Here is a 55681-nt window from a genome sequence, read left to right as displayed (position 1 = left end):
TCGCGGGCCTCGGCGTCGACGCGACGATGCAGCAGGTGCTCGAGAGCGCACCGGTGCAGGCGCACTTCCAGCAGGTGGCCAACGAGCTGTCCGCCATGGGCACCGGCAGCGCCAACCGCATCGCGCGCCTTCATCTGATGGCCGAGCCGCCCTCCATCGACAAGGGCGAGGTGACCGACAAGGGATCGATCAACCAGCGCGCCGTGCTCAAGCACCGCGCCGCGCTCGCCGACGCGATGCACGCCGGCACCCTGCCCTTCACGCTCACGCCCCGCTAGACATTCCAGGAGACAACACACCATGAAGATCGAAGGACAAGCCGCCCTCGTCACCGGCGGCGCATCGGGCCTCGGAGAAGCCACCGCGCGCGAACTCGCGCGCCTGGGCGCCAAGGTCGCGGTGCTCGACCGCAACGCCGCGCTCGCCGAGAAGGTGGCCGCCGAAATCGGCGGCGTCGCGTGCACCTGCGACATCACCGACACCGACAGCGTGAATGCCGCGCTCGACAAGGCCGCTGCAGCCCACGGCCCCGCGCGCATCCTGATGAACGTGGCCGGCATCGGCAGCGCCAAGCGCATCGTCGGCAAGGACGGCAACCCGGCGCCGCTCGAAGACTTCGTGCGCGTGGTCAACATCAACCTCGTCGGCGGCTACAACATGGCGCGCCTGTTCGCGGCACGCTGCGCCAGGCTGGAAGCGCTGGACAACGGCGAGAAGGGCGTGATGCTCTTCACCGCTTCCGTCGCGGCCTTCGACGGCCAGGTGGGACAACAGGCCTACAGCGCCTCGAAGGGCGGCCTCGTCGGCATGACGCTGCCGATGGCGCGCGACCTCGCGCAGCACGCCATCCGCGTGTGCACCGTGGCGCCCGGCCTCTTCGCCACGCCGCTGCTGCTCGAATTGCCCGAGGCCGTGCAGCACTCGCTGGCCGCGTCGATTCCGTTTCCGCCGCGCCTGGGCAAGCCTTCGGAATTTGCCGAGCTGGCCTGTCACATCGTGACGAACGGCCACCTCAACGGCGAAGTCATTCGCATCGATGGCGCCCTGCGCATGGCGCCGCGCTGATTCCAGCCCCAGCAACCAACCAGGAGACAAGACCATGACCACCCGACGCCAGTTCGTGAACATGCTCGGCGGCACCGCCGCCATCGGTGCTCTGCACCCTCTCGCCGCGCTCGCCCAGCTGGTGCAGCAGCAGGTGAAGATCTACTACGGCTTCCCGGCCGGCAGCGCGGGCGACAGCGTGGCGCGCCGCGTGGCCGACAAGGTGGGCGACACGCCCTTCACCAAGACGAACCCGGTGGTCGAAAACAAGCCCGGCGCGGGCGGGCGCATCGCGCTCGACACGCTCAAGACCTCGCCGGCCGACGGCTCGGTGCTGTGCCTCGCGCAGGCCTCGGCGCTGTCGATCTATCCGCACATCTACACCAAGCTGGCCTACGCCATTCCGGACTTCGCCCCCATCTCCATCGGCGCCGTGATGACGCACGGCCTGGCCGTCGGCCCGATGGTGCCGGCCAGCGTGAAGACGCTGAAGGACTACATCGCCTGGGCCAAGGCCAACCCCGGCCAGGCCAGCTACGGCTCGCCGGGCGCGGGCTCCACGCCGCACTTCCTGGGCGCGCTGCTGGGCCTGAGTTCCGGCGCCGACCTGCGCCACGTGCCCTATCGCGGCTCGCTGCCCGGCATCAACGACGTGGTGGGCGGCCAGATCGCCTCGTGCATGACGCCTGCGGGCGACTGCCTGCCGTTCGCCAAGGCCGGCAAGCTGCGCGTGCTCGCCACCTCGGGGGCGCAGCGTCCGGCCTACCTGCCCGACGTGCCGACCTTCACCGAACAGGGCTTTCCGGAGATCGTGGCCGACGAATGGTTCGGCTTCTTCGCGCCGGCGAAAACGCCCGCCCCCGTCATCAGCGCCGCGAACGCCGCGATCCAGGCCGCGCTCAAGGACAAGGCCGTGGCCGATGGCCTGCTGTCGGTCGGGCTGCTCGCCCATGGCTCCTCGCCCGAGGAGATGAAGAAGTCGTTGCAGTCCGAGTACGAGCGCTGGGGTCCGCTGGTCAAGAAGATCGGCTTCACCGCCGAGTCCTGATGCCATCGATGGATTACGGCCCCCGCCCCGAAGACGTCCGCTTTCTCCTGAACGTGGTGCTCGATGCGCCTGCGCGGCTGCAGGCGCTCGCGCCTTTCGCCGAGGTCGACGAGGCGCTGCAATCGCAGGTGCTCGAGGAGGCCGCGCGCTTCGTCGGCGAAGTGGTGGCGCCGATCAATCGCGAAGGCGATGAAGTCGGCTGCCGCTTCGACAAGGGCCAAGTCATCTCGCCGCCGGGATTTCGCGAGGCGTATCAAGCGTTCATCGACGGCGGCTGGCCCGCGCTTTCCGCCGCGACCGAAGACGGTGGCCAGGGCCTGCCGTCGGTGCTCGAAGCCGTGCTCTACGAATGGCTCAGCGCGGCGAACCACGGCCTCACGATGGCGCCCGGCCTGCTGCACGGTGCCTACGCCTGCCTCAAGCACCACGGCAGCGAGGAACTCAGGAGCCGCTACCTGCAGAAGATCGCGACCGGCGAATGGCTCGCCACGATGTGCCTCACCGAAGCGCACGCGGGCAGCGATCTCGGCCAGGTGCGCACGCGTGCGGTGCCCCAGGCCGACGGCAGCTTGCGCGTGAGCGGCAGCAAGATCTTCATCTCGGGCGGCGAGCACGACCTGACGCCAAACATCGTGCATCTCGTGCTGTGCCGGCTGCCCGATGCGCCGGCCGGGCCGAAGGGCCTGTCGCTCGTGCTCGTGCCCAAGCTGCTGCCCGATGGCGCGCGCAACGCGGTGCACTGCGAGCGCATCGAGGAAAAGATGGGCCTGCACGGCAGCCCCACCTGCTCGATGCGCTTCGACGACGCCACCGGGTGGCTGGTTGGCGAGGCGGGCCGCGGCTTGGCCGCGATGTTCGTGATGATGAATTCGGCGCGCCTGCATGTGGCGCTGCAAGGCATCGGCCTGCTCGACGCCGCATGGCAGAAGGCCGACGCCTACGCGGCCGAGCGCCGCCAGATGCGCGCCCCCGGCGCCGCGCCCGCAAGCCGCGGCAACGAAGCGGCCGACCTGATCGCCGAGCACCCCGCCATCCGCCGCATCCTGGACACCCAGCGCGCCTGGATCGACGGCGCGCGCACGCTGGCGTATCGCAGCGCGCTGATGCTCGACGTGGCCGCCCACGACGCCGACCCCAAGGCCCGCGAGCGCGCGCAACGCTGGTGCTCGCTGGTCACGCCCGTGCTCAAGGCGGCCTGCACGCACCAGGCCTTCCATGGCGCGAGCGAATGCCTGCAGGTGTTCGGCGGCCACGGCTACGTGCGCGAATGGGGCATCGAGCAAGTGGTGCGCGACGCGCGCGTGACGATGATCTACGAGGGCACCAACGAGATCCAGGCCATCGACCTGCTGGTGCGCAAGGTGCTGCCCGACGGCGGCGCGGCCATGTCGGCCGTGCTGCTCGAACTGCGCGACACGCTCGATGCGTCGCGCGAGGCCGATGCCGACGTGCAGCGCCGGCTCGCGCAGCTGCGCTACCTGGGCACCACCATCGCGATGTCCGCGCACGCCGACCCCGTGCTGCCGTACGAGGTGGCCGACGACTACCTGCGGGTGGTGATGCTCACGATGATGGCGTGGGCCTGGGCGCGCATCGAGGCCACGGCGGGCGGCGCCTCGACCGAACGCGTGCGCGCGGCGGCCGCGTTCCGCCGCTGGGTGCTGCCCGAATTCGAGATGCGCCTGGGCATCGTCAAGCGCGCTTGCGAAGGCCTGGCCCTTTCGCACGCCGCCGCCGAAGGTGTCGCGCGGTAGATTCCCGGCGCCGCCACGGCCGGTTACGCTCGGGGCCATGCCTGCTCCCGCGAAAAAAACCTCCACGAAGAACGAGCCCGCTGCCTCCGCATCGAGCCGTTCGGACCGGCTCGATGCCCGCGTGCTCGAAACCCTGGTCGGCTACAACGCCCGCCGCGCCTGGCTCATCGTCAGCGGTTTCTTCGCGGAACGCATGGCGCCCTACGGGCTCAAGCAGATCGATTTCTCGGTGCTCTCGCTGCTGGCGCACAACCCGGGCGCCACCTCGCGGCAGCTGTGCACGACGCTGGACATCCTGCCGCCGAACCTCGTGAGCCTGGTGGCCACGCTGGACAGCCGGGGGCTGATCGAACGCCGGCCGCATCCGCACGACGGCCGCGCGGTCGGCCTGCACCTCACGTCCGACGGGGAAGCGCTGGTGCGCGAAGCCGAGCAGGCCGTGGTGCAGCTGGAAGCCGATGCCAGCGCCAAGCTCTCGGTGCGCGAGCGCGAGACGCTGATCAAGCTGCTGCAGAAGATCTACCTCTGATCGGAGAGCCGTTCGGGCTGAGCCTGTCGAAGCCTTGCGCGGCGCTTCGACAAGCTCAGCGCGAACGGTTTTCTCTGAATTCGGCGTGACTTGAAAATCGCGGGCGGCCGCTAGAGGCCGCGCTCCACCATGTCGATCAGGCGCTGCCCCAGCGCATGCGTGGTCTGCGCATCGAGCGCGCGCAGCGGCCCGTGGATGATCAGCAGCGCAAGCCCGTGCACCGCCGACCACGCGAGGTATTCGGCATTCGGGCGCCGCGCCGCATCGAGCACGCCGGCGTCCACCAGCCGGTCGATCGCCGCGCCCAGCAGCTGGAACGGGCCCATGCCGCTCGCCCCTGCGGCCGCGGGGCCCACTTCGCCCTCGCCCTCCTCGGTTATCACGAAGGCCGTGCGGAACAGCCCCGGCTCGGCCTGTGCGAACCGCAGGTAGGCCGTGCCGATGGCGCGCACCTGCGCGCGGGCGAAATCGGCCGGCGGCTGGTCGAAGTGCAGCACGGCCAGTTCGCTTTCCATCGCCTTGGCCGCGGCCGAGAGCGCCGCGCCGCGCACCGCCAGCAACAGCTCCTGGCGGCTGGCGAAGTGCCGGTAGGCCGCATTGGGCACCACGCCCGCGCGCCGCGTGGCCTCGCGCAGCACCACCGCGTCCGGGCCGCCGTCGCGCGCCAGTTCGATGCCCGCCTCCAGCAGCGCACGGCGCAGGTCGCCGTGGCGGTAGGTGCTGCGGGCGGGCGGCAGGCTTTCGGGGACGTTGTTGAGCTTCATTGCAATTCCATGTGGACACTGTCCATTATCCCTGCTATTCTTTGTGGACGGTGTACACAAAGTAATCCCATCGTATTCGCGCAGAAGCCGCTGCGCATCGTTGAAACCTCGAAACCTCTACAGCGAAAAGGAATTGCCATGAAAGTCCAGTCTTACCTGTCCTTCGAAGGCCGTTGCGACGAAGCGATCGCTTTCTACAAGAAGGCGCTCGGCGCCGAAGTCGTGCAGCTCATGCGCTACAGCGACGCGCCCGCCGATGCCGGCATGGAAAAAGGCGACGGCTGCGCCGGCGCCATGCCCAGCCCCGAGAAGGTGATGCACTCGGTCGTCCGCGTCGGCGAAACCGAGCTCATGTTCTCCGACGGCCGCTGCTCGGGCCAGGCGGAATTCAAGGGGATCATGCTGTCGATCGCCGCCTCCACCGACGCCGACGCCCGCAAGTGGTTCGACGCGCTGGCCGATGGCGGCCAGGTGATGCAGCCGCTGATGCCCACCTTCTTCACCTCCAGCTTCGGCATGCTCACCGACCGCTTCGGCGTGGGCTGGCTGCTGGTGGTCCACACCGGCCAGTAAGCCACAACACCCACCTGCCCTGCCCCTGCCCCAGGAGTCCCTTCATGCTCAAGAAAATCGTCCTCGTCATCCTCGCGCTGATCGCGATCGTGCTCGTCTACGCGGCCACCCGGCCCGACACCTTCCGCGTGGAGCGCACCGCGCACATCGCGGCACCGGCCGAGAAGATCTTTCCGCTGATCAACGACTTCCACCGCTGGGGCGAGTGGTCGCCCTACGAGAAGCTGGATCCGGGCATGAAGCGCAGCTTCGGCGGTGCGCCGGCCGGCCAGGGCGCGACCTACGCCTGGGAAGGCAACGACAAGGCGGGCGCGGGCAAGATGGAAATCGCGCAGTCGTCGCCTTCCTCGAAGGTCGCGATCAAGCTGGATTTCATCAAGCCCTTCGAAGGTCACAACATGGCCGATTTCACGCTGCAGCCCCAGGGCGACGCCACCCAGGTCACCTGGGCCATGTCCGGCCCAAGCCCCTACATCGCCAAGCTCATGGGCATCTTCTTCAACATGGACCAGATGATCGGCAAGGACTTCGAAACGGGTCTTGCCAACCTCAAGACGGCCACCGAAAAGTAACCACCTCAAAGCATCCCAAAGGAAACCACCATGTCTCCCATCCACGCCTACCTCACCTTCGACGGCAACGCACAAGAAGCCATGCGCTTCTACGAAAAGACCCTCGGCGGCACCATGCAGATGATGATGACCATCGGCGAAGCGCCCGACACCGAGCAGATGCCGCCCGAGTTCAAGAAGCGGATCATGCATGCCTCGCTGGCCTACGGCGAAGGCATGCTCATGGCTTCCGACACCATGCCCGGCCAGCCTTATGAAGGCATGAAGGGCTTCGGCGTTGCGCTGACCCTGGAGACCGTCGCCGAAGCGCGCCGCGTGTTCGATGCCTTCGCGGAGGGCGGCACCGTTTCCATGCCCTTCGAGAAGACCTTCTGGGTCGAAGCCTTCGGCATGGTGACCGACCGCTTCGGCACCCCCTGGCTCATCAACGGCGGCAAGCCGCTGGTCTAAAAAAACAAGGAACGCCGCATCGGCGACCTTTTCAGGAATCCACTCCATGACCGAAACACTCGACAACCGCAAGCGCTGGCTCGCCTTGATGGTGCTCTGCCTGGGCGTATTGATGATCGTGCTCGACACCACGATCGTGAACGTGGCATTGCCCTCGATCCGCACCGACCTCGGCTTCACCGAGACCTCGCTCGTGTGGGTGGTGAATGCCTACATGCTGACCTTCGGCGGCTTCCTGCTGCTGGGGGGGCGGCTGGGCGACCTGTACGGCCACCGCAGGCTCTTTTTGATCGGCCTCGTGCTCTTCACCGTCGCCTCGCTGGCCTGCGGCATCGCCCATTCGCAGGGCGTGCTGATCGCCGCGCGTGCGGTGCAGGGGCTGGGCGGCGCGGTGGTCTCGGCGGTGTCGCTTTCACTGATCATGAATCTCTTTACCGAACCGGCCGACCGCGCCAAGGCGATGGGCGTCTACGGCTTCGTGTGCGCCGGCGGCGGCAGCATCGGCGTGCTGCTGGGCGGGCTGCTCACGAGCTCGCTGAGCTGGCACTGGATCTTCCTGGTCAACCTTCCGATCGGCGTGGCGGTGTACGCGCTCTGCGTGGCGCTGCTGCCCAACGCGCGCGGCCAGGCGCACGGCGAAAAGCTCGACGTCGCCGGCGCGGTCACCGTCACGCTGTCGCTCATGCTCGCGGTGTACGGCGTGGTCAACGGCAACGAAGCCGGCTGGGGTTCCACGCAGACGCTGGGCCTGCTCGGCGCGGCCGTGGTGCTGCTGGCGGCATTCATCGCCATCGAGGCGCGCGTGCAGCATCCGCTGATGCCTCTGGGCCTCTTTCGCCTGCGCAGCGTGGCGGTGGCCAACGTGGTGGGCGTGCTGTGGGCGGCGGCGATGTTCGCGTGGTTCTTCATCTCCGCGCTCTACATGCAGCTGGTGCTGAACTACACGCCGATGCAGATCGGCTTGGCCTTCCTGCCGGCCAACATCATCATGGCGGTGTTCTCGCTCGGCCTCTCGGCCCGGCTGGTGATGCGCTTCGGCATCCGCAAGCCGCTGGCAGCCGGGCTCTGGCTTGCGGCCATCGGCCTGGCGCTGTTCGCGCGCGCACCGGTCAACGGCAACTTCGTGGTCGACGTGCTGCCCGGGATGATGCTGCTCGGCCTGGGCGCAGGCATGGCGTTCAACCCGGTGCTGCTGGCGGCGATGAGCGAAGTCGATCCGGCCGATTCGGGCCTCGCTTCGGGCGTGGTCAACACCGCTTTCATGATGGGCGGCGCACTCGGGTTGGCCGTGCTGGCCAGCGCGGCGGCGGCGCGCACCAGCGGGATGGAAGCGGCCGGCGCGCAGATGCCGCTCGCGCTCAACGGTGGCTACAACCTGGCATTTCTCGTGGGCGCCGTGTTCGCGGCACTGGCGGGTTTGATCGGGGTCTTGCTGCTTCGCACCGCACCGCCGGCGCAAATGCAGAACAACGAAGAGGCGGCACCCCGCGGGGCGGCAGGCGAATCGGCGTCGTGACGACAAGAACGACGCCATGCAGCCGCCGCTGTTTTTCCTTCAACGGTTCTATCTTTCATTCAGGAGATCTCCCATGGCCCGCTATGTAGACGGTTTCATCGTTGCCATTCCCACCCAGAACGTCGAGGCCTACCGCAAGCTCGCGCGCAAGGCCGGCAAGGTGTGGATGGAGTACGGCGCGCTCGAATACGTGGAGTGCATCGCCGACGACGTGAAGCCCGGCAAGCTCACCTCGTTTCCGCAGAGCGTGAAGCTCAAGGCCGACGAGACCGTGGCCTTCTCGTGGATCGTCTACAAGTCGCGCAAGCACCGCGACACGATCAACGCGAAGGTGATGGCCGACCCGCGCATCGCGTCGATGGACCCGAAGACGATGCCCTTTGATGGCAAGCGGATGATCTTCGGCGGCTTCAAGAGCATCGTGGAGTTCTGACTCGCCCCCAGGCTGCGCGCACTTCGTGAAAAAGTGGGCTCGCCCCCAGGCTGCGCGCACTTCGTGTCGCTTCGCCAACCCCCTACCGGGGGCAACACCTGAGGCCCGGCAAAGCCGGTTCCTCGGTGTTTCGCGAAGGGGCCGGGTTACGTTACGGCCGGCCTCAGGCGAAGAATCCGTCGTAGGCCAGCTTCAGGCCCGTGAGCAGCATGCCGAGGTACACGAAGCGATAGAACCACGTCGCGTCGATGCGCCTCGCAATGCGGATGCCCACCCACACGCCCAGCGGTGCGAGCGGCATCAGCGCCACCGAGGTGGCCAGCGTGCGGAAATCGATGAGGCCGAGCCACGCGTAGGGGATCCACTTGCTCAGATTCACCACGAAGAAAAAGTACGCCATCGTCGCCGTGAACACCACCGGCTTGAGCCGCAGCGGGATCACGTAGGCGTTGATCGGCGGGCCGCCCGCATGGGCGATGAAGCTCGTGAAGCCCGACACCACCGTGAGCGCGGCGCCCACGCCGCGCGAGGGCAGCGGATCGTCGGGCCTGGGCGGAAACGCGAGCCGCTGCGCGAGGAACAGCAGCGTGAACACGCCGACGATGCCCGCCACCGTGTGCGCCGACAGCACGCGGAACAGCAGCGTGCCGACCACCGTACCGATCAATCCGAACGGGATCAGGAACTTGAGCAGCGACCGGTCGAAGTCGCGCCGGAACGCGGCGAGCCCCAGCACGTCCATCAGCAGCAACAGCGGCATGAGGATCGCGGCCGCCTGCGGCACGGTGACCGCGAGCGCCATCAAGGGCACCGCGAGCGAACCGAAGCCGGCGCCGAAGCCGCTCTTGCTCACGCCCAGCAGCAGCACAGCGGGGATGGCGACCGCATAGAAATGCGGGTCGGTGATGAGAGGAAAGGCCATGGGATGTGACGGGGCGGGGCGCAGAAAAAAGCCTGCCGTCAGGGGCAGGCTTTGCGAGCGTAGCAGGCCCGGGTCTGGGGCCTCAGGCGATCTGCTTCAGCGGGTTCAGCACGAAGTCGAAGTCCAGCCGCCAGCGGCCGTTGTCCTGCTGCTTCCATGGCGCGACCAGCGACTGGCGCACCGCGAACACCGCGTCGGAATCGAGCCACTTGTCGCCCTCGCGGAACACATGGGTGATGAGGTGCTCGTAGCCCGGCGCCTCGATCTTGAAATGCAGGTGCGCGGGCCGCCACGGATGGCGCTTGGTCGCGCGCAGCAAATCACCCACGGGGCCATCGACGGGAATCGGATAGGCCTGGGCCAGCACGCTCCTGAAATGCAGCGCGCCGTCGGGCCCGGTGCGCAGGCGCCCGCGGTTCTCGGCGTGGTCGAGCCCCGCGTGCTGCACGTCGTAGTGGCCGCCTTCGTCGGCCTGCCACACATCGACGACCGCATTGGCGACCGGCTCGCCATCGAGGCCGCGGACGGTGGCGTACACGTCGCACGGTTCGCCCGCGGCGCCGTTGGCCACGTCGTCGCCGTGCGCGTACTCGGGCGCGCCTTCGACGTAGAAAGGTCCGAACACCGTGGCCTCGGTGCAGCCGTCCGGCTTGCCGTTGTTCATCGCGATGGTGAGCATCGAGAGGCCCAGCACGTCCGACAGCAGGATGAACTCCTGGCGCTTGTCGTCGCACATCTGGCCGGTGGCCGTGAGGTACTGGATGCCCTGGAACCACTCCGCCTCGGTGAGCTTCACCTCGCGCGCGAAGGCGTGCAGGTGCTGCACGAGGCTGGTCAGGATCTCGTGCAGCCGAGGGTCCGGCGTGTCGGCGAAGCGCGCGAGCACGGCCTGGGTGATGTTGTCCTGGTTGAGGTTGCGCATCGTGGCTGTCTCCTTGTGCTGCCGTCGCTGTGTGTCTGTCTCGGGGGTGCTGCGGACTGTAGGCCGCGCACCGCGCCCCCGAAAGCGCCAAGGCGCAAATGATTTTTCCGCCCAGCGGAACGATCGGCGCGCCCGGCGTGTTTCATCGCCCGTGAACGCGGCCGGCGTTCCGGCCGAAAAGCGCGCCGCGTTACGTAACGAATCGCGAAAGCAGCCCGTTCCGGCGTCGGGGGTTTGCCCCGGCCTGTGCGAAAAAACCATTTCAGATCAACAAGTTATCTCGCCTTCGGGGGCACGGCGAGATGCAGGCGCGAAGGCGGCACGCATGTTGCGCTTTGTGGTTACTTATTCCTTCGAGGAGGCCGCCCATGATCACCCCCCAAGCACCCATCGCTTCGACCCCGGCCATGGCCGAGAACGGTGCGGCCCCCGTGGTCCTGGCCCAGGCCAGCGTCACACCGGTCGCCCCCATGGGCTCCAGCGCGATGGCCTCGCCCTCGATGTCCGCGGGCCTGGGCTCGCTGTCCAACGCCACGCCCGGCACGGTCGTCGTGCGCGACGGCGTGCGGATTCCGGTGGACGGCACCCAGACCCTGATGGCGGGCGACCGCGTGATCGTTCCCGACGGCGGCCACGCCAATGTGCTGTTCCCCGGCTCGACGGCCAACAAGGCGCCGCTCGCGGGCGTCTTCGAAGGCGGCACCGACGCCACCATCGGCTCGACCAAGCTGCCCGGCGGCCTGGAGCAGGTGAATGTGGACGTGGCCGCGGGCAACCTGGAAGTCACGCCGGCCGACAGCGATGCGGACGCAGCCGCCGTGGCCGTGACCAAGAAGGCCGCGGGCGGCAGCGGCATCGGCCTGGGCGAATTCGCCCTCGGCGCGCTGGGCGCCGTTGCGCTCGGCGCCGCGTTGAGCGGTGGTGGCGACGGCGGCGGCGGTGTTTCCTTCCTCGCTCCGGGCCTCGGCGAAGGCGACGCGGACGCCGATGCGGATGCCGATGCGGACGCGGATGCGGACGGAGATGCAGATGCTGATGCGGACGCCGATGCCGACGCTGATGCCGACGCAGACGCGGATGCGGATGCCGACGCAGACGCTGATGCGGACGCCGATGCGGATGCAGACGCAGATGCCGATGCCGACGCAGACGCCGATGCAGACCACCTGCTCGATCCAGGCGACGGCGCCGTCGGCCATCTGGTCGGCGCACTGGACGACCTCCTCGGCCTGGGTGGCGGAAGCGCCGCGGCGGCCCGGGCTGCCGCCAGTTCCTCCGGCACGCTGGGCTCGCTGATGCCCACGGTCGATGGCCTGACGGACCTGGTGGACAACGTGCTCTCGCCGATCGCGGGCACCGACTTCAGCGCCAACGATCCGAACGAATTCGATCCGGTGGACGACGCCGTCGGGAACCTGGTGGTCGATATCGGCGGCGTCCTGACCCCGGTGGTCGACGGCCTGCTGGGCAACGGCCTGACGGACGCACTGGTCGGCTCGCTGATCGGCCAGGTCGACTATCTGACCGACGCGCTCGGCAACATCCTGGAGAACGTGCCCGGCAGCGACGGCCTGCTCGGAGGCGTGACCACGGGCCTGGGCATCGACGGTCTCGTGGACGGGCTGATCGGCGACGACGGCGTGGTCGGCCAGGTGCTCGAGGGGCTGTTGGGCGAGGACGGCTTGCTGGGCGGCCTGCTTGGCGAAGACGGCCTGGTCGGACAGCTGCTGGGTGACGACGGTTTGCTGGGCGGTCTGCTCGGCGGCGAAGGCGGTCTCCTCGGCGGCGTGCTTGGCGACGATGGCCTGCTGGGCGGTTTGCTCGGCGGTGACGGCGGTCTCCTCGGCGGCGTGCTCGGTGATGACGGCCTGCTGGGCGGCTTGCTCGGCGGTGACGGTGGTCTCCTTGGTGGCGTACTTGGTGATGACGGCCTGCTGGGCGGCTTGCTCGGCGGTGACGGCGGTCTCCTCGGCGGCGTGCTCGGTGATGACGGCCTGCTGGGCGGCTTGCTCGGCGGTGACGGTGGTCTCCTTGGTGGCGTACTTGGTGATGACGGCCTGCTGGGCGGCTTGCTCGGCGGTGACGGCGGTCTCCTCGGCGGCGTCCTGGGTGACGATGGCCTGGTCGGCGGCCTGCTTGGCGAAGACGGCCTTGTCGGTGGATTGCTCGGGGGCGACGGCGCACTCGCCGGCCTGCTCGGCAGCGAAGGCCTCTCCGGCGGGCTCCTCGGCGAGGGCGGCCTCGTGGACGGCTTGCTCGGACCCGACGGCGTGGTTGGCAACCTGCTGAGCGACGGGCCGCTGGCCGGCCTGCTCGGCGGCGAAGGCGGCCTGCTCGGTGGTCTGCTGGGTGATGACGGACTCCTGGGTGGCGTCCTCGGCGGCGACGGTGGTCTCCTTGGCGGCCTGTTGGGCGGCGACGGTGGTCTCCTGGGCGGCGTGCTCGGTGAAGATGGCCTCGTCGGCGGCCTGTTGGGTGGCGACGGCGGTCTCCTTGGCGGCGTACTCGGCGAGCACGGCATCGTCGGCGGCCTTCTGGGTGGCGACGGCGGTCTCCTCGGCGGCGTGCTCGGCGAGAACGGCATCGTTGGCGGCTTGCTCGGCGGCGACGGTGGTCTTCTCGGCGGTGTGCTCGGTGAGGATGGCATCGTCGGCGGCCTGCTGGGCGGCGACGGTGGCCTCCTTGGCGGCGTGCTCGGTGAGAACGGCATCGTTGGCGGCCTGCTCGGCGGCGACGGCGGTCTCCTCGGCGGCGTGCTCGGCGAGAACGGCATCGTCGGCGGCCTGCTCGGCGGCGACGGTGGCCTCCTCGGCGGCGTACTCGGCGAGAACGGCATCGTCGGCGGCTTGCTCGGCGGCGACGGCGGCCTCCTCGGCGGCGTACTCGGCGAGAACGGCATCGTCGGCGGCTTGCTCGGCGGCGACGGTGGCCTCCTCGGCGGCGTACTCGGCGAGAACGGCATCGTCGGCGGCTTGCTCGGCGGCGACGGCGGTCTCCTCGGCGGCGTGTTGGGCGAGAACGGCATCGTCGGAGGCCTGCTGGGCGGCGACGGCGGTCTCCTTGGCGGCGTGCTCGGCGAAGACGGCATCGTCGGTGGCTTGCTCGGCGGCGACGGCGGTCTCCTCGGCAGCGTCCTCGGCCAGGACGGCCTCGTGGGCAACTTGCTCGGCGGACTGCTGGGCGGCAGCGGCCCGGCCGCGAACATCCTGGAGCCGGTCTCCTCGCTCACCGATGCGATCGAGCCGATCGCGGCCAGCGTGCTGCACGCGGTGTCCGACATCACGGCGCCCGTGACCGACATCCTGGCCGGCGCGGGCGCGAGTTCGGGCTCGGGCTCGCCGCTCGCTGCCGTGCCCGACGTGGTGGTGGGCCTCGGACACGTGGTCGCCCCGCTGGTGACCGAGGTCGTGACCCCAATCACCAGCCTGCTCGACCACGGCACCGGCGGCGCGGCGTCTCCGGTGACGAACATCCTGCACGGCCTGCTGGGCTGAGCCCGCCGCGGGACGGCGCGAAGCGAAGAGGGACCGGCAACGGTCCCTCTTTTTTTGCGCGTGCGCCTGGGTCCTCGCGGCGCATCGGACCGCCTCCTAGAATCACCGGCTCGGTGAAGCCGGGGGCCATGCGCCATCCCCCGGAATCAGCCGCCACAAGACAAGCCCCGGAGACATCCCCGCCATGGACCGCTGGACCGAAATCGCCCTGCTCGTGCAGATCGCCGATGCCGGCAGCCTCGGCCGCGCGGCCGAGGCGCTGGGCCTCTCGAACGCCGCCGCAAGCCGCCACCTGAGCGCGCTCGAAGCGCGCCTGGGCGCGCGGCTGGTGGAGCGCAACACGCGGCGCCTCTATCTCACCGACACCGGCCGCGAGTTCTGCGCACGCGCCAAGACCATCCTGGCCGACCTGGCCGATGCCGAGTCGACGGTGAACGCCACCGCGCTGAACCCGACCGGCGTGCTGCGCATCACGGCCTCGCTCTCGTTCTCGATCCATCACATCGCGCCGCTCCTGCGCGAGTACACGCAGCGCTATCCGGGCGTGACGGTGCACGTGGAAGCGGCCAACCGCTACTTCGACCTGATCGACAACAACATCGACGTGGCGATCCGCACGCGCGAGTACGAGCCCGATTCGAACGTCACGATCCGCCGGCTGGGCGAGACGCGGCGCATCCTCGCGGCGTCGCCGCGGTACTTCGCGCAGCACGGTTTTCCAAAAACGCTGGACGACCTGAAGCAGCACAAGCTGCTGATCTACACCCACGCCAACAACCCCAACGAGCTGCGCTTCACCCGCAAGGGCGAGACCCACGCGGTGTCCGTCACCGGCCTGCTCGAATCGAACGACGGCCAGGTGCTGCGCGCCGCCGCGCTCGACGGCATGGGCATCCTGGTGCAGCCGACCTACATCGTCTACGAAGACATCGTGGCCGGGCGCCTGGTGCCCACGCTGGACGACTGGGACCTGCCGCACCTGGCGATCAACCTGGCGTACCCGAGCCGCAAGCACCTGTCGGCGAAGGTGCGCAGCTTCATCGATTTCATGGCGGCGCATTTCGTCAAGATGGACTACGAGCGCAAGTGGACAAGCAGGTTCTAGGCTCGCCCCCAGTCTTCGCGCACTTCGTGTCGCTTCGCCACCCCCTACCGGGGGCAACACCTGCGGCCCGGCGAAGCCGGTTCCGCGGTGTTCCACGAAAAAAGGAACACGCCAGCCAATGCCTGAAAGATGTGCGTAAACGCACATCCCGCCTTCCGGCAGATCCGCACACTGGAACCGCAACCGCCGCATCCCGTGGCGGACCCTTCCTTTTTCAAGTTCGCAAGGATCTGCCATGAACACCGTAGCCGCCAACACCCCGCGTGCGCCGATCGCATCGTCGTCGCTCGCCTCCCCCTCGCCCGCCGCGCTGGACGATGCCGGCAAGCTGCTGCTGCGCGTGACCATCGGCGTGCTCGTGCTGCTGCACGGCATCTTCAAGCTGTCGGCGGGCGTCGGCTTCATCGGCGGCATGCTGGCCAAGGCGGGCCTGCCGGGCGGGCTCGCCTATCTCGTGTACGTGGGGGAAATCGTGGCACCGCTGCTGCTGATCGCCGGTTTCTGGACGCGCGCCGCCGCGGGCGTGATCGTCATCAACATGATCGTGGCCCTGGGCCTCGTGCACATGGCCGACCTGTTCGCGCTCACCAAGCAGGGCGGCTGGGCGCTGGAACTGCAGGGCCTGTACCTGTTCGGCGCGCTGACCGTGGTGCTGCTGGGCGCCGGCCGCTTGAGCGTCGGCGGGACGAACGGACGCTGGAACTGAGCGATCTCGCGAACCATTCGTGGAATGCCGCAGCACCGGCTTTGCCGGGCTGCCGGTATTTCCCCCGGCAGGGGATGGGCGAAGCGACACGAAGTGCGCGAAGCCCGGTGTGAGCCTCAATCCCCGCGCACCTGCGAGACCATGAGCTCCAGCCGGGCGGCGTCGGCCACCAGCAGCGCCTTGCCGTCCTTGCGCAGCACGCCGCTGCGCACCAGCACGTTGAGCTCGCGCGTGACCTGCTCGCGGTTCGTGCTGATCTGGCTGGCCAGCGCCGCGTGCTTGGGGGCCGGCTCCAGCCGGGCCTCGTTGCCTTCGACCCCGGCGGCGCGTGCGAGACGCAGCAGCTCGGCATGCAGCCGGTTCTGCACGCCCAGCGTGCTCAGGTCGATCACGCGTTCGGAGAGCTGGCGCACCAGCGAGGCCAGCCGCTGCATCACCCGCTCGGCGATCCGCGGCTCGTCGCGCAAGAGGGCCATGAAGGCGGCGCGGTCGAGGCTGGCGACGACGCTGGGCTCCAGCGTCACCACGTCGGCGGAGCGTGGGCCGCCATCGATGGCGGCGATGTCGCCGAAGTACTGGCCCGCTTCGGCATCGCGGAAGGTGACCTGCCGGCCGTTGGCCGAATAGGTCGTCACCCGCACCCGGCCCGAGACCAGCAGGAACACCTCGCCCTGCTGCTCGGCGCGCAGGAGCAGCGGCTTGCCGGCCTCCACGCTGTGCCACAGGCACTGTTGCGCGAGCAGGTCCAGGCGCTGGTCGGAGAGGCCTTCGAGCAGCGCGATCTGGCGCAGCGCGAGGCTGGAGCGGAGGGTGGGTTCAGGTTTGGCCATGCCGGGTCGGTGGGAGCGCGCGGATTATGCTCGGGTGCCGCTTCGAACCCGTTCATGGACAGACGTTCCCCACCACCTCCTTCGCCCCCTTTTTCGCTGAGACCACCGACACGGCGCAATCTCCGCTGGGTGAGCGGACTGGTGCTGATGGGCTACGTGACGGTGCACCTGCTGAACCATTCGCTGGGCATCTATTCCTTCGCCCTGGCCGAGAGCGTGCTGCGCGTGGCGCAGAAGTTCTGGCACAGCCTGCCGGGCACGGTGCTGCTGTACGGCGCGGCCCTCACGCACCTGGCGCTGGCCGTCGTCGCGCTGTGGGAACGGCGCACCCTGCGCATGCCGCCGCTGGAGGCCCTGCGCGTGCTGCTGGGCTTTGCGCTGCCGCTGCTCATCGCCACCCACCTGACGGCCATACGCGGCGCCTACCAGGCCTATGGCATCGACGGCTCCTATGTCCGCGTCGTCTGGGGGTTGTGGAACCTGCCGGGCGCGGCCGCGCAACTCGGCCTGATGCTCGCGGCCTGGACCCACGGCTGCCTCGGCCTGCACTTCGCGCTGCGGGCGCAGCCCGTGTACCGGCGCTTCTCGTACCTGTTGCTGGCCATCGCGGTGGTGCTGCCGCTCACGGCGGCGATGGGCTTCGTCTCCATCGGCCGCGAGTTCCAGTGGACCGGCGTGCCGACCGTGCCGGTGCCGACGCCCGCGCAAGGGCAGGCGCTGAACGAAGCCGAACAGAGCCTCAAGTGGCTCTATGTGCTGGCGCTGCTCGCGCTGCTCTCGGCGCGCTGGGGGCGCAACTGGTTTGCGCGCCTCTCGCGCCAGCCATCGATCGCGCTGCGCTACCCCGACCGCACGGTGCAGGTGCCGCGCGGCTGGAGCGTGCTGGAAGCGAGCCGCTCGCACGGCATCGCGCACGTGTCGATCTGCGGCGGCCGCGCGCGCTGCTCCACCTGCCGCGTGCGCGTGGTCGGCGCGCCCGGGCACATCGGCGAGCCGGGCCGCGACGAGCAGCGCACGCTCGAACGCGTGCGCGCACCGGCCGACGTGCGGCTGGCCTGCCAGCTGCGCCCGCAGGGCGACATCGAGGTCACGCCGCTCTTCGCGCCGCTGCCCAACGAGGGCCGGCCCGCGCCGGTGGGCAGCTTCGGGCGCGAGCGCGACGTGGCGATCCTGTTCGTCGACCTCAGGCGCTGGTCGGGCCTCTCCGAGCGGCAGTGGCCCTTCGATCTCGCCTATGTGCTCGACCGCTATTTCGCCACCGTCGGCGCGGCCGTGCGCGAAAGCGGCGGCGTGCCCAACCAGTTCATCGGCGACAGCGTGATGGCGATCTTCGGGCTCGAGTGCGACCTGCCCACCGCGTGCCGGCAGGCACTGCACGCGACCACGCTGATCGCCCAGCGCATGGACGCGTGGAGCGAAGGCTTCGAGGCGCAGTTCGGGCAGCGCCTGGCGTTCGGCATGGGGCTGCATGCGGGGCGCGCGGCGGTGGGCGAGGTGGGCTACCTGGAGACCACCACCTTCACCGCCATCGGCGAAGTGGTGAACACCGCGAGCCGCTTGCAGGACCATTCGAAGACGGCCGCCTCGCGCCTCGTCGTCTCGCTGTTCGCGGCACAACAGGCCGGCGTCGCAGATGAGATGGGTGTGCCCGACGCACTCATCGTGCGAGGCCGCTCCGAGCCGCTCGACGTGCTGTATCCGCAGCCCGCGACGATCCCTTTGTAGCGGGTCTTCTGGATGACGAAAGCGGTGCGCAAACGCACAGCGCGAACCACGATGCGGTTTCACACTGCATTCCGTGGCAACGACGAATGTCCGCCGTCCACACCGTCATCCGAAGGGACTTTCATCATGAACACCAAGCAACTCATCGCCCTCTCCGCCGCCGCCTTCGCCATGCTGGGCGCAGCGGGTGCCGCACACGCCGAGACCTACGAAGGCGTGCAATCGATCGCCTCGCAGGCCAGCCGCGCCGACGTGCGGAGCGAAGCCGTGGCCGCCGCGCACAGCGACAACCCGTATGCCGACGGCGCCAATTCCGGCCCGGCTTCGGTGATCGCTTCGGCGACCAGCCGCGCCGCGGTCCGCGCCGAAGCCGTTGCCGCCGCGCACGGCGACAACCCGTACGCCGAAGGCGCTTCGTCGGGCGTCGCGCCCGTGGTGGCCAGCACCGTCGACCGTGCCGCGGTGCGTGCCGCCGCCCGCGCTGCCGCTCGCGGCGACGCACTGCCGCTGTAAGCGGTTCGCGGCGCCCGTCCCGCTTCGGCGGCGGGCGTCTGCGGACCGGCTACGGGCCGCAGCAGTTCAGGGCCGCACGCCTTCCCACGCGTTCTGCAGCAGAGCACGAATCGCATCGCGCTCCAGCGGTCGCGGATTGGGATACTGGTTCTGCAGTGCATGCGCGCAGGCCACGTCGAGGTCCGATTCCTTCATGCCGATGTCGCGCAGCGCGACCGGCGCGCCGTTGTCGCGCGCGAGATCGAACACGGCCTGCGCTGCATTGCCTCCACCCAGCGCCTTCGCGATGCGTGCCATCGCTTCGGGTGCCGCTGCGGCGTTGTAGGCCAGCGCGTGCGGCAGCACGATGGTGTGTGTCTCGGCGTGGGGAAGATTGAAGCTGCCGCCCAACGTGTGGCACAGCTTGTGGTGCAGCGCCATGCCGACGTTGCCCAGCACGGTGCCGCAGAGCCAGGCGCCGTAGAGCGCGTCGCCGCGCGCGGCCGCATCCTGCGCCGAGGCCCGGATCGCGGGCAGCGCGCGGCCCAGCGCGGCGATGCCCTCCTCGGCCATGAGATCCATGATCGGATTCGCATCGGTGGCATAGAGACCTTCTGCCGCGTGCGCGATGGCGTTGATGCCGCTCGTCACGCTCATGCGGACGGGCAGGCTCATCGAGAGCTCGGGGTCGTAGATCACGGTGCGCGGCAGCACCTTGAAGTCCTTGCCGGTCTTCTTCATGCCGGCTTCGGTGATGCCGTAGATCGGCGTCATCTCGGAGCCCGCGTAGGTGGTCGGGATCGCGAGGATCGGCAGGCCCGAGTCCAGCGCGATGGCTTTTCCGAGACCTGTGGTCGAACCACCGCCGATGGCCACGGCGCAGTCCGCGCCCAGGCGCTGCGCCACTTCTCTCGCTTCACGCGCGGTCTCGATGGGCACGTGCATCACGGCACGATCGAACACGCCGGCCGCGTGCGCACCGAGCATGTCGGCCACGCGCTCGGCCTGCACGCGCTGCTCGGGCGTGCAGAGCACCAGCGCACGGCGCGCGCCCAGCGCGTCGATCTCGCGCGCCAGGTGCTGCAGCGATCCCGCACCGAAGACCACCCGCTGGGGAACGCTGTTGTAGACGAAGGATTGGACAGGCATCGCTCGATCTTTCGTGAAAAGGTGCGCGCGAGTGTCTACCCGCCTCGCGGGCCGTTCAACCATGCGGGTGGAAAGGAGTTTTCCACCCGCCCCGGGGCACGGCCCGGCTTCAGGTGCTCGCCGTCTTCCGTTCGCCGCCGGTGGCCTGCACGATCAGCAGCAGGAAGCCGCCCGCCATCGCCACGTTCTTCAGGAAGTTGTTGAGCTGCCCCGCGAACTGCGCCGCATCGGCGGACCAGAACGCATGCGCGGTGAAGGCCGTGGCCAGCGTGAACAGGGCCAGCGCACTGGCCACCCACTGCAGGCGCCAGCCGGCGATCAGCAGCAGGCCGCCGCCGATCTCCAGCGCGATGGTCAGCGGCAGCACCACGTCGCCCAGCGGAATGCCCAGCTTGGCGAAGTAGCCGAGCGTCGCGCCATAGGCCATGAGCTTGCGCACGCCCGCGACCAGGAAGATCGCGGCCATCAGCACGCGGGCGGCCAGGGTCCAGCCGGAAGAGTTGTTCGTTGTCGTCATGTCGTTTCTCCTGGGCGCGCGATCGCACCCGTGAATTTCAATCGCCCCATGCAGAGCACCATCGCGCAGGAAAGCAGCGCCGGCACGGCCGCTGCGATGAAGAGCGCGCTGTTCGTCCAGTGCAGCCCGATGAGCCAACCCGCCAGCACCGGCCCCACGATGGAGCCCGCGCGGCCGATGCCCAGGCTCCAGCCCATGCCGGTGGCGCGCACCGTCGTCGGGTACACGCTCGAAGCCAGCGCGATGAGCGCGGGCTGCGCACCCACCACGCAGAAGCCGCTCACCGTCACCACCGCGAGCATCAGCGCGAGCGGCAGCGCCGGCTGGCCGATGACGCCGATGGCCAGCACCGCGATCGCGAAGACCGGCACCAGCACGCGGTAGAAGCCGATGCGGTCGATCAGCGGCCCCATCGCCACCGTGCCGACCACGCCGCCCACCTGCAGCAGCGTGCCGACCAGCACGGCCGTGCCGCCGCTGTAGCCGGCCTCGGTCGCGATGGTGGGCAACCAGTTCGCCAGGAAGAACAGGTTCAGCAGGTTCATGAAGTTGATGCCCCACAAGAGCAGCGTGGCCGGGCCGCGCCCTGCGCGGAACAGCTCGGCCACGGGGGCGCCGTCCTGCTTGGCTTCATGCACGACGTAGCGCGTGCCGGGGCCGATGCGCACCTCGGGCGCGATGCGCTGCAGCCAGCCGTGCACGCGGTCGAGCTTGCGCCCGCGCAACACCAGGAACTGCATCGACTCGGGCATGTAGCGCCACATCAGCGCGGCGATGACCAAGGGCACGATGCCGCCGAAGACGAACACCGCCTGCCACCCGCCCAGCGGAATGAGCACGGCCGAGATCAGCCCGCCCAGCACCGCGCCGCCCGTGAAGCCGCACGACACCCACATCATCAGCGTGACGCGGCGGCGATGCGGGCTGTATTCGCTGGCCAGCGCGCTCGCGTTGGCCATGATGCCGCCCAGGCCGATGCCGGTGATGAAGCGCATCGCGAGCAATTGGTCGAGCGTGTGCGTGAAGGCCGTCGCAAGCATGCACAGCGCGAAGAACACGGTGGCACCCAGCAGCACGGGGCGCCGTCCGATGCGGTCGGCGCAGATGCTCAGCACCAGCGAGCCGACCAGCATGCCGAAGAGGCCCGCGCCGAACACCGGCCCGAGCGCGGCCTTGTCGATGCCCCAGGCGCGCACGATGGCCGGCGCGACGAAGCCCATCGCCTGCACGTCGAAGCCGTCCATCACCACCGCGCAGCCGACCAGCAGCAGGATCCATTTCTGGAAGCTGCTGACGGGGTGGCTGTCGATCAGCGCGGGGATGTCGATGGCGGCAGTGGCACTTGCGCCGCCCGCGCTCGCTTCGAGCGAATCGGGGAATGCCTTCACACCGTCGCCTCGTCGAGGCAGGTGGCGGCCGTCCAGCCGTAGAGCCATTCGAGCGCATCGTAGAAGCGCTGCTGCGGCCGGCCGTTCCACATGCTGTTGCGCACGAGACGCTCGACGCCCTTGGCGTGATAGATGCGGCCCATCTCGCGCGCCGAGAGCACCACGCGCGCGGTGCGTGCGACCCGCGAGCGCTCGTACAGCGCCAGCGCGCGGGGCCAGTTGCCACCTTCGCGGCGCAGCGCAAGGCCCAGCGTCACCGCGTCCTCGCAGGCCGTGCACGCGCCCTGCGCGAGGTACTGCACCATCGGGTGCGCGGCATCGCCCAGCAGCGTGGCGCGGCCGAAGGTCCATTGCTCGATCGGGTTGCGGTCGGCCGTCGAGTAGCGCTTCCACGCCTTCGGAATGCGCAGCAGCTGCTGCACCTGTTCGCAGGTAGCGCGGAAGTAGCGCTGCACCTCGGCCGGGTCGCCGTCCATCGAGCCCCACTCCTCGGGCTGGTCGCTGTGGAAGGTGACGGCGATATTGAACTTGTCGCCGCCCTTGAGCGGGTAGTGCACCAGGTGGCAGTTGGGGCCGACCCAGATGCAGGGCGCGGTGAAGCGCAGTGCCTCGGGGAACTCGGCCGTATCGACCACCGCGCGGAACACCACGTGGCCCGACACGCGGATGCCGTCGCCCACGTACTGCTGGCGCACCGCCGAACGCACGCCGTCGCAGCCGATCACGGCCTGGCCCTCGTGCCGGCCGCCCTGCGCGTCGATGAGCGTCACGCCGCGGTCGTCCTGCTCGATGTGCACGACCTTGGTCGAGGTGAGGAACTCGATGCCGTCGGTGGTGGCCTTCACGCCTTCGAGCAGCGCGCCGTGGATGTCGGCGCGGTGGATCACCGCATAGGGGTTGCCGAAGCGCGCGCGAAATTCTTCCGACAGCGAGATGCTCGCCACGCGCTTCGCATCGATGGCATCGAACATCACCATCTCTTCGGTGTAGACCGCCTTGGCGCGCAGGTGCTCGCCCACGCCGAGCGCATCGCAAGCCGCGAAGGCGTTGGGGCTCAACTGGATGCCGGCGCCGATCTCGCCGATCTGCCCGGCCTGCTCGATCACCTTCACGCGGTAACCCTCGCGCACCAGGGCGAGCGCGGCCGCGAGGCCCCCGATGCCGCCGCCGGCCACGAGCACGGGGCGGGTGTCTTTCACGGCGCTCATGTCACTTCAGCCCGAAGAGCTTGCGGGCGTTGTCGCGGCCGATCTTCTGGCGATCGTTCTCGCTGATCTCGCAGGTGTCGAACCAGCGGGCCGCGTCCTCGTGCTTCTCGAACGGGTAGTCGACCGAATACATGATGCGGTCCGACCCCACTTCGAGCATCGTCGAGAGCAGCGTCGGCGTGCGGAAGTTGCCGCTGGTGGTGATGTGCACGTTGCTGCGCAGGTACTCGCCGATTTCCTTGTCGCAGGGCATGCCGCGGCGGCCCTTGCGCAGGATGTGGTCGACGCGCCAGATATTGAAAGGAATGCCCTCGCCGAAGTGGCCGAGGATCATCTGCAGCGCAGGGTGCTTGTCGAACATGCCGCTGGACATCAGGCGCAGCGCATGAATGGCCGTTTCCATCGCGAAGGCCCAGGTGGGACCGGTGAGCCAGTGCGCACCGTCGTAGATCGGTTCGCGGCTGGCCAGCGGATCGCGCGGGTGCATGTAGAACGGCTTCTTCAGCGCGGCGGCGGCGGTCCAGAAATCGGCGAAGCGCGGGTCGTCGTAGTAGACGACGGTGTGCTCGTCGCCGACCTGCGAGAAACCGTTGACCAGGAAGCCGTGAAAGCCCAGCTGGTTGACGCAGCGCTCCAGCTCGCGCGCGGCGGCCTCGGGGTCTTGCATTGGCAGCGCGGCGAACCCGCCGAAGCGCGTCGGGTGGCGCTTGACCTGCTCGGCCAGCACATCGTTGGCGCGCTGCGCCACTTCGATGGCGCGCTTCGCATCGGGAATGCCCTGCACCGCCGGCGAGTTGAGCGAGAGGATCGACAGCTCCGTACCCCACTCGTCCATCTTCTCGAGCCGCTGCTGCTCGAAGTCGAGCAGGTTGCTCTTGAGGCCCTGCCACACCTCGGGGCGGGCGTAGACCTGCGAGTCGGCGATCGTGAGGTCGATCGCGAAATGCTCTTCGAGCGCGATCTTGTTTTTCATGGGGGTCATTGGGTTATCACTCCGGTTTGATGTTCAGTTTGTCCAGCACGTCCTGCCAGGTCTTGCGGTCGTCGGCGATGTAGCGCGCCAGTTGTTCGGGGGTGCCGGGGCGCGGATAGGTGCCCAGCTCGCGCGACTTGGCGATCACGTCGGGCAGCAGCAGCGCCTCGTTCATGTCCTTGTTGAGCCTGGCGAGCACGAGCGGGTCGACCCCCTTCTTCGCGATCACCGCGAACCAGCCGTGCGCCACCGCACCGGGCACCGTCTTGCTCGCGAGCGGGAACGGCTCCAGCCCCGCCTCGACGCGGTCGCCCATGCTGGCCAGGATGCGCATGCGCCCGCCTTGCACGTTGCCCGCGACCACGTTGTAGGTCTCGACCATCATCTGGGTCTGGCCGCCCAGCGTGGCCTGCATGGCCTGCGCGCCGCCGGGGTAGTGCACTTCGAGGAACTGCGCGCCCGATTGCAGGCCGAGCAATGCCGAGGCCAGGTGCGGCGCGGTGCCGCGGCCGTTGTCGGCCACCTCGATGCCCTGCGGCTTGGCGCGCGCGGCGGCGATGAAATCGGCCAGCGTCTTGTAGGGCGAGTTGGCCGGCACCGCGAGCATGAAGGGCGCGACTGCCGCGAGCGTGACGGGCACGAAGTCGCGGTTGAAGTCGTAGCTCACGCCCTTGATCGTGCTCGGTGCGACGGAAATCGCCGAGCCCTGCACGAAGCCGAAGGTGTAGCCGTCGCTCTGCGCCGCGAGGATCGCGTTCATGCCGATCACGCCGCTGCCGCCGGGCTTGTTGTCCACGATCACGCCCTGCCCCCACTTCTCGCCGAGCTTGGCGCCCACATGGCGGATCAGCACGTCGGGCGCCGAACCCGCGGGAAACGGCACCACGAAGCGCACGGCCTGCGCCGGCCACCTGGCCGCTGCGCTTTGCGCATGAGCCAGCGGCGCCACCGACAGAAGAGAAAGCATCACCGCGATGGCGCTTCGGCGCGTGGGTTCCAGGTTCATGGTCGTCTCCGTTTTTGCTTGATTATTCAAGTAATTGCGGCGGACTATATACTTGAATAATCAAGCACGTCTAGATGAAAACCCTACACCCCGATCACGACCTCGAAAAGGCCATTCCGTTCCTTCTTGCACGCGCCGGCGCCCGCATGGGCAACGCCTTTGCGAAGGCGTTGAAACCTTACGGGCTCAGCCTGAGCGAGTGGCGCGTGTGCGCGTCGCTGCAGCACACGCCGCGCCAGACGCTGTCTGAACTGGCGACGCACGCCTCCACCGACCTGTCGGCGCTGTCGCGCATCGTCGACCGGCTGGTGGCACATGAATTGATGGCGCGCGAGAAGTGCGACACCGACAAGCGCGCGGTGCGCATCGATCTGACGGAGCGCGGCCTGGCGCTCACCTGCGAGCTGATTCCGCTCGCGCAGCACTACGAAGCGGTAGCGACTTCCGACTTCAGCGCGACCGAAGTGAAAACGCTGCGCGCGATGCTGCTGCGCCTGTACGCCAACGCGACGCCGCTCGCCTGAGCGAGCGGGCGTCTTCTTTTCATCAGGCCGGCGAGACCTGCACCGTCGAGGCCGCGCGGCTTTCGGTGATGGTGAAGCGCACCGGCAGGAAGCGCTCGATCACCGCGCAATTGGTGCGCGTGTGCGCCGTCACTTCACTGCAAGTGAACGTGGCGGCCTTTCCGCTCTGCCACGCAGCCAGCGCCAACAGCAGCGCGAGCTGATCCGCCAGATGCGGTCCGACGGCGGCCTCGCTTTTCTGGAACGCGCGCAGTTCCTTCACCAGGCCATGCGCCACCTGCTCGGCGCTGAGCGTCTTCTCGCCGAAGGCCGTGAACACTTCGGTCGTGTGTTCATAAGCCAGCGTGGCGATCAGTGCATTGCCAGGGCCTTCGTTCTGCCGCGCCGTGCCGAAGCGAAGCTGCTCGCCGGACCAGCCCATCGCGCCGCCCAACGTGTCGAGCTCGCGCGTCGGCACGTGGCGCGGCAGGCCCGGCGCCAGGCACTCTGCATGGGCCGACTGCTGCGCACCGCGCGCCATCAGGTCGAAGGGCTGCAGCGCGCCCGCAGCGGGCACGATGGTCGCCTCGACTTCGCCGCCGCCGGCCGGATAGAAGCCGCAGCGGCGCAGTGTGAGTTGCAGGTCGGCGCCGAGACGGCGCACCAATGGCACGAACGCACGCTCCAGGAAATGGAACGGCGGCGCCATCGGGTTGTGCGTGCCACCGCTCAGGTGCACCTGGCTGGTTGCACCGGCCAGCAGCAGCGGTGGCAGCACGGTCTGCAAAACGAGCATGCAGCTGCCCGCACTGGCGATCGCGAAGCGATAGTCGCCCGCGCGCACCGGACCGGGCACGAAGCGCAGCGACTGCGAGCCGAGCTCCGCACCTTCGACCTGCGCGCCGCTGATCTCGGCCGCGGCGTTCACGCACGCGAGGTGCTGGCGCATCAGGCCGGGCTTGGCGCGGCCGGCGCGAATCTTCTCGATGGCGAGGGGCTGGCCCGTCGCCACCGACAGCGCGAGGCTGGTGCGCAGAATCTGGCCACCGCCCTCGCCTTGGGAGCCGTCGAGTTCGATCATGCGCGGCCTCCTTCGTGCGCGGACGATGCAGCCGCATCGAAGCGCAGCACCGTCTCGCAGAGGAACGCATCGAGCCCCGCTTCTTCCGCCTGCGGCAGCGGCGTGATCGGCTCGGCCGCGTTGGCGGCCAGCTCGGCTTCGATGAACGCGTGGATGCCGGGCCAGCGCGGGCTGGTCGCGGCTTCGCCGGCGCGCATCTTCACTTCGAGCAGCGCGTTGATCTCGTCGATGAGCGCTGCGTCGCGCACGACGTCGAGCGTGTGCTGCGCCAGGTCGGCAAAGCGCATCGGCGGCACGCCAGGCTGCGTGCGGATCCAGCGCGCGGCCAGCAGCGGGCGCAGCACGTAGAGGTATTTCTTGTAGCGCACCTCGTCGGCCTGCAGGTGCTCGCGGAAGTTCTTCTTGGCCATCGAGGCGTAGTGGTGCCAGGCGCGCGCGTTGGAGAACACTGCCTCCGAGAGCGCGCGAAAACGCGGCATCGCCACCGCGTCGTCGCGGTAGACGATGGGCGAGCGCAGCCATTCGAGCAGCGTCGGGTTCGACTCGCGCATGAGACCCAGCGCCTTGCGCAGGTCCCATCCGTTGATGTCCAGGTCGCCGCTGATCGGCACTTCGATCACATCGCGGCGCGGCGTTACGGTGAGGTACCACGGCAGGCGGTTCACGTAGATGAAGCGCACGTCGTAGTCGCTGTCGGGCGAGGCGAAGCCCCAGCCGCGGCTGCCGGATTCGCAGGCGAAGAGGACGGTGACGTCGTGGCGCGCTTCGATGGCGCGCAGGTTGGCCATGATCTCCGCGCGCATGGCGGGGTCGATGGGGTGGGCGGATCGTATGAATTCTTCGTTCGTCATCATCAGCTTGTCTTTTTCTGTCTTCACGTTGCTCGTTGCTCGCGCCTCGCGAAGAGCGCCGGCCGCGGTGCACGCCTCAAGGCGAGGCGCACACCAACGGCCTTTGCCTAACCTTTCACGCAAACCACCTGCTTGAGCGTGTAAACCACCTCCACCAGGTCCTTCTGCGCCTCCATCACCGCGTCGATGTCCTTGTAGGCCATCGGGATCTCGTCGATCACGTCGGCGTCCTTGCGGCATTCCACGCCTTCGGTCGCGGCGATCTGGTCGGCGACGGTGAACAGCTTCTTGGCCTTGGTACGGCTCATCGTTCGACCGGCGCCGTGGCTGCAGCTCATGAAGCTCTCGGGGTTGCCCTTTCCGCGCACGATGTAGCTCTTGGCACCCATGCTGCCGGGGATGATCCCGAGTTCTCCAAGCTTCGCACTCACCGCGCCCTTGCGGGTCACGAGCACGTCTTCGCCGAAGTGCGTCTCGCGGCTCACATAGTTGTGGTGGCAGTTCACCGCTTCCACATGCGCCTCGAATGGCTTGGCGATCACCTTGCGCGCGGCCGCGACCACGCGCTGCATCATCACTTCGCGGTTCGCACGCGCGAACTTCTGGGCCCAGCCCACCGCACGCACGTAGTCGCCGAAGTACTTGGCGCCTTCCTCGAAGTACGCCAGGTCCTGGTCGGGCAGGTTGCGCTGGTGCAGCTCGGCGTCCTTCTTCGCGAGTTCGATGAAGTGCGTGCCGATGGCGTTGCCCACGCCGCGCGAGCCCGAGTGCAGCATGAACCACACGGCGCCCGCTTCGTCCAGGCACACCTCGATGAAGTGGTTGCCGGTTCCCAGCGTTCCCAGGTGCTTGTGGTTGTTCGTGTTCTTGATGCGCGGGTAGTCCTCGCAGATCAGGTCGAACTCATCCACCAGCCTGGCCCAGGCGGCATCGGTTTCGTCAGGCGGCGTTTCCCACGAGCCCTTGTCGCGGCCCATGCGCTTGGGGTTCGATCCGTGCGGCACGGCCTTCTCGATCGCGGCGCGCAGCGGGCCCAGGTTGTCGGGCAGGTCGCGTGCGTTGAGCGTGGTCTTGCAGGCCATCATTCCGCAGCCGATGTCCACGCCGACGGCAGCGGGGATGATGGCCTTGAAGGTCGGGATCACCGAGCCCACGGTCGCGCCGATGCCGTAGTGCACGTCGGGCATGGCCGCGATGTGCTTGAACACGATGGGCAGGCGCGCGGCGTTCTCGAGCTGCTTTTGTGCTTCGTCTTCCACGGGCACGCCGTTCGTCCACATCTTCACGGGGACACCGTTGGCTACTTCATGCAGTTTGTAGTTCGTCATTTTTTCTGTCCTTCTCTCTCTTCTCTCTTTGTTCGGTTCTTACTTCGGTTCTTGCTTCGGTTCTTGCTTTCGGGAGGCCCGCGGCCACTTCTTGAATGCAGCAATGAGTCCTTCGTAGGTGCGCAGCGGAAAGTCGTGCTCCACCCAGAGTTCGCGGTACTTCTGCGGGCCCACCTCCACGTACATGCGCTCCAGGATCGCATGGATGTTGCGCACCAGCGCCACGCGCTGGACGACGCCCTGGTCCAGCACCTCGTAGTCGTCCATGGCGGTGATGCCCCAGCTCGCCCAATCGCGGTAGCGGCGCAACTCGAACGCCATGGCGTCCGCGTCGCCGGTTACCACCAGATGGACTTCGCCGGGTTCGTCCATGAAGACGGCCGAGGCGGTCTTCGCACCCTTCGCGAGGTCGAGCCCCATGCGCGCGAGATCGCCCAGCGAATCGTGCAGGTACGACACGGCGAACGCCATCGGTCCGGCATCCGCGCGAAAACTCAACGTGGCCCAGCCGGTGCCGTTCAGCACGTAGCCGATCCGCTCCTGGGTGCGATCTTCATCCGACATGATCTTCTTTCCGTTCGACAACAACATACGACTGACTGGTGGACACGGCGGGATTCGAACCCGCATCAATACGGCGACCGTGGTGTTTGAATCCAGCGGCCCAGTCGACGGTTGGAAACGCGCGCCAGTGACAGACCCGTCATCGGAGCCAGCACCTGCATCCTCAACCTTGCCCGTCGACCGGCTTGCCCGCCGTACCTGGTCTTACCCAGGCTGCCGGCAATTCAAAACATTTTTGGCAGTGGCGCTCCCTTCTGTGCCTGCGTGCCCGATATGCAAAAAAAGAGGTGACGAGGAGCGACGGGTCGTGAACTGAGCTACCTGCCGAAACAGACCGGGACTCGGACCCGGGACCTTCATGGCCAAGACCATGACGCTCTACCTGTAAACCCGTCTGCATTCACCTCAAAACAAAAAAGCAGCGACAAGAATCGACGAAGCGTCGTGCTCTACCACTGAGCTACGGTCTTTCGACCGGCGGGATTCGAACCCGCGACCACGAGATCAAGACTCTGTAGTTCCGCCAGCATTCGCTGCAAAAAACAGTGCGACGAGGATGGCAAGACATGCCCACCAGCGAACCGGTGTCGGGGTTCGACCCCGGGGCGTCCAGATGTAGTCCTGCCTGCATTCGCACAACAACCTTCATCCCCGTTCGGCGACAAACGATCGATGCGAGGAAGAACATGGTTGGATGTACTCGCATCTGCATTCGCCGAACGACGACGTTCAATTTCTTCGGATCGGGCACCGCGGGCCAAGGCCCACGATGCCCTCTCTCTTTTCTCTCAGATCGAAGTCTCTTCGATCACACCCACCCAGTGGTCGGCGCCCAGGCCGCCCGCGGCATACACCGCCAGCAGCTTGAACACCTCGTCGCTGAAGCCGCCGATGTTCAGCACATCGGCACGCTCCTGCGCCTGGGTGGTCGCATAAGGCTGGATGTCGATGCACACCAGCCGCGCCTTCGGGTTGCGCTCCTTGAACGCTGCCCACTCCTGCGTGGTCGCGGTTCCGCGACCACGGCCTCGGTCGGCCCACGATTCGTTGTCCGACACCAGCACCACCAGATCGGCTTGCGCCTTCTCCTTGTTCAGCCATGCCAGCGGCGCGCTGCACGAAGTACCGCCACCGCCCACCGCCGCCAGCTTGGCCGCGTTGGTCATCACCGAATCACGCGGATTCAACTCCAGCGACACCACCTTCGTCTCGAAGGGCAGCACACGCGCATCCGCATTGCGGCGCAGCACGGCGGCGGCCACCAGCGCGGCCACGTCGATGCATCGCACCGCCGAGGTCGCAGAACCGCGGTGGCCCGTCACCGGCGAGCTCATCGAGCCCGACACGTCGGGGCACACCACCACGCGGCCCTCGAACACCGGCACGTTGGCCAGCGCGAGTTCCATCGCGTCCTGCAGCGCCTCCTTCACCACGTGCGGCACCTCGGCGCCGGTTGCGGTGAAGGCCGCCATCAGCTGGTACGGCAGCACGCGCGCCTTGGCCACGGCCTGCGGGTCGCGCAGCTTGGCGGCCACCGCCTCCGCGAGGCCCGGCAGCTCGAACACGCCGTGGCGCGCAAAGGTGTTCAGGTTCTGACGCACCATCTGCCACGATCCACGCTGCGCGATCTGCGCCCAGGCCTGCGCGTCCAGCGCCAGCGCGGTCAGCATCTGGAACGGCACGTCCGGCACCTCGAGCGAACGGTCGCGCTTGAAGCGCTCGAAGGCCTGCGTCACCGGGGGCAGCGCCTCCAGTGCATACGGACGATCGATCAGCCATGCGAACCACGCGGCGCGCCATGCTTCGGCGGCCTTGGGGTGAACCATCTTCACCACATCGGCCAGCGAAGGCGTGTTGCCCACCGAGGCGTTCAGCAGCTGCGCCTCGGACGCCTGGAGCAGCCATTGCTGCACCAGCTTCTTCGGACGCGTACCGAGCGACTTGCGGCCCACGGCACCCGAACGCAGCATCTGCACGAAGTTGCGCAGCATCTTGCCGTTGTCCACCACGCGGGGGAACACCTTGGCGAGCAGCGACACATCGCGCACCGCCAGCGTCGCGGCCAGCAGCGCGGGCATGTCCTTCATGTGGCCGGCGCGGCGTGCATACACGGCCGTCCTGGCAACGAACACCGGATCGACTTCGCGGGCCAGGGCCAGCACGGCGTCGAGCTGGTCCTGCGCTTGTGCGTAGAAGGTGTTGTTCAGGCAACCGGTCGCGGCGAGCTGCGCCAGTTGGTGCTTGGGCGACAGCGCGTAAGCCACGCCACCCGCTTCGTTGAGCGTGTTGGCCGAAGGCAGCAGCGCGCCGCGCAGGGTCTGGAAGAGTTGAAGGTTGGCCATGTGACTTCTCCTTGTGGGGTTCTTTTTGTTCGTTCATTTGCTTGAATGTGTGATCCTTATTGCAACGGGTGTGCCAGCACGGGACAGCTGGCTGGATGAATCTTTCAAGTCATTGATTTGATTGGGATTTTTTAAATACAAAGGTCTGGACGAACCACAACTTCGCAAATACCTATCGATCTTTCTTATAATTTTGGATAGTCTTTTATCCAAGCAATGAAGAAAAAACCCATCGTCGTCATCGGCTTCCTCGGCACCCAGCTCGACGCCGGCCAGGGCGCGGGCCGCTGGAACAAGTGGCGCCCCACGGTCTCGCTCGCGCAGCACGAGGACATGGTCGTCTCGCGCATGGAGCTGCTCTACACGCTGCGCCACAAGGCGCTGGCCGAAGTGGTGAAGGCCGACATCGCCGCCGTGTCGCCCGAGACCACCGTCAACCTCGTGCCGCTCGAGCTGCAAGACCCGTGGGACTTCGGCGAGGTCTACACGCGCCTGTACGACTGGGCGCGCGCCTACACCTTCGACACCGAGCGGGAGCACTACTGGACGCACATCACCACCGGCACGCACGTCGCGCAGATCTGCATGTTCCTGCTGTCGGAATCGCGCGTGGTGCCGGGCGTGCTCGCACAGACCTCGCCACCGAAGAAGCAGCGCGAGGGCGAGGCCGGCAAGTGCACGCTGATCGACCTGGACCTCTCGCGCTACGACGTGATCGCGCGGCGCTTCGACGCGGAGCAGCGCGATGCGGTCGCGTTTCTGAAGAGCGGCATCGCCACGCGCAACGCGCGCTTCAACGCGTTGATCGACGAGATCGAGCGCGTGGCCGTGCGCTCGCGCGCGCCCATCCTGCTGGTCGGGCCGACGGGCGCGGGCAAGTCGTTCCTGGCGCGGCGCATGTTCGAGCTGAAGCAGGCGCGCCACCAGATGACGGGTCCGTTCGTGGAAGTGAACTGCGCCACGCTGCGCGGCGACGGGGCGGCTTCCACCTTGTTCGGCCACAAGAAGGGTTCCTTCACCGGAGCCGCGAGCGATCGGCCCGGCCTGCTGCGCACGGCGAACCAGGGCGCGCTGTTCCTGGACGAGATCGGCGAACTCGGGCCCGACGAGCAGGCGATGCTGCTCAAGGCCATCGAGGAGAAACGCTTCTTCCCCGTGGGGGCGGACAAGGAAGTGGAAAGCGACTTCCAGCTGATCGCCGGCACCAACCGCGATCTGCGCAGCGATGTCGCGGAGGGTCGGTTTCGCGAAGACCTGTTCGCGCGGATCAACCTCTGGACGTATGACCTGCCGGGCCTTGCGCAACGGCCCGAGGACATCGAGCCGAATGTCGATCACCTGCTGGCCATTCATGCGGCCGAGAACCATCGCGTGGTGCGCTTCAACGCCGAGGCGCGCGCGGCGTACCTGCGGTTTGCGCAGAGCGGCGAGGCGATCTGGAGCGGCAACTTTCGCGACCTGTCGGCGAGCGTGACGCGTCTCGCGACGCTGGCGGACGGTGGGCGGATTCCGGTCGCGCTGGTCGAGGCCGAGATCGCGCGGCTGCGATGGTTGTGGAAGCGCGGCGGGCCCACCGCGACGTTCAGCGGCGATGTGGATCTGGATGCATTGCTGGGCGAAGCGCGTGCGGCTGCGCTCGACCTGTTCGACCGGCTGCAACTCGACGCGGTGGTGCGGGTGTGCCGGCAAGCGCGCAGCCTCTCCGATGCAGGCCGCCAGCTCTTCCAGGCATCGCGCGAACAGCGCAGCGTGGTGAACGATGCGGACCGGCTTCGCAAGTACCTTGCCAAGCACGGCATCGAATGGAGCCGCATCGCGCAGGCCTGAGCTATCCTCCGCGCCGATGACCACCCCTGCGCGCAACGTCCTCTTCATCTGCAGCCGCAACCAATGGCGCAGCCCCACCGCGGAACAACTGTGGCGCCGGCATCCGCTGATCGCGGCTCGCTCTGCGGGCACCAGCCCGAATGCGCGGCACAAGGTCTCGTTCGACGACATCGACTGGGCCGACGTCATCCTCGTGATGGAAGAAAAACACAAGTCGCGGCTCGTGGCCGAGTTCACGCGGATGCTGGAAGGCAAGCCCATCCACGTGCTCGACATCCCCGACGAATACAAATACATGGACCCCGAACTCGTCGAAGAACTCCAGCGCTCGGTCGGGTCCATCCTCGACATCGATTGACTCCATGACCGAGATCTACATCAGCACCGACGTCGAATCCGACGGCCCCATCCCCGGCCCGAACTCGATGCTCAGCTTCGGCTCGGCCGCCTACACGGCCGACAAGCAACTCGTCTCCACCTTCAGCGCCAACCTCGAAACCCTGCCCGGCGCCGAAGCCGATCCCAAGACCGCCGCGTGGTGGAAGACCCAGCCCGAGGCCTGGGCCGCGTGCCGCACCGACCTGCAGGACCCGGCGCGGGCCATGAAGAACTACGTGGCCTGGCTCAAGGGCCTGCCCGCGCGGCCGGTGTTCGTGGCCTACCCCGCGGGCTTCGACTTCCTGTTCGTCTACTGGTACCTCATGCGCTTTGCGGGCGAGAGCCCGTTCAGCCACTCGGCGCTCGACGTCAAGTCGTTCGCGATGGCGATGCTCAAGCTCGACTACCGCGACAGCACCAAGCGCGCGATGCCCAGGCGCTGGTTCGACCCGCTGCCGCACACGCACATCGCCCTCGACGATGCCATCGAGCAAGGCGCGCTCTTCTGCAACATGCTCGCGGAAAACCGCCGGGCCGCGGGCACGCCATGACGGCGCCGATCCGCCGCTGGTGGAAGCTCGTGCTGTGCGCCGTGCCGCTGTTCCTGGGCGGCTGCGTGCAGTCGATGTTCTATTACCCCGACCACGTGCGCTACGAGACGCCCGATGCGCTCGGCCTGCGCTACGAAAGCGTGCAATTCAAGAGCGCCGACGGTACGCGCCTGACCGGCTGGTTCATTCCCGCCGTGGGCCGGCAGAACCCGAAGGAGGCCAAGGGCACCGTGGTTCATTTCCACGGCAATGCGCAGAACATGTCGGCGCACTGGCGCTTCGTGGCGTGGCTGCCCAGGCAGGACTACAACGTGTTCGTGTTCGACTACCGCGGCTACGGCGAGTCCGAAGGCGTGCCCGAGCCCAAGGGCGTGTTCGAGGATTCCAGCGCGGCGCTGAATTACGTGCGCTCGCGCGGCGATGTCGATGCCGGGCGCCTCTTCGTCTTCGGGCAGAGCCTGGGCGGCACCAATGCGATGGCGGTCGTCGGTTCGGGCAACCGGGCCGGCGTGAAGGCGGCGGCGATCGAATCGACTTTCTATTCGTACTCGTCGATCGCGAACGACAAGCTCTCGGGCGCGGGCCTCCTGGTGAGCGACGACTATGCGGCGTCCAAATACGTGGCGGCCATCTCGCCGATTCCGCTGCTGCTGATCCACGGCACGGCCGACGGCGTGATTCCGCACGCGCATTCGCAGCGGCTCTTCGCCGATGCGCGCGAGCCCAAGCGGCTGATCGAAGTGCCCGGCGCCGGCCACCTGGAGCCGATGTCCGCACCACGATTCGGCACCACCTACCAGCAGGCGCTGACGGACTTCTTCGACGCTGCAATGCGTTCGCCGACCCCATGAAGCACTTCGACGAAGCCGCCACCCGCGCGCCCCTGGGTTTCGACAAGCTCGTGCCCGCATTGCGCGCGGCCTTCGCGGCCGAGGCGCAGGTGCCGCCGCGCCATGTGCACGGCATCGAGACTGCAGGTGCACAAGGCAGCAGCAAGGGCACCGTGCTCATCATGCCGGCGTGGAGCGATGCGGGGTTTCTCGGCATCAAGACCATCAACATCTTTCCCGGCAACAGCGCACGCGGCCTGCCCGGCCTGCATGCGACCTACGTGCTGTACGACGCGCACACCGGCGTGCCGCTGGCGATGATGGATGGCAACGAGATCACCGCGCGCCGCACCGCCGCGGCTTCGGCCCTGGGCGCCTCGTTCCTCGCGCGCAAGGATGCGCGCCGCCTGCTGGTGCTGGGCACCGGCCGCATCGCGCGCATGCTGCCGGCCGCGCATGCGAGCGTGCGCTCCATCGACGAAGTGACGGTGTGGAACCACCGCCCCGAAGGCGCCGAGGCCCTGGCCGCGCAGCTGCGTGCCGCGGGATGGAATGCACAGGCGACCGTTGATCTTGAAGCAGCCGTGCGGGGTGCCGACATCGTCAGCTGCGCCACGCTGTCCGCCGCCCCGCTGGTGCGCGGCGCGTGGCTCGCGCCGGGCTCGCACCTCGACCTGATCGGCAGCTTCACGCCCGCGATGCGTGAGGCCGACGTGCAGTGCTTTGCGCGCTCACGCACCTTCATCGACACGAACGAAGCCCTGCAGAAATCGGGCGACCTGCTCGATGCGATCGCGGCCGGCACGCTGCGCGCGCAAGAGGTGCAGGGCACGCTCGCCGACCTCTGCCGCGGCGAACGCGCGGGCCGCAACGGCGATGCGGAACGCACGGTATTCAAGGCCGTCGGCAGCGCGCTCGAAGACCTGGCCGCTGCCACGCTCGTGTGGCAGCACACGGCCGCCTGAATCCGTCATTCAGGGTAAGTCCTGATCGTTCGGCGGGGCCTGCGACCCATCTAGGGGTCATGCGCAAGAGACACTCCATGCAACGAACGCGCGCCGCCGGGAGGCCGGCCCGTCCGTTCATGGCACGAAACTTGAAAGCAGCCAAAGGAACCCGGTGTTGGACGACAGGCGCATACGTCATTCGGCTGATAGCGCCCCGCGCCGAGTAGCACTAATCTGCTAATGCAAAGCGATCAGAGAGAAATCAGAGAGGCGACCGAATGCTCACCATCCTTCAGAAAGCCAACATCCTCAGCAAGGTGGGGTTCGACGTGCCGGCGCGACCGGACGACGATCTCTCGACCAACGCCGTGACAGGAGCGGCCGTCAAACCCGAAGGCATTTCCCAGAAGGCGCACGACTGGGCCAAGGCCATCGAAACCCTGTACGTGGCCTACGTGGCCGCCCGCGCCGCCAAGAGCCTGCGAGATTCCGAGGAAGTGCGGCAGACCGCGATGCTGCAGAAGCTGTCTTCCAAGGCCTACGCCTGAGCGGCTGAGCCTTTCGCACCGCGCCACGCGCGATGCAGGAGCGCTGCCGGTTGGCGCTCACGAACGGGGCCATTGGCACCATTGGCACCATCGGCCGCTCGCGCTCTTGCGCCAGTTCTTCCGCCAGCGATGGCGATGCGGCCACCGGCTCATCGGTCGGCCCTGCTCCTGCACATGCCCGATATCGCCGCCCGCCGGCCCGCGCGCGGACCGGAGGACGGCTTGCCTGCCTGCCTGTCTCTCTCTCTTCTGCTTACTTGCCTTGCGCCGACTGCAGCACGGGGTTCTGCATGGTCGAGACGACCTTGCTGTTCACGCGCGAGCCGCTGGTCACGTTCTGGTCGGGCGCCGCGGCGGTGGCCATGGCTTCCTGGTAGACCTGCGCCGGGTCGCGCTGCGCGGTGAACGGGTCCGGACCGCGCGAGCCGCGCGTCACGTTCTGGTTCGGCGCGTGGGCGGTGTCCACGGCTTGCTTGTTCATGGCTTCAGGATCGGCCGACGAAACGAAGGGATCGGCGCCGCGCGAGCCGCGGGTCACGTTCTGGTTCGGTGCGTGGGCAGCGGCGACGGCTTCGGCTTCGACTTCCGCGCGGCTGCGGCCAGACGATTGCTGGGCCTGGGCGGTGGTGACGGCGAGCACCGCGAGTGCGGCGGCGAGAGCGAGTTGCGAGGTCTTCATGGTTGGTTCTTTGCGAGTTGTTGGAGGGGGTCGGCCCGTGGATGCGGGAAAACCCTGACCGAGTCTCGCGGGGCCAAAAGGCAGATCCGTGACGGCCCCAGGCGATGGTGGGTTGCCAATGGGGGCGGCAACGCGTTGCGCGCGCTTCTGGTACAGACGTTCGCGCACCGGGTCGGCGCACGGGTGCCTGACAATCCGGGCGCAGCCGGCGGGGAGAAGGGAAATCCCGCCGCACCCTCACCACGAAAACATCCCATGGAATCACCGCTCGGAACCGTCATCCTCTACGCCAGGGACATGCAGAAATCCGCGGCCTTCTATGCCCGGCATTTCGGCTTCGTCACCAGCGGCGAAGTCGTCGAAGGGCTGATCGAACTGAAGCATCCGGACGGCGGCGCAGGCATCCTCATCCATCAGGCCGCCAAGTCCGTGAAGCTCGGACAAGTGGGCGTGAAGCTGAGCTTTCATGTGAAGGACGTCAACACATTCGCCGCGCAGGCAGCGCTGCAGGGCCTGGCGTTCGGGTCCGTGCATGAAGCCAATGGGTACGCGTTCGCCAATGCGAAGGATCTGGACAAAAACTCGATCGGCATCTCGAGCAGGGCACACCGGGGCGCCGCGAATTGAAGGACTGCCGTACCCGATTCCTCAGGCTCCCGTGACGTCCACCGAACTCAAGGGCTTCATCCTCACCCGCCATTGGCGGGATGCGCCGGCCGGCACGGAGATCGAATACTGGCTCGCAACGGATGGCGGACCGATCAAAGTCGTCCTGCCCTCCCAGACCTCGGTCGCATTCGTCGCAACCCGGCACAGAGCGCAGGTCGAAGCGCACCTCGCGGCCATGCCGGGCATGGAGGTGCGTGAGCTCGCGCTGAAGACCTTCCAGCAGGAACCCGTCGTCGGCGTCTATGCGAAGCACTTCCGCCAGCTCGGCCGCTTGGCGCGCACCCTTCAGGCGCAGGGCATTCCCCTGCTCGAAGCCGACGTGCGCCCGCACGACCGCTACCTGATGGAGCGCTTCATCACCGCGGGCGTGCTCGTGGAAGGAGGGCTGGAAGGAGGGCTGGCAGACCGCGCCACCCTCGTCGACTGCAGGCTCAGGCCCGCGCCCGAGTACCGGCCGGTGCTGAAGGTGGTGTCGCTGGACATCGAGACGAGCCAGCACGAGGCGCTCTATTCCATCGCGCTGGACGGTTTGCCGGACCGTGTCGTCTTCATGCTGGGCGAGCCGCCGCCCGAACCCGGTGAGCCAGTTGCGCCGGGCGAGCCCGTGGACTTCTCGCTCATCTACTGCCCGACCCGCAAGGCCATGATCGAGAAGCTCAACGACTGGTTCGAGCGGAACGACCCCGACGTCCTCATCGGCTGGAACGTCGTCCAGTTCGACCTGCGGGTGCTCCAGAAGACCGCCAACGAATGCGGGGCGCCGCTGCTTCTCGGGCGGGAGCGACGGCCCATCGAATGGCGCACGCATCCCGGCAAGCAGGGCTACCTGTTCGCGCCCACGCCGGGCCGCGTGATCATCGACGGCATCGACGCCCTGAAGGCTGCTGTATGGAGCTTCCCCTCCTTCAGCCTGGAGACCGTCTCGCAAGCGCTGCTGGGCGAGGGCAAGGCCATCGGCGACGACTACGACAAGATGGCCGAGATCGAGCGGCGCTACCAGGAAGACAAGCCCGCGCTCGCGCACTACAACATCCGCGATTGCGAGCTGGTCCTGCGCATCTTCGAGAAAGCCAAGCTGCTGCAGTTCGTGATGGAGCGCGCCCAGACCACGGGCCTGCAGGCCGACCACTTCGGCGGCTCCATTGCCGCGTTCAGCCACCACTACCTGCCGCGCATGCATCGCCTGGGCTACGTGGCGCCGAACGTGGGCGAGATTGCGAGCAAGGCCTACCCCGGCGGCTACGTGATGGACTCCAGGCCCGGGTTCTACGACTCCGTCGTGGTGCTGGACTACAAGAGCCTCTATCCGTCCATCATCCGCACCTTCCTTGTCGACCCCGTGGGCCTCGTGGAAGGCACCCACGCCGCCGACCCGGCGATGGCCGTCAAGGGCCCGCAAGGCACCGTCTTCTCGCGCGAGAAACACTGCCTGCCGGAAATCGTGACCACGCTCTGGCGCGCGCGGGACGAAGCCAAGCGGGACAAGAACGAGCCGTTGTCGCAGGCGCTGAAGCTGCTCATGAACTCCTTCGCCGGCGTGCTGGGTGCGGCCGACTGCCGCTTCTTCAATCCCCTGCTGGTGTCCGCCATCACCCTTCGCGGCCACGAGATGATGAAGCTCACGCGCGAATTCGTGCAAGAACGGGACTACGAGGTCATCTACGGCGACACCGACTCCATCTTCATCTGGCTGCGGCGTACCCACACCAACGAAGAAGCGCACGCCATCGCGGCCACCTTGGCCAGAGACATCAACGCCTGGTGGACGCACTCTCTCCGCGAGGCGCACGGCCTCGCGAATTTCCTGGAGATCGAGTTCGACACCCACTACCAGAAGTTCTTCATGCCGACCATCCGTGGCTCGGATGTGGGGAGCAAGAAGCGCTATGCAGGCCTGGGCGTCGACGCCGGGGGCAAGGAGGAAATGGTCTACCGCGGCCTGGAGATGGCCCGCAGCGACTGGACCCCGTTGGCACGCCAGTTCCAGGAGGGGCTGCTCTCGCGCATCTTCCACGACAAGCCTTACAAGGCGTTCGTCGCGGACTATGCACAGGCGCTGCTGGCCGGCGAGATGGACGACCTGCTCGTCTACAGGAAGCGCCTGCGCCACCGCCTGGATGCCTACCTCGTCAACGTGCCTCCGCAGGTCCGCGCGGCACGGGTCGCCGACGACTACAACGCGCGGGTCAACCGCCCGAAGCAATATCAGAACGGCGGCTGGATCCGGTACGTCATGACCCAGGGCGGGCCCGAGCCCATGGAGGTTCGCCAGTCCCGCATCGACTACGAGCACTACCTGAGCAAGCAACTCCAGCCGATTGCCGACGCCATCCTCCAGCCGATGGGAGAGAGCTTCATGGCTTTGACGACGGCGCAGCAGGGCCTTTTCTAGGGCGTTGCGAGTGGAGCAAGACCTTCAGGCCATCGGCAACTAAATAGAAGCCCCCTTGCCTTGTTCCATCGGATCGACGCCCAATCCGTATCGGGCGCGCCACCGGATATTTTCCAACCGGCATGACCGCATCGCGGAACCCAGGCTGGCCGTTTCCGCGCCGAACGTCCCGTCGCAAAGCATGGAGAAAACCAAGATGTCCGCAGCCATGTTCGCCGCCCTGTTCTTCACAGTGGCCCTCCTGGTCACCACGGCCTACTTCATCATGGGCTCCATCCCGCTCTTGGTGCTCAAGCACGACACGCCGCTCGATGCGCGCTTCGTGCGCGGCTTCTTCAACCTCTACTACGTCGGCGCGTTCATCACGGCCAGCGCGACGGCGATCAGTTTTGCGCTCGCAGGACGCTACGGCATCGCTGCGGGTGCCGCGGCGCTGGCGGCGATGGCCATCGTCCTGCGCAAGAAGGTCATTCCCAAGATGGACGCGCTCGGCGAACAGATCAAGTCCAACTACATGGACGCGATTCCGGGGTTCCGCAAGACGCACATCACCGCCATCCTGATCAACCTCGCCCAGTTGGTGGTGATCGTGTGGACGCTCATCGCAGTGAGCCGGCAGTAGCAGTAGCAGCAGCAGCGCCTCTTCGAAGCACCACCGGCGCCTCTGCGGCCGCACGCGCCCTCAACTGGCCGCAGCCGCCATCGACATCCTGCCCCGCCGAATCGCGCAGCTTCGTCAGAATGCCCCGCTCGTGCAGCGTGCGCGCGATCTGCTCGCAGCGCTCCCACGACGGCCGGCTGAACGACACGCCATCCACCGCGTTGAACGGAATCATGTTCAGCACGCCGTACTTGCCCGAGAGCAGCCGGACGATGCCTTCGATCTCGTCTTCGCCGTCGTTCACGCCTTCCAGCAGCGCCCACTGGTACTGGATCGGGTAGCCGGTGGCCCGCGCATAGCGCTCGCCCGCATCGACCAGTTCCTCGGGCGTCATGTTCGGCGCGCGCGGCAGGAGCGTCTTGCGCAAGCCGGCCTTGGTCGTGTGCAGCGACAGCGCCAGCGCGGGCTTCACGCGCTCTTGCTGCAGCCGCTCGAACGCGCGCGGATCGCCCACGGTGGAGAACACCAGGTTCTTGTGGCCGATGTTGCCCACGGTACCGAGCAGCTCGATCGCCTCCATCACGTTGTCCAGGTTGTGGGCCGGCTCGCCCATGCCCATGAACACGACCTTGCGCACCTTGCGGCGCGTGCGCGCGAGCGCGACCTGCGCAATGATCTCGGCGCTGCCCACCTGGCGCAGCAACCCGCCCTGGCCCGTCATGCAGAACCGGCATCCCACGGCGCACCCGACCTGCGACGAGACGCACAAACCATCGCGCGGCAGCAGCACGCTCTCCACGGTCTGGCCGTCCGCGAGCGCGACCAGCAGCCGCTCGGAGCCATCGGCGCCGGGATGCACGGTGTGGATGCGCGCGAGCCCCGCGAGCTCGGCCTCGATGGCCGGCAGCGCCTCCATCAACGACGACGGAAAGAAGCTGTGCGGCAGGCGCCGGCCGCTGTCGCGCGGCAGCGCGTGCGACCACAGCCGCAGGATGCGCTGCTCGTGGCTCGGGCCCGCGCCGGCTTCGCGCAGGCGTCGTTTCAGTTCGTGGATGCGCATGCGATGCGTGGGGATGGAGGGGTGGGGGTGGCGTGCTGGCCGCGTCAGCGATGCGGTGCCCGATTTTCCATCAACCCTTCAGGCCGGCGGCTCAGCCGCGTGGCTTGAAACCGAACACCTCTTTCCAGGCCGCATCGGCGCTCTCGCGCTCCCATGCCGAGCCGACGGGCTTGTCCGTGACTGCGCTCAGCGATGGGTCCATCTTGAGAAAGGAATTCAGAGGGCAGATTTTCGGTGGATGGTCATCGAGCACGCCCTGGCTTTCCCTGCCGCTCAGAAAGATCCAGCCCGAATCGTGCGGGTTGTTCGGCTTCACGCGGTAGGCGAAGCACACGGGCAACCGGTTCGGTCCCATGACCTGGTCCGACGCCAGCACCAGCGGGGCGAGTGCGGCGAACTTGTCGTCCCACGGCTCTTTCTTCTTTTTGAATGGCCACATGTCGATCGTTGCTCCTCAGTGTTTTGCAGGAAGACCCGGCACGGCCGGGACACGCTTTCGCCTTGCCGGCGGCATCACATCTTTCGCGACGGCGAAGACACCGCATAGAGAAATCGAACCACGCCGATTTCAGCCGCATTCTTCATGAGCTCGACATTCAGCCATGCGGCGATGCTGTCGAACGAACTCTGGGGAAGGGGCCAGCTGTTCTCGCGGGGGCGTTGGAAACCGGCGTCGTCGGTGCCTTCGATCAGCGCGCGCCAGCGATCGTGCAGCGACTGGACCGTCGCGCGGACCCGATCGGCATCGCCGGGCCAAGGCACGTCTCGCGCGTCGATCGAAACGTTCCCCTCCATGTGAGCGATCGCCTTGGTCCACCAGAAGCAGATGTGCCAGGTGGTCCAGGCAATCGAAGGCGGGCCGATCTCGTAGCCCTCGGTCTCGGGCCAATCCGCGCGCCACGTGTCGCCGTCCCGGCGGACGTGGATGCAGGGCTCGGCCGGCGCCCAGAGGCACTCCTGCGTCGTCAGCCCCTGCAGGTGGTACTGCGCCAGCGCCCAGGCCATGTCGAACTGCGCCAGCAGCAGCGTTCGCGTTCGTGAATCGGTCAATTGCAATTCCTTTTCTTCACCTTCATCGCCCCGCACCCTTCACCCGATCGATCAGCTTGCGCGCGAATCGCCCGAGCGTCATCGGCCCCAGCCGGTGGCTGAGCCGCGCCTTCTGCGCTTCGGGCATCTGGGTGCCGAACCGCCGCAGGGTGTCCCTGATCGTCGTGTACTGCTGCTCGTGCTGGCCCAGCAAGCCATACGCATCCGCAAGCCATTCGCATCCGCAAGCCATTCGCTCGCGTTGATGACGCGCTCGCGCATCGGCGCATCGGTGCTCTCGCCGAAGCGGGCGATGAGCGTCCTGTAGACCTCGGCGCGCCCCGCCTGGTCACCCTGCTGGCCGAGCACGCTCGCCTGGTCGATCATCGCCTTGGCCACCCACAGCTGCAGCGTGGCGTCCTTCGCGTGGCCGTCGCGACCGAGGAGCCGCGCGTAGCTTTCCAGCGCGGCGTCGGTGTCGCCGGCCTGCTTGTGGGTCAGGCCCTGGCAATAGAACGCGCGCGCCACGCGGCGGCGAAGATCGATCACGTTGGAGCTGGCCCAGCGCGCGATGATGTCGCTGTACACCGCCTGCTCTTCGTCATGCCGCCCGAGCTTGTCGAGCGCCGCGCTCTTGTAGCCCAGGCACAGCGCCACGCGCTCCTGGATCGACATCGACAGCTCTCCGCCGTAGCGCGCGTCCATTTCATCCGCGCACGCGATCACGCGTTCGAGCTGGCCCAGCTGCTGCAGCATGTAGGTCTTGTTGATGAGCGCGCGCGAGCACTGGTTGCGCAGCTCGGGGTGGCTGGCTTCGACGTGCTCGGCCAGCACCTGGTCGGTCAGCGCGATGCCCTCGCGCTGCTTGCCGGCTTCGCCGAGTTCGTAGCCGCGCGTGATCGTGGCGCGTATCTCATCGAGCTTGTCGACGGGCAGGTCCGGAAAGTCGCCGCCGAAATCCGCGCCCGAAAGCCTGTCGAGCGTGACTAGGCAGGTCTGGCGGCTCGCAGCCGCCTTCGACAAGGTATCGCGCATCGCCTCCGAAGTGATGTTGCGAAAGCGCGCGACGATTTCGTCGTACACCACCAGCGCCTCGGCCGGGCGGTCCACCAGCTTGAGCAGCAGGTAGCCCTTGTTGAGCAGCGCGCTCGCCACGGTCCGGAGCACGCCCTCATCACTCTCCTCGGCCGTGAGCGCGAGCAGGCGGTCGTAGGCGGCGAGGGATGCATCGAAGGCCTTGGCCTCGCGCAGTTCGTGCGCGTGGGCGTACAGCGCGTCGATCACTTGCCTCCGCAAATCGGCGGCCGGATCGCGTCCGAAATCAGCGGCCAGCGCATCGAGCATCGGCGCCTGTGCGTCGGGCGGCTCGCCTCGCAAGGCCAGGATCTGCAGGCGCGCGTGCAGGGCCTCCTCGCGCAGCGCCTGGCTCGCGCCCGCATCGACGCCCGATGCGGCCGCCTGGTACAGCGCGATCGCCGCGTCGTTGCGGCCGGCGCCGCGCAGCACGCTGGCGGCGGCCATGGCGGCGCGCGTCGTGGTCAGGATCAGCGCGGCATCGGTCTCGCCGGTGTGCTTGCCGAAGCGCGCGTGCACCGCTTCGAACTGGGCGGCGGCGTCTTCCGAGCGGCCGATGTCGCGCAGCGCCTGGCCGCGCGCCACCCAGCGCCGCACCGGCACGAGCGCCGATTCGCCGAAGCGCGCGTCCAGCGCGTCGCAGGCGGGCAGCACGTCTTCGGGCTCCTCGGCGTCGTAGGCGGTGCGGCACATCACCTCGGCCATCAGCTCCTCGATGTCGGCACCGGTGTGATGGCTGAAACGCGCGACGAGCGCGGCGCGCACCGCAGGCACTTCGCCGTCCCGGTCGAGGCGATACAGCACATGCGTCTTCAGGGCCATCGCGCGGCAGGCCCGCAGCGCGACGCCGGGCAGCTCGTCGGCAAGGTGCGCGGCCAGCACGTCCTCGCACGCAGCCAGGGCCAGCGCGTGCTCGCCGGCGTCGTCGAGCATGTCGGCGCGCAGGAACCCGGCGCGCGCATGCACTTCGCGCAGCGCCTCGCGCGGGTCGCCGGCGTAGGCGGCGAGCACTTCGTCGAGCATGGGGATGGCCTCTTCCACACGCCGGCCGGCTTCGGCCAGGCCCATGGCCTGCGTGATGCGCGCATGGCCGACGCGTGCGGCCACGGAAGGTTCGGGCGCGTAGGCCAGGTCGCGCCAGACGGCATCGAAGGCCTCGCGCGATTCGGTCGGGTACGCAAGATCGGCAAGCAGCTCGCCGCGCCAGATGCGGGCGCGCGCGACGATCTCGCGCGTGGCCTCGGGCGCATCGCCGGCATAGCGGCGCGCGATGTCTTCGCAGCTGCGCACCATGTCCACCTTGGCGAACGCGCCGCCGAGGGAACCGGCCACCACGGCGCGCTGGAAGGCGGCGTGGGCCACCCAGGTGCGCACTTCGGGCGTGCTTGCGTCGCCGAAGCGGCGCTCGACTTCTTCATACGCCCCGATCTCGCGCCTGGCCTCGCCCATGGCGCGCCATGCACTGCCCTTGGCGTTGAACGCCTGCACGATCCAGAGCGCGCGGCCGGCGGGCGCCGCATCGGCATGCGCGATCAACGCATCGCAGAGCGCCACGCGCTCGCCGTGCCGGCCGAGCTGGGCGAGCGCCTCGCCCTTGCGCAGCCACGCTTCGTAGAGATGCTCTTCGAGCAGGGGGTCGTTGGCGGCCTGCAGGCGGTCGATGACCTGCTCGGCCTCGGCGATGCTGGCCAGTGCTGCGGCTTCGACTGCGTGGGCGATCAATCGGGTTGTCCCTTCCTTGCTTGCTGCTTGCCGCTGGCGCGGACCGTGCGCCTGCCTGTCGCGGGCCAGCGGACTTTAATGGAAGCTGGCTCGGGCGATGGGTAGGACCCGAGCGTCACTTCTGCCCGCAATGCGGAGACTGCCGTCGTCGAGCTTGGGGCCATCAAGGCATTGCAAGGCTGCCTTCATTTCTGGGCAGGCGCCGATGCTGGCCCTGGCATCTGAATTCGTGTGCATTGGCGTTCGGTTCGAGCGTCCCATCACGAATTACCAGTCACTCTGGGAAATCTAGCGCGCTGTCGGTCACGGAGCATGCCGGTCACACCGGTAGACCCGCCGCTCCGATGAACCCGGATGCATCGCTTCACGACCGATCGAGAAGGTCGAAGGCTTGGTCGATGTAGTGCGTCAACGGAAAGGCCGCCTCTTCCCGCCGCCAGTTCTCCTTGGCGATCCGGAGCGTACCCATGGCCACCATGGCACTCAGACGCAAGGCAGGCCGCCGGGCAGGATCCGGCCACAGTTCGTACATTGCCTCGGCCAGGACTTCCTCCATCTGGACGAGAAGCGCCTCTTTGCGCAGCCGAAGCGCCTCGATGGATCGCAGGATCCTGTCTGCCAGGATCGACTCCTTGGTCTCGTACATCGAGGCAAGGGCCAGCAAGGTCTTGCGGGCTGCGGCGATCGGGGACTGATCGGGCGACTGCATCAGGAAAGTCGGACGCAGAAACTGCGGGAACTTGCCGCTCTCGTGCGCCAGCAGCACCTCTTCCTTCGACTTCAGATAGTAGAAAAAAGTGCGCCGCGAGATTCCCGAGGCGGCCGCGATCGCATCGAGCGTCGTCGCCTCGTAGCCGTTTTCGATGAAGAGTTTCAGGCCTGCTTCGGCAATGCGGTCGAGCGTCAGTTGGCGCTTGCGATCCCGCAAGCCGCCGGGTGTGTTTTCCAAGATATCCATCCTCGTCAGTCTGCCGGTAGGCGAACTCCTTGACAAATTTGCACTGAGTGCGATAAATTGCACTCAGTGTAGTTTTTTAAGCAGGAGCTCAATGATGTCGTCATCGAAGGTTTGGTTCGTCACTGGAGCGTCGCGGGGATTGGGCCGGGTCTGGACGAAGGCTGCGCTGAACCGCGGCGACAGGGTCGCGGCCACGGCCAGAGATCCCGGCGCGCTCGATGAACTCGCCAAGGCTCATCCGGATGCGTTGCTGGTACTGCCGCTCGATGTCACGGATCGGGACGCCGTATTCGAAGCCGTCGGTCGCGCACATCGGCATTTCGGGCGCCTCGATGTCGTCCTGTGCAACGCCGGCTATGGGTACATGGGCGCGATCGAAGAGTTGGAGCACGAGCAGGTCAGGGCCAATTTCGACACCAATGTGTTCGGGACACTTTCGGTTGTCCAGGCGGCGCTGCCGATCCTGCGCGCGCAGGGCAACGGTCACATCCTGACGGTGTCGAGCATCGGAGGCATCATCGGCTTTCCGACCGGTGGGAGCTACACCGCCAGCAAGTTCGCCATCGAAGCCATGTCGGAAGCGCTCGCGGGCGAGGTGGCTGCATTCGGGATCAAGGTCACGATCATCGAGCCGGATCACTTCGCGACCGAATTCCGCCTGTCAGTGCAATCCCCGCCTGCCATCGGCGCCTATGACCCGATACGTCAGGCCATTCGTTCCTCGTTCAAAACCGGGGATTCCGGAGATCCGGCAGCAACCGCCGCAGCGATCTTCGAGGCCGTGGACGCCAGGGATCCGCCCCTTCGCCTGGTACTGGGGTCGCTGATGATCGCAAAGCTCCGGGCGGTGTATGCCGCGCGCCTGAGCAACTGGGAAAAATGGGAACCCGTCTCGAACGCGGCCCAGGGCCTGCGGCACAGTTGAACCTCCTTTGGACCAGGGCCTGGATATGAAACTGCTACTGCTGGGCGCGACGGGATTGGTGGGAAGCCGGGCCTTGAAGCTCGCGCTCTCCGACGACGCATTTTCCGAGGTGATCGCCCCCACGCGCACGCCGCTCGCGCGCAGCGACAAGCTGGTGAACCCCGTCGCGTCGCGCCTTGAAGAGCTCACACCGCTTCTGGCATCGAGCAAACCTCATGCGGTCATCTGCGCGTTGGGCACGACCCAGGCAAAGGCCGGCTCGAAGGAGGCGTTCCTCCATGTGGACCACGAACTGCCTGTTGCGTTCGGCAAGGCGGCTCACGCCGCAGGTGTGGAAACTTATGCCATCGTGACGGCCATGGGCGCATCGACAGGCTCCCCCTTCTTCTACACAAGGACCAAGGGAGAAGTGGAAAGGGACATCCGGGAAATCGGGTTCCGATCGCTGACGATCTGCAGGCCCAGCCTCATTGGCGGAGAGCGAAACGAAGCAAGGAGCGCAGAAGGAGCGGCGCTGATGCTGACCCGGCTCCTCGCCCCGATCCTTCCGAAAAAGCTTCGCGCCAATCCGGCCGATGCCATTGCCGCGGCTTTGCTCGGCGCAGTGATCGTTGCGAAACCGGGGTGCCGCTGGATCTATTCCGAAGAAATGACCTGAGCCAGCTGCACAGGCAGGGCCGCGGGAAAAGCCCCCGTGAGCCACGCCGCCGGATAGGCCAGCGCTGCGACTCGCGAAACCTCTCCGATCACAGCACATGCGCCTTCAGGTGCACTTGAATGGGAAGCGGTCGGTCTACCTGCCGGAAGCGTAGTGGCGGATCAGAATGCGCGTTCCCGCGCCGGGCTCGAACTGTTGCCAGGCCAGCACCGCGTTGCCCAGCTCGTTCATGCCGATGTCGGGCGTGTTGGCCGCTTCATCGGTGGTCTCCTGCAGAGCAGGCCCACTCCAGCCTTCGGCCGGCGTGTGGCGGGCGGCGTAGAGGTCGCTGGTGCCCGCGCCGTTGGCCTGGGTCCACGCGGTGAGCGCGTTGGTCGCATCGTCCACGCCCAGGGCGGGCAGGCTGGCCAGCGCCTGCGAAGCGGCGGGCCGCACCACGTGGTCGGCGCCGAATGCGGCGCCGGGCGCTGCCGTTGCGGCCATGAGCGCCTGGTCTTGCCGGCCCCAGCTCACGACCGCCGCGCCGGCCGCATTCATGCGCAGCACCGGCGTGCTCAAGAAGGCCTGCGTGGCCACGAACGGCGCACCCACGCGCGCGGTCCCGCCCTGCCAGACGCCCGCGGCATAGCGCTTGAACCACACCGCGCTCTCCCACTGGTTGGTGCCGCCGGGCAGATCGGTCTGGCCCCAGGCCAGCAGCGCATTGCCGCCCGCGTCGATCGCTAGGTCGTGCGCGCCGATCGATTGCGCGGTGCCCGCATCCGGCACCAGCTCGGCAGCCGCGGACCAGTTGCCGTCCGCATCCGCGCGGTTGGTCCAGAGCGATGCGCTGCTGCCGGTGGAGCGCTTCCACACCGCCACCGATTCGCCCGAGCCCGCCATCACCACGGCCGGATCGCCGTCCACCGCGCCCACGACCTCGTGGGTCTCGATCAGCCCGGCTGCGCCCCAGCCGCCGCCCGGGGTGTAGCGGTTGGCGTAGATGCTGAAGCGCGTGGCCGGGCCGATCTGCGACCACACGGCCATCGCGTTGCCGTTGGCATCGATGCCCGCACTCGCGAAGCCGACGGTGCCGCTGCCCGTCTCCAGCAGCGCGGGTGCGCCCCAGCCGGTCGCGGGGTCGACCTGCAGCGCCCACAGGTCGTAGCCCGCCACCGAGCTCAACTGCGTCCACACCACCACGGCGCGCCCGCTGGCCTTGTCGATGGCAACGCGGATGTCGCGCACGCCGCCGCTGTTGGCCTCCAGGCGCTGCGGCGCGCTCCAGCCGCCGCCCGGCCGGTAGAGGCTGCCCCACAGCCTGTCGGTGAGCTGGTCGGCCTCGAGCTGGCGCCACACGAGCAGCGCGCGCCCTTGCGCATCGACAGCCACCTTCGGCTGGCTCGCGCCGCCGGCGGACAGCGTGAGCGCATCGCCCCAGCCGACGACCGGCGGCGCGGCGACGAAGGTGGCCGTCACGGCCAGCGCGGAATCCATCCGCACGGTGCACACGCTGGCATTGCCGCTGCAGGCGCCTGCCCAGCTGCCGAGCACCTGCCCCGCTGCCGGTGCGGCAGTGAGCGTGACCTGCGTGCCTGCTGCGAAATCCGCGCCGCAGCTGTCGGCGCAGTCGATGCCCGCGGGCTGCGAGGCGACGCGGCCGCCACCGGTGATGCCCACGTCCAGCCGGTACGCCGCACCCGCGGGCGGAGGCAACCCGATGGGCGGGAACAGGCCGCCACCGGAACCACCGCCACCACCGCCACATGCCGTCAACGTCATCAGGGCCAGGGTCCACACGCAAGCCATCCATCGCCTGCAGGCGCTCTTCTTCGTCATGTCTGCCATTCCTCGTTCGCTGGCGCCGGGGCCCGGCGCCTTCTGTGCTCGTTCAAGAGGCACGGATCGTAGGAACGCGGGTCGCTCGGGGCCATAGCACCATCGGGCACCTGCCCGAAGGTGCTGTTTCGCCGCGCGCGGTGTCTGGCTAGGCTGGGAGCTCCCGTGCGGGTTCGCCCCACTTTCACGCTTTCACGAACTTCGCGGCGCTGCATGACACCTTCACCCTCCTCCTCTGCTTCCCTGTTCCTCTTCGCACTGCTCGCGGCCGCCTTGCTCGTGGGCGGATGCGCCTCGCATGCCGTGACCGACGACGCCATCGTCACCAACACCTCGCGCGCGCTGGGCCTGCCGCCCGGCGCGTTCACCATCTCGAACCGCGCGGACAGCGGGGTGCAGACGACCTTCATCGCCAGGACCGACGGCGGACGCACGTTCAACTGCTACGTGGAGGGCTCGGTGTCGGTGGTGGGCCGCGTGGTGAGCGATGCGATCTGCCAGGAGATGCGGCAGAGCGACGCACCCGCCTCCGCACGCCGCTCTGCCGCGAAGCCGCCGAGCGGCGCAGCACCGGCACCAGCACCGGCCTGCAACGCGCTGCTGCGCGCCGCCGGTCGTTGCAACTGAAGCCCTCGCGCCTGGACGCGCCGCCGCGTCGCCGGGCGGTGTGGACAATGGCGCCCTACGAGGAGATGGCGCGGCCCGCCGGGCCCGCGCCGAAGGATCACGGCACCATGAAACTCCTGCTTGTCGACGATCACCCGCTGTTCGGTGTCGGCTTTGCGCATGCGCTCGCGCACGCGCGGCCCGACTTCCAGGTGGAGACCGCCCTGTCGCTCGGGCAGGGCGTGGAGCGTGCCGCGCAATGCCCGCCGGACATCGTGCTCATCGACTACCGCCTGGGCGGCGAAGACGGCCTGGAGGGCCTGCGCCTCTTCGGTGTGCGGCACCCGCTGGTCTCGCGCCTGCTGATCTCGGGCGACGAGGAGCCGGCGCTGGCCGCGCGCGCACGCGCGGCGGGCGCGGCCGGCTTCATCGGCAAGTCGCAACCGGTGGCGCGCATCGCCGCCGCGCTGGACGAAGTAGCCGCCGGCGGCGAGGCCTTCGACGTGCTGCAGCCGCGCGCGGGCCTGGCGGCCTCGGGCCTCACGCCGCGGCAGCTCGAAGTGCTGCTGCTGGTCGCGCAAGGCCGCCAGAACAAGCAGATCGCCGGCGAACTGAACATCGCGGAGCGCACGGTCAAGCTGCACATCACGGCACTGCTCGATGCGATGGATGCGCGCAACCGCACCCACCTGCTGGTGCAGGCGCGACGCGCGGGGCTGATGCTGGACGTGCGATGAGGCCCTCGCCCTCCTCGTCTCCATCCGACGCGCCACGCGCCAGCGACACCGGCGGTTTCATCGCCTCGCGGCTCGCCTTCTCGGACCTGCAACTCCAGCAACTGGCGCAGATGATTCGCTCCACACCCTGGGCGTGGATCCTGGCAGCCGCCGCGGGGTTGCTGTGCTACTTGGAATACGAAGACGGCGCGGACGGCCAGCGCGTGAAAGCGTGGTTCATCGTCTACTGCGCCATCGTCGCCGTGCGCATGGGCATCTGGCTGGCGTGGGCGTTGCGGCCGGGGCTTCGCGCGAACCTGCCGGCGATGGTGCTGCCCATCATGGCCACCAACCAGCTCATGGCGTTCTCGCTGGGCGTGTTGTGCGTGCTGCTGCAGAACGACGGGCCCGCCCAGGCCGAAGCCATTCTTCACATCACCATGGTCACGGTCTCGCTGGGCGGGGCGATCCGGCTCTCCACGATGGGGCGGGCACCCATCGTCTACGTGGTGCTCATCCTCGGGCCGCTGGTGCTGCGCGACATCTGGTTCGGCGGCAGCTACCACGTGGCCATGGCGCTGATCGTGTCGCTCATCGGCATCTACACGCTGCTCAGCGCCAGGGAGCTGTCGTCCGCGCTGCACGAGATCCAGTCGCAGCGCCGGCGCAACGCTGAACTGGTGATCGCGTTGAGTGCCGAGAACGAGCGCAGCACTTCCGCCCGCCGGACCGCCGAAGAAGCCGTGGCCGCGCGCATGCGCTTCTTCGCCTCGGCCAACCACGACCTTCGCCAGCCGCTCAATGCGATGGCGCTGCTCGCGCAGACGGTGCACAACGTGAGCACCGAGCGCCATGTGAAAGAGATGTCCGAGCAACTGGTGGCCTGCGCCGACGGCATGACCGACGTGGTGGACGACCTGCTGGACATCACCCGCGCCGACGCCGGCTCGCTCAGCCCGCAGTGGTCGTCCTTCGCCATCGACGAGCTCCTGGCCGAATGCTGCCGCCCGCACCAGGCGGTGGCCGTCGCGAAGGGGCTGCGCCTGGAGATCGCCGCTGGCCACGTGGCCGTGAACAGCGACCGCGCGCTCCTGGCCCGGGTGGTCACCAACCTGCTGGCCAATGCCATCCGCTACACGCGGCAAGGGCAGGTGCGCATCGGCAGCCGCATCGCCGAGGGCCGGCTGCATTTGTCCGTGGAGGACACGGGCATCGGCATTGCCGCCGAGCACTTGCCGCAGGTGTTCGAGGAGTTCTTCCAGGTCGACAACCCTGCGCGCGACCGGCGCCTGGGCTACGGCCTGGGGCTGGCCACCGTCAAACGGCTGAGCGAACTGCTGGACCTGCGGGTGACGGCGCACTCCGTGCCGGGAGAGGGCAGCGTGTTCGAACTGCAGCTTGCGCTGGCGGACGACGCCGCAGGCGCACAGGCGCATGAGGCGGAACACCCCTCTCCATCCGCCTCGAACGCCGCATTGGCGTTGCGCATCCTGGTGGTGGACGACGACCACAGTTCGCTGCAGGCGCTCGGCGGACTGCTCGCTTCCTGGGGCATGGATGTGCGCTCGGCGAGCGATGTGCAGGGCGCGCTGGGCGTTCTTCAGGCAGGGCCGTCAGGGCCCGCGGCCTTCAGGCCGCAAGCGCTGGTGGTGGACCTGCGCCTCGGTCCGCAGGCCAGCGGCATCCACGCCATCGAGGCGCTGCGCTCGGCGCTCGGCGATGCCGAACTGCCTGCGTTGATCGTCACCGGCGACGTCGGCGGCGACGCGCTGGACGCAGCGCGCGCGGCGGGCCTGCCGGTCATCGTGAAGCCCGTGCGGCCTTCGCACCTTCGGGCGTTTCTGGGACACGTGCAGGCGCTGGGGCGATAGGCGCCGAGGCGCCTATCGAGGCGTCACGCCATCACCAGCGCACCTTGAACCCCACGCTCGCATTCACCCCGCTTTTGACGCGCGCATCGCCGCTCGAACTCCACAGCTTGCCCAGCTCCGCGTACACGCCCACGTTCTCGCTCACCTGCAGCGTGCCGCCCACCGCCAGCTCGGTGCTGGTGCCGCCGGTGCGCGTGGCAATGTCCGCGAAACCGGCCGGGCCGATGAAGCGGGCGACGTCGGTGCCGCGGCTGCCGCGGTACACGTTGGCGCGCACATAGGGCTGCAGCACGCCGGCGCCGGTGGCGATCTGGCCCTTCACGCGCACGCCGGCGCGCACGAGCGTGCCGTTCTGGCTGTCCTGCTGCACGATCGCGCCGGGGATGCCCACGTCGCCCAGCCGCACGCGCTGGTGCACCAGCTGCAACTGCGGCTCGATGGTCCAGTTCTGCGCGATGGCGAACGACTGCCCCACCTCGATGGACGCCAGCGTGCTGTTGCCCTTGCCGCCGCTCGCGATGCCCAGCGTGGGCGATGCGGTGTAGCGGTGGCGCCCGGCCTGCAGCACGCCGTCGACGTACAGGCCGCTGTCGTTCTTCCAGGTGGCATAGGCGCCCAGGTATTCGCTTTTCTGGTCGGTCTTGCCGACCGAGAGGTTCGCCAGGCCGCTGGCGAAGCCGTTCACGCGCATGTCGCCGTCGAGCTGGCCGACGTACACGCCCACGCGCCAGTTGGGGTCGGCCCACACGTCGGTGCCGGCCTGGAAGCCCGTGAGGCGCCCCTTGCTGGTCGGGCTCACCGTGCCGCCCTGCGAGATGGTGCGGTCGGTGCTGATGATGCGGCCCCAGGCCTGGCGGTAGCCCTGCGTGGGTGATGCCGTGTTGGGGCCGGCAACCAGATCGTCGCCCGTGCGCTGGTGCATGTTGCCGAGCATCGCGAGGCTGGCTTGGCGCAGTTGCTCGGGCAGTGCGGCGTAGAGCGGCACTTCGGCGCGGTAGGTGGGCACGAGCACACCGCCCGCGCCGCCTGTGCCGCCTGTGCCGCCTGCGCCCGTTCCGGTGCCGCCACCGCCGCCGGGCGGCGTGACGGGCGCGGCGGTCGAGCGCAGGTACCAGTTCTCGCCCGCGCCCGTGGCGTCGGCCGCATACAGCCGGTACTCGTAGGCGCCCGCATCGACGTGCGCGCCGGCCAGCGCGAACGCGCTCCTGGTGGTCTGCGCGGTGGTGGTCGCGCCGTTGATCGCGCTGATCACCTCGATGCCGTTGCCCGTGGTGAGCGCGCCCAGGCCGCCCAGGTTGGTGATCTGCACATTCGTCGTGCCGCTGGCGACGGCGGTGGGGCCGCTCAGGATGAGCCGGTCGCTCGCGCTCGCGCTGCCGCCCAGCGAGGTACCCAGCCGCAGCGTGCCGCCGTTGCCCACCCACGGGCCGTTGACGGTGAGCGTGGTGCCGGGCACCGTGCCCACCAGCGACACCGTGCCGCTGTTGGCCATCGACGCGATGGCCTGGCTGTTGCCCGCCAGGTCGAGCGTCGCGCCCGAGGCCACGGTGAAGGCGCTCGCGGCGCTGAGGCTGTTGGCCGCGCCCGCGCGCAGGGTACCCACTGCCACATTGGTACCGCCTGTGTGCGTGTCGGCGCCGCCGAGCGTGAGCACGCCCGCGCCGGCCTTCACGAGATCGCTGGCGCCGGAGATCGCGCCCGTCCACGCCAGGTCGTGCCCGTTGGTGTCGATGGTGCCCGTGCCGCCCAGCAGCAGGGCGTTGTTGACGGCCAGGCCGTCGGCGCCGGCGACGACGCTCGCGGTCGCGCCCGTGCCGATGGAAATCGCGCCCGTCATCGACGAGCCGGTGTTCAGCGTGAGGCTGTTCGCGCCGCCCGTGAAGTCGACCGCCGCGGCACGCGTCGCGCCGTCGCCGCCCAGCCCGCCCGAGAGGGTGCCGCCGTTGACGATGGCGAGGTTCGCGCCCGTCACGCCCGCGCCGCCCACGCCGTTGGCGCCGACCGGGCCGCCGTTGCTGTTGGCGCCGCCGACG

53 protein-coding genes (2 of these 53 running past the window's edge) are annotated in these 55681 nt (G+C 68.1%); 30 read left to right on the top strand and 23 right to left on the bottom strand.

The window, feature by feature from the left end:
• The 5 genes in view from BM133_RS22220 to BM133_RS22200 are tightly spaced (at most 37 nt apart) and all read left to right on the top strand, a layout consistent with a single transcriptional unit that may run on beyond the window.
• Nucleotides 1-278: the end of a feruloyl-CoA synthase gene (locus BM133_RS22220; protein ID WP_093438508.1), read on the top strand. The gene continues 1576 nt to the left of window position 1, outside the view; only the last 278 of its 1854 coding nucleotides appear in the window; its start codon lies beyond the left edge, outside the window; it ends in the stop codon at nucleotides 276-278.
• Nucleotides 279-300: 22 nt separating this feature from the next.
• The gene (locus BM133_RS22215) at nucleotides 301-1065 is read left to right on the top strand and encodes an SDR family NAD(P)-dependent oxidoreductase (RefSeq protein WP_093438505.1); all 765 of its coding nucleotides are present in this window, start codon (nucleotides 301-303) and stop codon (nucleotides 1063-1065) included.
• 34 nt (nucleotides 1066-1099) lie between these two features.
• Entirely contained in the window at nucleotides 1100-2092 is a 993-nt protein-coding gene (locus tag BM133_RS22210) for a Bug family tripartite tricarboxylate transporter substrate binding protein (protein WP_093438502.1), read from the top strand.
• A gap of 8 nt (nucleotides 2093-2100) precedes the next feature.
• Complete coding sequence (locus tag BM133_RS22205; RefSeq protein WP_093438500.1) at nucleotides 2101-3846, top strand: acyl-CoA dehydrogenase family protein; 1746 nt, start codon at nucleotides 2101-2103, stop codon at nucleotides 3844-3846.
• 37 nt (nucleotides 3847-3883) lie between these two features.
• Nucleotides 3884-4375: a MarR family winged helix-turn-helix transcriptional regulator gene (locus BM133_RS22200; protein WP_093438497.1), complete on the top strand. Its 492-nt coding sequence runs from the start codon at nucleotides 3884-3886 to the stop codon at nucleotides 4373-4375.
• Nucleotides 4376-4485: 110 nt separating this feature from the next.
• On the opposite strand, the gene BM133_RS22195 is transcribed toward BM133_RS22200, so the two are convergent.
• Complete coding sequence (locus BM133_RS22195) at nucleotides 4486-5139, bottom strand: TetR/AcrR family transcriptional regulator (protein WP_093438495.1); 654 nt, start codon at nucleotides 5137-5139, stop codon at nucleotides 4486-4488.
• A 138-nt stretch (nucleotides 5140-5277) separates the two neighbouring features.
• On the opposite strand from BM133_RS22195, the gene BM133_RS22190 reads away from it, so the two are divergent.
• The 5 genes from BM133_RS22190 to BM133_RS22170 all read left to right on the top strand — a co-directional run bounded on the left by BM133_RS22190 (nucleotide 5278) and on the right by BM133_RS22170 (nucleotide 8683).
• On the top strand, nucleotides 5278-5712 hold the full coding sequence (locus tag BM133_RS22190; protein ID WP_093438493.1) for a VOC family protein: 435 nt from the start codon (nucleotides 5278-5280) through the stop codon (nucleotides 5710-5712).
• A gap of 44 nt (nucleotides 5713-5756) precedes the next feature.
• Entirely contained in the window at nucleotides 5757-6284 is a 528-nt protein-coding gene (locus tag BM133_RS22185) for an SRPBCC family protein (RefSeq protein ID WP_093438490.1), read from the top strand.
• Between the two features lie 30 nt (nucleotides 6285-6314).
• Nucleotides 6315-6734 carry a VOC family protein gene (locus BM133_RS22180; RefSeq protein WP_093438487.1) on the top strand — a complete coding sequence of 140 codons (420 nt, stop codon included), beginning with the start codon at nucleotides 6315-6317 and terminating at the stop codon, nucleotides 6732-6734.
• Between the two features lie 46 nt (nucleotides 6735-6780).
• On the top strand, nucleotides 6781-8250 hold the full coding sequence (locus BM133_RS22175; protein ID WP_093438485.1) for a DHA2 family efflux MFS transporter permease subunit: 1470 nt from the start codon (nucleotides 6781-6783) through the stop codon (nucleotides 8248-8250).
• Between the two features lie 73 nt (nucleotides 8251-8323).
• A complete protein-coding gene (locus BM133_RS22170) occupies nucleotides 8324-8683 on the top strand; it encodes a DUF1428 domain-containing protein (RefSeq protein WP_093438482.1) in 360 nt (119 codons plus the stop codon).
• 163 nt (nucleotides 8684-8846) lie between these two features.
• Here the strand turns inward: BM133_RS22170 and BM133_RS22165 are convergent, their stop codons facing one another.
• Together BM133_RS22165 and BM133_RS22160 are read right to left on the bottom strand one after the other, a co-directional pair.
• Nucleotides 8847-9605 carry a sulfite exporter TauE/SafE family protein gene (locus tag BM133_RS22165; RefSeq protein ID WP_093438480.1) on the bottom strand — a complete coding sequence of 253 codons (759 nt, stop codon included), beginning with the start codon at nucleotides 9603-9605 and terminating at the stop codon, nucleotides 8847-8849.
• Between the two features lie 82 nt (nucleotides 9606-9687).
• Nucleotides 9688-10527, bottom strand: coding sequence for an intradiol ring-cleavage dioxygenase (locus BM133_RS22160; RefSeq protein ID WP_093438477.1), 840 nt, complete (start codon nucleotides 10525-10527; stop codon nucleotides 9688-9690).
• Between the two features lie 368 nt (nucleotides 10528-10895).
• On the opposite strand from BM133_RS22160, the gene BM133_RS22155 reads away from it, so the two are divergent.
• The 3 genes from BM133_RS22155 to BM133_RS22145 all read left to right on the top strand — a co-directional run bounded on the left by BM133_RS22155 (nucleotide 10896) and on the right by BM133_RS22145 (nucleotide 15832).
• Nucleotides 10896-14021 carry a hypothetical protein gene (locus BM133_RS22155; RefSeq protein ID WP_093438475.1) on the top strand — a complete coding sequence of 1042 codons (3126 nt, stop codon included), beginning with the start codon at nucleotides 10896-10898 and terminating at the stop codon, nucleotides 14019-14021.
• 184 nt (nucleotides 14022-14205) lie between these two features.
• Nucleotides 14206-15126 (top strand): LysR family transcriptional regulator, encoded by a 921-nt coding sequence (locus BM133_RS22150; RefSeq protein ID WP_093438472.1) that lies wholly within the window; start codon nucleotides 14206-14208, stop codon nucleotides 15124-15126.
• Between the two features lie 235 nt (nucleotides 15127-15361).
• On the top strand, nucleotides 15362-15832 hold the full coding sequence (locus BM133_RS22145) for a DoxX family protein (RefSeq protein WP_093438470.1): 471 nt from the start codon (nucleotides 15362-15364) through the stop codon (nucleotides 15830-15832).
• Nucleotides 15833-15948: 116 nt separating this feature from the next.
• On the opposite strand, the gene BM133_RS22140 is transcribed toward BM133_RS22145, so the two are convergent.
• The gene (locus tag BM133_RS22140; protein ID WP_093438467.1) at nucleotides 15949-16662 is read right to left on the bottom strand and encodes a Crp/Fnr family transcriptional regulator; all 714 of its coding nucleotides are present in this window, start codon (nucleotides 16660-16662) and stop codon (nucleotides 15949-15951) included.
• A 54-nt stretch (nucleotides 16663-16716) separates the two neighbouring features.
• On the opposite strand from BM133_RS22140, the gene BM133_RS22135 reads away from it, so the two are divergent.
• Together BM133_RS22135 and BM133_RS22130 are read left to right on the top strand one after the other, a co-directional pair.
• A complete protein-coding gene (locus tag BM133_RS22135) occupies nucleotides 16717-18387 on the top strand; it encodes an adenylate/guanylate cyclase domain-containing protein (protein WP_093438465.1) in 1671 nt (556 codons plus the stop codon).
• Between the two features lie 126 nt (nucleotides 18388-18513).
• Entirely contained in the window at nucleotides 18514-18900 is a 387-nt protein-coding gene (locus BM133_RS22130; RefSeq protein WP_093438462.1) for a helicase SNF2, read from the top strand.
• 66 nt (nucleotides 18901-18966) lie between these two features.
• Here BM133_RS22130 and BM133_RS22125 read toward each other — a convergent pair whose 3' ends face one another.
• From BM133_RS22125 to BM133_RS22100, 6 genes are all read right to left on the bottom strand, one after another.
• Nucleotides 18967-20028: a maleylacetate reductase gene (locus BM133_RS22125; protein WP_093438460.1), complete on the bottom strand. Its 1062-nt coding sequence runs from the start codon at nucleotides 20026-20028 to the stop codon at nucleotides 18967-18969.
• Between the two features lie 109 nt (nucleotides 20029-20137).
• The gene (locus tag BM133_RS22120; RefSeq protein ID WP_093438457.1) at nucleotides 20138-20545 is read right to left on the bottom strand and encodes a DoxX family protein; all 408 of its coding nucleotides are present in this window, start codon (nucleotides 20543-20545) and stop codon (nucleotides 20138-20140) included.
• On the bottom strand, nucleotides 20542-21933 hold the full coding sequence (locus BM133_RS22115) for an MFS transporter (RefSeq protein WP_256219311.1): 1392 nt from the start codon (nucleotides 21931-21933) through the stop codon (nucleotides 20542-20544). The genes BM133_RS22120 and BM133_RS22115 overlap by 4 nt, the downstream gene beginning before the upstream one ends.
• Nucleotides 21930-23141 carry a 3-hydroxybenzoate 6-monooxygenase gene (locus tag BM133_RS22110; protein WP_093438452.1) on the bottom strand — a complete coding sequence of 404 codons (1212 nt, stop codon included), beginning with the start codon at nucleotides 23139-23141 and terminating at the stop codon, nucleotides 21930-21932. Before BM133_RS22110 ends, BM133_RS22115 begins: the two co-directional genes overlap by 4 nt.
• Nucleotide 23142: 1 nt before the next feature.
• Nucleotides 23143-24114 carry an amidohydrolase family protein gene (locus tag BM133_RS22105; RefSeq protein ID WP_093438450.1) on the bottom strand — a complete coding sequence of 324 codons (972 nt, stop codon included), beginning with the start codon at nucleotides 24112-24114 and terminating at the stop codon, nucleotides 23143-23145.
• A 16-nt stretch (nucleotides 24115-24130) separates the two neighbouring features.
• A complete protein-coding gene (locus BM133_RS22100) occupies nucleotides 24131-25120 on the bottom strand; it encodes a Bug family tripartite tricarboxylate transporter substrate binding protein (RefSeq protein ID WP_093438448.1) in 990 nt (329 codons plus the stop codon).
• 74 nt (nucleotides 25121-25194) lie between these two features.
• Here BM133_RS22100 and BM133_RS22095 point away from each other — a divergent pair, with 74 nt between their 5' ends.
• On the top strand, nucleotides 25195-25644 hold the full coding sequence (locus BM133_RS22095; protein WP_093438446.1) for a MarR family winged helix-turn-helix transcriptional regulator: 450 nt from the start codon (nucleotides 25195-25197) through the stop codon (nucleotides 25642-25644).
• Between the two features lie 22 nt (nucleotides 25645-25666).
• Here the strand turns inward: BM133_RS22095 and rtcA are convergent, their stop codons facing one another.
• The 5 genes from rtcA to BM133_RS22070 form a co-directional block, all read right to left on the bottom strand.
• The gene (gene rtcA, locus BM133_RS22090; RefSeq protein WP_093438444.1) at nucleotides 25667-26704 is read right to left on the bottom strand and encodes an RNA 3'-terminal phosphate cyclase; all 1038 of its coding nucleotides are present in this window, start codon (nucleotides 26702-26704) and stop codon (nucleotides 25667-25669) included.
• Nucleotides 26701-27558 carry a nucleotidyltransferase domain-containing protein gene (locus tag BM133_RS22085; RefSeq protein ID WP_093439354.1) on the bottom strand — a complete coding sequence of 286 codons (858 nt, stop codon included), beginning with the start codon at nucleotides 27556-27558 and terminating at the stop codon, nucleotides 26701-26703. Before BM133_RS22085 ends, rtcA begins: the two co-directional genes overlap by 4 nt.
• A 104-nt stretch (nucleotides 27559-27662) precedes the next feature.
• Nucleotides 27663-28883, bottom strand: coding sequence for an RtcB family protein (locus BM133_RS22080; RefSeq protein WP_093438441.1), 1221 nt, complete (start codon nucleotides 28881-28883; stop codon nucleotides 27663-27665).
• 39 nt (nucleotides 28884-28922) lie between these two features.
• Nucleotides 28923-29447: a hypothetical protein gene (locus BM133_RS22075; protein WP_093439351.1), complete on the bottom strand. Its 525-nt coding sequence runs from the start codon at nucleotides 29445-29447 to the stop codon at nucleotides 28923-28925.
• Between the two features lie 788 nt (nucleotides 29448-30235).
• On the bottom strand, nucleotides 30236-31789 hold the full coding sequence (locus BM133_RS22070) for a vWA domain-containing protein (RefSeq protein WP_093438438.1): 1554 nt from the start codon (nucleotides 31787-31789) through the stop codon (nucleotides 30236-30238).
• Between the two features lie 216 nt (nucleotides 31790-32005).
• On the opposite strand from BM133_RS22070, the gene rtcR reads away from it, so the two are divergent.
• The 6 genes from rtcR (at nucleotide 32006) to BM133_RS22040 (ending at nucleotide 36870) form a co-directional block, all read left to right on the top strand.
• Nucleotides 32006-33616, top strand: a complete 1611-nt coding sequence (gene rtcR, locus BM133_RS22065; protein WP_093438436.1) for an RNA repair transcriptional activator RtcR — start codon at nucleotides 32006-32008, stop codon at nucleotides 33614-33616.
• A gap of 16 nt (nucleotides 33617-33632) precedes the next feature.
• Nucleotides 33633-33974 carry a low molecular weight protein tyrosine phosphatase family protein gene (locus BM133_RS22060; protein ID WP_093438433.1) on the top strand — a complete coding sequence of 114 codons (342 nt, stop codon included), beginning with the start codon at nucleotides 33633-33635 and terminating at the stop codon, nucleotides 33972-33974.
• 4 nt (nucleotides 33975-33978) lie between these two features.
• A complete protein-coding gene (locus BM133_RS22055; protein WP_093438431.1) occupies nucleotides 33979-34545 on the top strand; it encodes a 3'-5' exonuclease family protein in 567 nt (188 codons plus the stop codon).
• A complete protein-coding gene (locus tag BM133_RS22050) occupies nucleotides 34542-35396 on the top strand; it encodes an alpha/beta hydrolase (RefSeq protein WP_093438428.1) in 855 nt (284 codons plus the stop codon). Before BM133_RS22055 ends, BM133_RS22050 begins: the two co-directional genes overlap by 4 nt.
• Complete coding sequence (locus BM133_RS22045; protein WP_093438426.1) at nucleotides 35393-36340, top strand: bifunctional Delta(1)-pyrroline-2-carboxylate/Delta(1)-piperideine-2-carboxylate reductase; 948 nt, start codon at nucleotides 35393-35395, stop codon at nucleotides 36338-36340. The genes BM133_RS22050 and BM133_RS22045 overlap by 4 nt, the downstream gene beginning before the upstream one ends.
• A gap of 260 nt (nucleotides 36341-36600) precedes the next feature.
• A complete protein-coding gene (locus BM133_RS22040; protein ID WP_093438423.1) occupies nucleotides 36601-36870 on the top strand; it encodes a hypothetical protein in 270 nt (89 codons plus the stop codon).
• 253 nt (nucleotides 36871-37123) lie between these two features.
• On the opposite strand, the gene BM133_RS22035 is transcribed toward BM133_RS22040, so the two are convergent.
• A complete protein-coding gene (locus tag BM133_RS22035) occupies nucleotides 37124-37549 on the bottom strand; it encodes a hypothetical protein (protein WP_093438421.1) in 426 nt (141 codons plus the stop codon).
• A 255-nt stretch (nucleotides 37550-37804) separates the two neighbouring features.
• Between BM133_RS22035 and BM133_RS22030 the strand changes: the two genes are divergently transcribed.
• The 3 genes from BM133_RS22030 to BM133_RS22020 all read left to right on the top strand — a co-directional run bounded on the left by BM133_RS22030 (nucleotide 37805) and on the right by BM133_RS22020 (nucleotide 41232).
• Entirely contained in the window at nucleotides 37805-38176 is a 372-nt protein-coding gene (locus BM133_RS22030; RefSeq protein ID WP_093438418.1) for a VOC family protein, read from the top strand.
• A gap of 31 nt (nucleotides 38177-38207) precedes the next feature.
• Nucleotides 38208-40610: a DNA polymerase II gene (locus BM133_RS22025; protein ID WP_093438416.1), complete on the top strand. Its 2403-nt coding sequence runs from the start codon at nucleotides 38208-38210 to the stop codon at nucleotides 40608-40610.
• A gap of 196 nt (nucleotides 40611-40806) precedes the next feature.
• Entirely contained in the window at nucleotides 40807-41232 is a 426-nt protein-coding gene (locus BM133_RS22020; RefSeq protein ID WP_093439348.1) for a hypothetical protein, read from the top strand.
• Here BM133_RS22020 and BM133_RS22015 read toward each other — a convergent pair.
• From BM133_RS22015 to BM133_RS21995, 5 genes are all read right to left on the bottom strand, one after another.
• Entirely contained in the window at nucleotides 41210-42271 is a 1062-nt protein-coding gene (locus BM133_RS22015; protein WP_093438413.1) for an RNA methyltransferase, read from the bottom strand. The two genes, BM133_RS22020 and BM133_RS22015, sit on opposite strands and share 23 nt — an antisense overlap.
• Nucleotides 42272-42362: 91 nt before the next feature.
• The gene (locus BM133_RS22010) at nucleotides 42363-42710 is read right to left on the bottom strand and encodes an immunity protein Imm33 domain-containing protein (RefSeq protein ID WP_093438411.1); all 348 of its coding nucleotides are present in this window, start codon (nucleotides 42708-42710) and stop codon (nucleotides 42363-42365) included.
• Between the two features lie 74 nt (nucleotides 42711-42784).
• On the bottom strand, nucleotides 42785-43321 hold the full coding sequence (locus tag BM133_RS22005) for a DinB family protein (protein ID WP_218158396.1): 537 nt from the start codon (nucleotides 43319-43321) through the stop codon (nucleotides 42785-42787).
• A 78-nt stretch (nucleotides 43322-43399) separates the two neighbouring features.
• Nucleotides 43400-46096, bottom strand: coding sequence for a hypothetical protein (locus BM133_RS22000; RefSeq protein ID WP_093438408.1), 2697 nt, complete (start codon nucleotides 46094-46096; stop codon nucleotides 43400-43402).
• A 364-nt stretch (nucleotides 46097-46460) separates the two neighbouring features.
• Complete coding sequence (locus BM133_RS21995) at nucleotides 46461-47045, bottom strand: TetR/AcrR family transcriptional regulator (RefSeq protein WP_177224909.1); 585 nt, start codon at nucleotides 47043-47045, stop codon at nucleotides 46461-46463.
• A 103-nt stretch (nucleotides 47046-47148) separates the two neighbouring features.
• On the opposite strand from BM133_RS21995, the gene BM133_RS21990 reads away from it, so the two are divergent.
• Together BM133_RS21990 and BM133_RS21985 are read left to right on the top strand one after the other, a co-directional pair.
• Nucleotides 47149-47979 (top strand): SDR family NAD(P)-dependent oxidoreductase, encoded by an 831-nt coding sequence (locus tag BM133_RS21990; RefSeq protein WP_093439342.1) that lies wholly within the window; start codon nucleotides 47149-47151, stop codon nucleotides 47977-47979.
• A gap of 25 nt (nucleotides 47980-48004) precedes the next feature.
• On the top strand, nucleotides 48005-48637 hold the full coding sequence (locus BM133_RS21985; protein ID WP_093438403.1) for an NAD(P)H-binding protein: 633 nt from the start codon (nucleotides 48005-48007) through the stop codon (nucleotides 48635-48637).
• 135 nt (nucleotides 48638-48772) lie between these two features.
• Here BM133_RS21985 and BM133_RS21980 read toward each other — a convergent pair whose 3' ends face one another.
• Complete coding sequence (locus BM133_RS21980; RefSeq protein WP_143100179.1) at nucleotides 48773-50455, bottom strand: InlB B-repeat-containing protein; 1683 nt, start codon at nucleotides 50453-50455, stop codon at nucleotides 48773-48775.
• Between the two features lie 213 nt (nucleotides 50456-50668).
• Here BM133_RS21980 and BM133_RS21975 point away from each other — a divergent pair, with 213 nt between their 5' ends.
• The 3 genes from BM133_RS21975 (at nucleotide 50669) to BM133_RS21965 (ending at nucleotide 53648) form a co-directional block, all read left to right on the top strand.
• Nucleotides 50669-51082 (top strand): hypothetical protein, encoded by a 414-nt coding sequence (locus BM133_RS21975; protein WP_093438397.1) that lies wholly within the window; start codon nucleotides 50669-50671, stop codon nucleotides 51080-51082.
• 107 nt (nucleotides 51083-51189) lie between these two features.
• Nucleotides 51190-51798 carry a response regulator transcription factor gene (locus BM133_RS21970; protein WP_093439339.1) on the top strand — a complete coding sequence of 203 codons (609 nt, stop codon included), beginning with the start codon at nucleotides 51190-51192 and terminating at the stop codon, nucleotides 51796-51798.
• Nucleotides 51795-53648: an ATP-binding response regulator gene (locus BM133_RS21965; RefSeq protein ID WP_093438394.1), complete on the top strand. Its 1854-nt coding sequence runs from the start codon at nucleotides 51795-51797 to the stop codon at nucleotides 53646-53648. Before BM133_RS21970 ends, BM133_RS21965 begins: the two co-directional genes overlap by 4 nt.
• A 31-nt stretch (nucleotides 53649-53679) precedes the next feature.
• On the opposite strand, the gene BM133_RS21960 is transcribed toward BM133_RS21965, so the two are convergent.
• Nucleotides 53680-55681 carry the 3' portion of an autotransporter outer membrane beta-barrel domain-containing protein gene (locus tag BM133_RS21960; RefSeq protein WP_093438392.1) on the bottom strand. Its footprint extends 1088 nt past the window's final position, so only the last 2002 of its 3090 coding nucleotides appear in the window; its start codon lies beyond the right edge, outside the window; it ends in the stop codon at nucleotides 53680-53682.

The sequence above is a fragment of the Variovorax sp. 770b2 genome, from assembly GCF_900115685.1.
Classification (GTDB): Bacteria; Pseudomonadota; Gammaproteobacteria; order Burkholderiales; family Burkholderiaceae_C; genus Variovorax.
Note: the sequence above shows the minus strand (reverse complement) of the source record. Positions and strands in the feature narration are given on the sequence as shown.

Bases quoted from the DNA above. Each gene is read 5' to 3' on its own strand.
- BM133_RS22200 (WP_093438497.1), top strand. From the start codon at position 3,884: ATGCCTGCTCCCGCGAAAAAAACCTCCACGAAGAACGAGCCCGCTGCC.
- BM133_RS22110 (WP_093438452.1), bottom strand. From the start codon at position 23,141: ATGAGCGCCGTGAAAGACACCCGCCCCGTGCTCGTGGCCGGCGGCGGC.
- BM133_RS22210 (WP_093438502.1), top strand. From the start codon at position 1,100: ATGACCACCCGACGCCAGTTCGTGAACATGCTCGGCGGCACCGCCGCC.
- rtcA (WP_093438444.1), bottom strand. From the start codon at position 26,704: ATGATCGAACTCGACGGCTCCCAAGGCGAGGGCGGTGGCCAGATTCTG.
- BM133_RS22010 (WP_093438411.1), bottom strand. From the start codon at position 42,710: ATGTGGCCATTCAAAAAGAAGAAAGAGCCGTGGGACGACAAGTTCGCC.
- BM133_RS22035 (WP_093438421.1), bottom strand. From the start codon at position 37,549: ATGAAGACCTCGCAACTCGCTCTCGCCGCCGCACTCGCGGTGCTCGCC.
- BM133_RS22070 (WP_093438438.1), bottom strand. From the start codon at position 31,789: ATGGCCAACCTTCAACTCTTCCAGACCCTGCGCGGCGCGCTGCTGCCT.
- BM133_RS22050 (WP_093438428.1), top strand. From the start codon at position 34,542: ATGACGGCGCCGATCCGCCGCTGGTGGAAGCTCGTGCTGTGCGCCGTG.
- BM133_RS22095 (WP_093438446.1), top strand. From the start codon at position 25,195: ATGAAAACCCTACACCCCGATCACGACCTCGAAAAGGCCATTCCGTTC.
- BM133_RS22055 (WP_093438431.1), top strand. From the start codon at position 33,979: ATGACCGAGATCTACATCAGCACCGACGTCGAATCCGACGGCCCCATC.
- rtcR (WP_093438436.1), top strand. From the start codon at position 32,006: ATGAAGAAAAAACCCATCGTCGTCATCGGCTTCCTCGGCACCCAGCTC.
- BM133_RS22205 (WP_093438500.1), top strand. From the start codon at position 2,101: ATGGATTACGGCCCCCGCCCCGAAGACGTCCGCTTTCTCCTGAACGTG.
- BM133_RS22165 (WP_093438480.1), bottom strand. From the start codon at position 9,605: ATGGCCTTTCCTCTCATCACCGACCCGCATTTCTATGCGGTCGCCATC.
- BM133_RS22130 (WP_093438462.1), top strand. From the start codon at position 18,514: ATGAACACCAAGCAACTCATCGCCCTCTCCGCCGCCGCCTTCGCCATG.
- BM133_RS22105 (WP_093438450.1), bottom strand. From the start codon at position 24,114: ATGAAAAACAAGATCGCGCTCGAAGAGCATTTCGCGATCGACCTCACG.
- BM133_RS22045 (WP_093438426.1), top strand. From the start codon at position 35,393: ATGAAGCACTTCGACGAAGCCGCCACCCGCGCGCCCCTGGGTTTCGAC.
- BM133_RS22155 (WP_093438475.1), top strand. From the start codon at position 10,896: ATGATCACCCCCCAAGCACCCATCGCTTCGACCCCGGCCATGGCCGAG.
- BM133_RS22085 (WP_093439354.1), bottom strand. From the start codon at position 27,558: ATGATGACGAACGAAGAATTCATACGATCCGCCCACCCCATCGACCCC.
- BM133_RS22100 (WP_093438448.1), bottom strand. From the start codon at position 25,120: ATGAACCTGGAACCCACGCGCCGAAGCGCCATCGCGGTGATGCTTTCT.
- BM133_RS22060 (WP_093438433.1), top strand. From the start codon at position 33,633: ATGACCACCCCTGCGCGCAACGTCCTCTTCATCTGCAGCCGCAACCAA.
- BM133_RS21965 (WP_093438394.1), top strand. From the start codon at position 51,795: ATGAGGCCCTCGCCCTCCTCGTCTCCATCCGACGCGCCACGCGCCAGC.
- BM133_RS21985 (WP_093438403.1), top strand. From the start codon at position 48,005: ATGAAACTGCTACTGCTGGGCGCGACGGGATTGGTGGGAAGCCGGGCC.
- BM133_RS22190 (WP_093438493.1), top strand. From the start codon at position 5,278: ATGAAAGTCCAGTCTTACCTGTCCTTCGAAGGCCGTTGCGACGAAGCG.
- BM133_RS22140 (WP_093438467.1), bottom strand. From the start codon at position 16,662: ATGGCCAAACCTGAACCCACCCTCCGCTCCAGCCTCGCGCTGCGCCAG.
- BM133_RS22175 (WP_093438485.1), top strand. From the start codon at position 6,781: ATGACCGAAACACTCGACAACCGCAAGCGCTGGCTCGCCTTGATGGTG.
- BM133_RS22125 (WP_093438460.1), bottom strand. From the start codon at position 20,028: ATGCCTGTCCAATCCTTCGTCTACAACAGCGTTCCCCAGCGGGTGGTC.
- BM133_RS22075 (WP_093439351.1), bottom strand. From the start codon at position 29,447: ATGTCGGATGAAGATCGCACCCAGGAGCGGATCGGCTACGTGCTGAAC.
- BM133_RS22040 (WP_093438423.1), top strand. From the start codon at position 36,601: ATGCTCACCATCCTTCAGAAAGCCAACATCCTCAGCAAGGTGGGGTTC.
- BM133_RS22180 (WP_093438487.1), top strand. From the start codon at position 6,315: ATGTCTCCCATCCACGCCTACCTCACCTTCGACGGCAACGCACAAGAA.
- BM133_RS21975 (WP_093438397.1), top strand. From the start codon at position 50,669: ATGACACCTTCACCCTCCTCCTCTGCTTCCCTGTTCCTCTTCGCACTG.
- BM133_RS22215 (WP_093438505.1), top strand. From the start codon at position 301: ATGAAGATCGAAGGACAAGCCGCCCTCGTCACCGGCGGCGCATCGGGC.
- BM133_RS21970 (WP_093439339.1), top strand. From the start codon at position 51,190: ATGAAACTCCTGCTTGTCGACGATCACCCGCTGTTCGGTGTCGGCTTT.
- BM133_RS22080 (WP_093438441.1), bottom strand. From the start codon at position 28,883: ATGACGAACTACAAACTGCATGAAGTAGCCAACGGTGTCCCCGTGAAG.
- BM133_RS22030 (WP_093438418.1), top strand. From the start codon at position 37,805: ATGGAATCACCGCTCGGAACCGTCATCCTCTACGCCAGGGACATGCAG.
- BM133_RS22135 (WP_093438465.1), top strand. From the start codon at position 16,717: ATGGACAGACGTTCCCCACCACCTCCTTCGCCCCCTTTTTCGCTGAGA.
- BM133_RS22160 (WP_093438477.1), bottom strand. From the start codon at position 10,527: ATGCGCAACCTCAACCAGGACAACATCACCCAGGCCGTGCTCGCGCGC.
- BM133_RS22150 (WP_093438472.1), top strand. From the start codon at position 14,206: ATGGACCGCTGGACCGAAATCGCCCTGCTCGTGCAGATCGCCGATGCC.
- BM133_RS22195 (WP_093438495.1), bottom strand. From the start codon at position 5,139: ATGAAGCTCAACAACGTCCCCGAAAGCCTGCCGCCCGCCCGCAGCACC.
- BM133_RS22185 (WP_093438490.1), top strand. From the start codon at position 5,757: ATGCTCAAGAAAATCGTCCTCGTCATCCTCGCGCTGATCGCGATCGTG.
- BM133_RS22015 (WP_093438413.1), bottom strand. From the start codon at position 42,271: ATGCGCATCCACGAACTGAAACGACGCCTGCGCGAAGCCGGCGCGGGC.
- BM133_RS22020 (WP_093439348.1), top strand. From the start codon at position 40,807: ATGTCCGCAGCCATGTTCGCCGCCCTGTTCTTCACAGTGGCCCTCCTG.
- BM133_RS21980 (WP_143100179.1), bottom strand. From the start codon at position 50,455: ATGACGAAGAAGAGCGCCTGCAGGCGATGGATGGCTTGCGTGTGGACC.
- BM133_RS22170 (WP_093438482.1), top strand. From the start codon at position 8,324: ATGGCCCGCTATGTAGACGGTTTCATCGTTGCCATTCCCACCCAGAAC.
- BM133_RS21990 (WP_093439342.1), top strand. From the start codon at position 47,149: ATGTCGTCATCGAAGGTTTGGTTCGTCACTGGAGCGTCGCGGGGATTG.
- BM133_RS22120 (WP_093438457.1), bottom strand. From the start codon at position 20,545: ATGACGACAACGAACAACTCTTCCGGCTGGACCCTGGCCGCCCGCGTG.
- BM133_RS22145 (WP_093438470.1), top strand. From the start codon at position 15,362: ATGAACACCGTAGCCGCCAACACCCCGCGTGCGCCGATCGCATCGTCG.